We start from the raw sequence: 57,671 nt of genomic DNA, 5'->3' as shown, positions 1-57,671 counted from the left end.
CGCGAGGGCGGGGCAGGAGAGGTCGCTGGAGCCGCGGCCGACCTCAACCTCACGCAAGCCCGTGTTGCCGCGCAGGACCAGGATTCCTTTGTCAGGAAAGATCTCGACCCAGCCGCTGCCGTCGTTGTGGCCCCCCACAATATGGTCGTCGCGGACGACGTCGAGGCCGACGATCTCCGAGCGCCGCAGGCCGCCGGCGAGCACGCTGGCGATATGGCGGTCGGCGCGGTCGAGGACAAAACCGCGCTCGGTAACGTTCCAGGCCAGGCGGACAGACGGCGCTCGATCCTCGCGACCGAAAGGGCAGGGGCTTTGCGCTTCGCAGGCGATTGCCGCCGCGGACTCCCCATAATCCGGCGCTCCGCGCGTCCGGCGCCAATCATTGCGCCCGTCGAACGATGCGGATGATGCGTGACAGGTGGCGCTCCCCGTCGCCTTGCCACGCGACGGCTCTTCCAGGGCGGCAAAGGCGGGTCCTGCCGCATGCTTTCCGGTAGCGCCAGCCGCCCACTCCGAGCTGCTTGCGCCATCATAGACCTGCCAGCGCGTCACCCCGTATTTGCGCACCATCTCCGAAACGCGCACGCCCGCATAAGGCTCTCGGCCACGATCCGCGCCGTCTCTGCCTGCGGGCGCTGCCGCCGCCCTGTCCCGACCTTCAATCACTTCAAGGCGGCCGGCAAACCCACTGTTTGAGCCGTCCAAATGCCATGTGATCTCGCTCACCTTCGATGCGGCTTGCTCCAGCCGGTACTGCTTCGCCTTGCCTACTTGGACGGATGACAGGTCCATGCGCTTCCGACCAGCATATGGCGAACCCTTTCGACACGCGCACCGCTTCGACCATTTCCTGGAGTGCGATCTGACGCGCGGGATATCGAACGGCTGCTCCTGCAGCCAGCGCAGATAGCGCAGCGTCCAGGCCCTTCTTGCGCGGATAGATACGACAGTGGTTGAGCATGAAGGCGCTCACATGCTGCCGGTGAACGAGCAGCGTCTCGACTGCAGCTGCCGGGCGCGGACAAGATCCCGCATGGCCTCGTGACTTTCATCGGGAACCCACAGTTGGCCGGCGCGCAGCAGTCTGGCCAGGGAAAGAGCATCCCGGCGGTTCGTCTCACCCGGTCGCCGGGCTTCCTTGGGATCAGCGATGGGGCGACCACCATGCATTCATGGCCGAGCGATCGGATCAGCCGATAGAGACCATAGCCGGTCGGGCCGGCCTCGTAACAGAAATACACCCGATCAAACTTGGCGGCGATCCGCTGGACAACACGGCGCATACTCACGTCCGACGCATCAATCTGCCAGGGGGATCGGCTCGGCCCGCCCGAGATGAGGGATTCGGCTTGAGCCTGATTTTCGGGCGACAATGCATGGTGGACAGGTTGAAGGTGCTGCGCTTCGAGCTGATGGTTAAACGTGGCCTGCATGCCCGCAGCCACAAGCATCACAGGGAGAAGCGCAGCATGAAACATTATGCCGGATTGGACGTCGCGGTGAAAGAAACCGCGATTTGCATCGTCGACGAAACCGGCAAGATCTGCCGGGAGATGAAGGTGGAGAGCCATCCCGAGGATCTTGTGTGGGTGCTCTCGGATCCTGCCTGGACTTGAGCGGATCGGGCTTGAAGCCGGGCCATTGTCGCAATGGCTGTTCAGCGGCCTGGCCGAAGCCGGCCTGCCGGTGGTGTGCATCGAAACCCGCCACGCCAAGGCCTTCCTAGAGGCGCAGCCGAACTCCAGCTGCGCGAGCAAGCCCATAAGGCGTCTACCGTCGCTGCCGCGCCGGCTTTTCCATGCGGCGCACCCTCTCCAAACCGCTGATGATGTTTTCGAAACACGTCGGTGATGTCACGGTACCAGTCTATTACTCGGCCGGACGGGCCCGCTATGGTCTCCGCAATACAAACACTCCTCAGACAGGCTGGGTCAAGCGCAAGGGCATCCGGGCGGAGACGTTCTTGGGTTACTGACGGCTGGCCCAAAATACGCATTGAATCTAGGAGCTCTTGGGGCCTGCAACAGCCTCTCGGTGAGAAGCCATGCGGGACGCCTCCTGGAACAATATCTCGCGCATCCAGATGCTCGCCGAATCGCTATTATGAAGGGCAGGCCATTGTACGGCCTCGGTGAATACGGGAAGCGGCCGCGGAAGGTCGACGATCCGCAGGGGTATCGATTTTGCAAAATGCTTAACCAGCCGTAACGGTACCGTCGCTATACGGTCAGTGCCTGATAGCACGGGCGGGATCATGCTAAAATTCTGCACGACGACTTCGATACGTCTCTCGACACCGTGCTCGAGCAAAAACCATTCTTCGATGGAGGGTCGCAGCGCACCCCGGAAATGGGGCGCAACGTGCCCCATCGACATGTATTGCTCGAATGTAAGCTGGCGTGATAGCTGCTTGTTCGTGGGGCAGCCTACGCACACGAGTGTCTCGTCGAACAGTGCCGCTCTAGGATGCGCGCTCGAAATGAACACTTCCGGAAGGATTAGAAAATCGACCTCACCGCGCCGGAGAAGCTCATTGGGGTCGTCGGCGAGAGGCAGCAACTCGAAGCTGACGGCGGGAGCTTCCCGCGCAACACGCTCCACGACCTTTTGAAAAAATACGAGTGTCATGAAATCAGAAAGGCTGATCCTGAAGCGGCGCTCCGATTGAGCTGGGTCGAACATGTCCCAGGAAATGATGGAGAGCTGGACGTGCAGCAGCGCCTCGCGGACGGCGGGAGCAAGCCCCTCCGCACGGGGTGTTGGGACAAGTTCGCGGCCCCTCATCGTAAATAGCTCATCACGGAAAAAGTCGCGCAACCGGCCGACGGCCGCGCTCATGGCGGGCTGGCTCAGATTGATGCTGCGCGCGGCAGCGGTGAGGTTGCGCTCGTTCATGAGAGCGTCGAGCGCGACGAGGAGGTTTAGATCAAGGCCTTTGAAGCGCACGTGTCCATTTATCCATAGCGTGGATGGGATCCATCGAAACAATCAATTTTACGGCTTTTATGGAGTGCTGTATAGAAAAATGTCAGTTCAGAAAATAGCATTCAGACATGTAAGAACCTGTCTAGAAAAGTTTTGGCGGCCAGAGCATCTGGAGACCCCCTTGGTTTTTTGGACGGACGGTGGTTGCCGGTAGGTGTGATTCTGTCGCCGATCACCCGGTTATCTTCCCCTGATCATAATTATAGTTCAATAGGTTAGTGGATGCGTGGATCTACCTCCACACAAAGCCCCCCGTGCTCCAATAGTGATCTCGTCGAAGGGGTTGAGCAGCTGGCGCGGTCGTGATTCCAACGGGTTGTCGAAACCTGATTGGAGAGACCTGATGTGGACGCCAGCTACTCGCTGCAGCATAGCCGCCAAAGCCTGCGTTACCAAACCGGTGCACACCGGCTGAGACGGGCCGTGCGCAGCGACCAATGACACGCCGACATAGAGGAAGTTCCAACCCACTCCGAGAAGATGAGGGCCCTCGCGACTGAAGCCCGTTCCGGTCAGCGACGTGGTTACATTGCCGGCGAGGGGACCACGCCCGTCACCATGATGCAGAAGACTTCGAAGCGGGCAATCAGAGATCCGGCGAAAAGGATGGCAGGAACATGCTGAGAAAGTCGAGTTGTCGACGGATTGCGCTGCGTAGTCTTCGAGTTTGTCTTCTCCGCGGCACTCCGCAACAGCTCTGCTTTGATGACCAGCACCGGCACCACACCGGCGATGCCGGCCAGCGCCTCGCGCAGCTCTTCAAGGATCACCCGCTCGGCGGCGCGGTCGGCCTCGGTCACGGGAGAGGCGTCGGCTTTCGTCTCAAACGCCATTCCGGCATCGAACATCGCCATGATGGCGCGGCTGGCCGCAAGCGCCAGACCTTCGAAAAGGGCCAGAATTGCCGCCTTGTCAGATGGATCCACTTTCGTCGTCAACAGGTCGTTGGACGATATTGCGTTCATGGAGCGATCTTTCGAGCGCATCTACCATCTCTTCCGGCGTTTTGCCGGTCGTTTGTAGCCGTATTTCGGCGTTTTCCGGCTGTTCGTAAGGCGAATCCAGGCCGGTGAAGTTCTTTATCTCGCCGCCGAGCGCTTTCGCATAGAGCCCTTTCGGATCGCGTGCGGCGCATTCATCGAACGGCGTATCGACGAACACCTCGATGAACTCGCCCTCGCCCATCATTTCGCGCGCCATGCGGCGCTCGGCGAGAAACGGCGAGATGAAGGAGACGATCACCATCAGGCCGGCGTCGACCATCAGGCGCGCCACTTCGGCGACGCGGCGGATGTTTTCGACACGGTCCTCGTCGGTGAAGCCGAGATCGCGATTAAGGCCGTGGCGGACATTATCGCCGTCGAGAATGTAGGTGTGGCGACCGCTTGCATGCAGCTTCTTCTCGAGCAGATTGGCGATGGTCGACTTGCCCGAGCCAGAAAGCCCCGTGAGCCAGAGAACCGCCGGCTTCTGGTGCTTGGCCGCAGCGCGGGCGCTCTTCGTCACTTCCAGCGACTGCCAGTGGATGTTGTCGGCGCGGCGCAGCCGATGCAGGATCATGCCGGCCCCGACGGTCGCATTGGTGATGCGATCGATCAGGATGAACGCACCGGTGGTGCGGTTTTCGGCGAAGCTGTCGAAGGCGATAGGCGACTGCGCCGAGATGTTGACGACGCCGACCTCATTCATCGCCAGCGATTTCGCCGCTTCCTGCGCGAAGTCATTGACATTGACGCGGTATTTCAATTCCGAAATGGTCGCGCTCGCCTGGTCGGTTTCGGTGCGCAATATGTATGAGCGGCCGGGCAGAAGCGCCTGCTCGTCGAACCAGACGAGGTTGGCGGCGAACTGGTCGGCGACCTGCGGCCGTGCTTCGGGCGCAACCAGGAGATTGCCGCGCGAAACCTCGATCTCGTCTTCCAGGACTATGGTGACCGCCTGCCCTTCCACCGCCCATTCGAGATCGCCGGCTTGTGCGACGATGCGCTTGACCCGCGACTGCTTGCCGGATTTCGCGACAACGACTACGTCGCCCTCCGCAACCGAGCCCGACGCGACTGTTCCCGCGAAGCCGCGGAAATCGAGATTCGGCCGGTTTACATACTGCACGGGAAACCGGAACGGCTGTTCGCTCGCTTCGCCGATTGCCACCATTTCCAGGTGATCGATCAGGGTCGGGCCCGCATACCAGCCGGTCAGCGTGGAGCGCCGGGAGACGTTGTCGCCGAAGCGAGCTGATATCGGGATCGGCACGATCGACGAGAAGCCGAGATCCTTCGCGAATTCCGTGTAGTCGGCGACGATCTCAGCAAATACGTCGCGGTCGAAGCCAACCAGATCGATTTTGTTGACCGCGAGCACTACGTGGCGGATGCCGAGCAGCGAAGCGATGATCGAATGGCGGCGCGTCTGGCGCAGTACGCCCTGACGGGCATCGATCAGCACTATGGCGAGGTCGGCCGTCGAAGCGCCCGTCGCCATGTTGCGCGTATATTGTTCGTGGCCGGGCGTGTCGGCGACGATGAACTTGCGCTTCGGCGTGGCGAAGAAGCGATAGGCGACGTCGATAGTAATGCCCTGCTCGCGCTCGGCCTCGAGGCCGTCGACCAGCAGCGCGAAGTCGACGTCGTCGCCGGTGGTGCCGTGCTTGCGCGAATCGCGCTCGAGCGCAGCAAGCTGGTCCTCGAAAATCTGCTTGGTGTCGGAAAGCAGGCGCCCGATCAGCGTCGACTTGCCGTCGTCGACCGAACCGCAGGTCAGGAAGCGCAGCAGCGACTTCTCTGCCTGGTCGGCAATGAACTCGCGGGCGGTATCGGCCTCGACGAGATTTTCTGCCAGTAGGGGGCGCATTCTCAGAAATAGCCTTCGCGCTTCTTCTTTTCCATCGAGCCGGCCTCGTCCCGGTCGATCAGCCGGCCCTGGCGTTCCGAGGTTCGGGCAATCAGCATCTCATTGACGATGCTTTCGAGATCGTCGGCGTCGGAATCTATAGCCCCCGTCAGCGGATAGCAGCCGAGCGTCCTAAAGCGGACCAGGCGGTTCTCTATGACCTCGCCGGCCCGGAGCTTCATGCGGTCGTCGTCGCGCATGATCAGCATGCCGTCGCGCTCGACCACCGGCCGCTTCTCGGCGAAATACAGCGGCACGATCGGGATTTCCTCGCGCAAGATGTATTGCCAGATGTCGAGCTCGGTCCAGTTGGACAGCGGGAAGACGCGGATCGATTCACCGGGCGAGATCCGTGTGTTGTAGATCTTCCACATTTCCGGACGCTGGTTCTTGGGATCCCAGACGTGGTGCGCATTGCGGAACGAGAAGATGCGCTCCTTGGCGCGCGACTTCTCCTCGTCGCGGCGGGCGCCGCCAAAGGCCGCGTCGAAGCCGTATTTGTCGAGCGCCTGGCGCAGGCCCACCGTTTTCATGACATGGGTGTGGGTGTTCGAGCCGTGATCGAACGGGTTGATGCCGTCGCGCACGCCGTCTTGATTGACGTGCACAAGAAGGTCGAAGCCCAGTTTCTCGGCCATCGAGTCGCGAAACTCGATCATCTCGCCGAATTTCCAGGTCGTGTCGACGTGTAGGAATGGAAATGGCGGCTTAGCCGGATAGAAGGCTTTCATCGCCAAGTGCAGAAGCACCGACGAATCCTTACCCACCGAATAAAGCATCACCGGCTTGGCAAACGTCGCCGCGACCTCACGGAAAATATGGATGGCCTCGGCCTCGAGGCGTTGCAGATGCGTCAAAGGTACATTCATGGCGGCGGGCTACACGCAAAATCTCGCGATCGAGGGAACTGATTCCCCTCAAGTAACCTTATCGATGCAGTATTCCGCGAGATGGGTAAAATTGATTGTTTGGATGAAAGCCATCCAGGAAGCGAATAGTGGCAAACGTGTAGTGGCTCTCACCGAGAACAAAACAACCGCTGTTTGCGCTCGTGACAGTTTTGCGATGACCATTGGAAGATATGCGGCATCGCCAGCACAAGGTTTATTTGTCTTGCTTGTTTACCTTCAGGCTGACGGGCCTCGTCTGGCCGTTCGAGTGGCTGTAGTCCAGTTACACTCTTCGAAGGTGGGGGTTCGACGCGTTGTTATATACACCGGGCGGGCGGCCGATAAATTCGGCAAAGAACGTCGGTGCCATGCCTTGCGAGATCGCCTGTGGCGAGTTCAATCAGCTCGCCCCCCTTGGTCAGATCTGCGGTGGATTCGGCATAGCCCATGATCACATTCGGACCGCGATAGATCAGCTCACCCTCAATATCTGCTTCAGCAATCTCGCCCACCTGAGCCGTCGCGCAGCAGAAGCGTCCCCGTCGACGATGATGATGTTCTCCTTGGAGATCGACATCCTCTTGGCGCGGCCGAGCATGTTGATGCCGACATTCTCGAGCTTGTGCCGAGGTCTTCCTAGATGACCCGGCCAACGGTCGGGACGGCGATGTCTTCCAGCATGGCCTTGCGGCGATCACCGGAGCCGGGCGCTTTGACGGCGGCGATCTTCAGGCCGCCCGCAGCTTGTCGACGACCAACGTCGCCAGGGGCTCGCCTTCGACGTTTTCCGAGATGATGAGCAGCGGCTTCGGGGTCTGCACGACGGCCTCGAGGACCGGCAGCATGGCCTGCAGGTCTTCCAGATCGGTGACCATCGGAGGATATTTCAGATCGCAACGCGGCGGCCGTCACAGCCGACATGGAGTCACAACGTCGTCACGTTTCCGGCCTGATGATTATTCGACAGTGACCGATTTTGCCAGATTGCGCGGCTGGTCAACGTCCGTCCCCATGAAGACGGCCGTGTGATAGGCAAGGAGTTGAACCGGCAAGGAGAAGATCATCGGTGCAATGATCTCGTCGACGTTGGGAAGCATGATCGTGTGCATCGTGTCGAGTTTGGATGCGGCCGCACCTCTTTCATCCGTAATCAGGATGATGCGGCCGCCGCGTGCCGCCACTTCCTGCATGTTGGAGACGGTCTTTTCGAAGAAGCGATCGTGAGGCGCGATGACGATGACGCGCATGTTTTCGTCGATGAGCGCGATCGGGCCATGCTTCAGCTCGCCCGCGGCATAGCCCTCCGCGTGGATATAGGAAATCTCCTTGAGCTTCAGGGCGCCTTCCATAGCCAGCGGGAAGCTGGTGCCGCGGCCGAGATAGAGCACGTCGCGGCATTTCGACAGCTCCCGGGACAGGAGTTCGATCATCGGCTGGAGGCTGTTCAGCACCTGGCCCATAATGCGGGGCATCTCGGCCAAGCTCTTGACGAGCGCCTGCTCCTCATCGTCGCTGACGGTGCCTCGCGCCTTGCCGGCACTGATCGCAAGCGCGGCGAGAACGGCAAGCTGGCAGGTGAAAACCTTCGTGGAAGCGACACCGATCTCCGGGCCGGCCAGGATCGGATAGACTACGTCGGATTCCCGGGCAATCGTCGACTCGCGAGTATTGACCACGGCGCCGATCTTCAGGCCATGCTCCTTGCAATAGCGGAGCGATGCCAGCGTGTCGGCGGTCTCGCCCGATTGCGAGATGAAGAGTGCTGCCGACTGCGGCGACAGTGGGATCTCGCGGTAGCGGAACTCCGACGCGACGTCGATTTCTACCGGCAGGCGCGCATAGCGTTCGAACCAGTATTTGCCGATCAGGCCCGCCAGATAGGCCGTGCCGCAGGCGGAGATGGCAAGGCTCGGCACCTTGGCGAAATCGATCGCGCTGGAAACGGGCGCGACGCGGTTGTCGATGAGGTTGACGTAGTGGCCGAGAGCCTGGGCTACGACAGCCGGCTGCTCGTAGATCTCCTTCTCCATGAAATGGCGATGATTGCCCTTGTCGACCAGATAGGCCGTCGCCATCGAGACCTGGCGCGGGCGGGTGACGACGTTGCCATCCATGTCGAAGATATGGACGCCCGACTTGCCGATCACCGCCCAATCGCCGTCGATCAGATAGGTGATTTCATTGGTGAAAGGGGCCAGGGCGATGGCATCAGAGCCGAGGAACATTTCGCCATTGCCATGGCCGATCGCCAGAGGCGGACCGTTGCGGGCCGCCATGATAGTCGACGGATCATCTTCGAAGAGAATAGCGACAGCATAGGAACCCCTCAGCCGCTTCAGCATCGCGTACATCGCCTCGCGCGGTCCCATCCCATCCCGGCGAAGTATTGCCAGGAGATGCGCGACGACCTCGGTGTCGGTCTCGGTCTGGAACTCGACGCCGGCAGCGGCCAGTTCGTCCTTCAACTCAGCAAAATTTTCGATGATGCCATTGTGCACCACTGCGATGCCGTCGGTGAAATGCGGGTGGGCATTGCGTTCCGTTGGCGCGCCATGCGTCGCCCAGCGCGTATGGCCGATCCCGATAGTGCCGGTAAGAGGCTGTTCTTTCAGCCTTGCCTCGAGATTGACGAGCTTGCCCTTGGCGCGCCGCCGATGAAGCGCTCCACCGTCGATGGTCGCGACACCCGCCGAATCATAGCCCCGATATTCCAGACGTTTCAACGCATCGACCAGCCGTTCCGCGACCGGCTGCTGCCCGACGATGCCCACAATCCCGCACATACTCTCTTCGCGCTCCTTCCACGCCGATCGCGGCGTTCGCAAATTCCACACCTGAGCTCGCCACATCAGAAGCGCGCAGATCACATCAAACAGGCGATGATTTCTTCGGTGCGCATCAGCTGCTATCGTCGATCGACCGCGATACCCCTGATTTCATTAGATCAGCGACGTCTAATGCTACTCAACAGATTGGTGAAGTTGATTCTTTGGATCACACCCATTCGCGCCATGAATGCATGGACAACGCCGCTGGTATTGCAACGTTTGGCGATCTCCTGGCCAACGGCGATCTCGTCCGCTATGGCCGCCGCATACTCCGGGACTACAATATTCTGCATGCTAGATAACTTGCGCCGGCCCATTTGCGCCTCTAAGGTGTTCTGGGGTTTGAAAGCCGGGGGCGGGCATGGCGTTCGTCGTTTGTGCGTTATCGCTCTTGGCGCAACGTCACTTGGTTGGCTCATGCCCAGGGCGCCTGCGATCCAAACTACACAGGCAATTGCGTCCCCATAGCCAGTGATGTCGATTGCTCGTCCGGGACCGGCAATGGACCAGCGTATGTAAGCGGACCAGTCATTGTCGTAGGTTCAGATATCTATGATCTCGACCGCGATCACGACGGGATAGGCTGCGAAAACGGCTAGAGCCGCGCTATCCACCCGTAGGAATGACGCGAACTACCTCGCCAATCGCTTCGGCAGGTCTTTCCGATATTCCTGAGTTGCGCGCACACGGTTTGAACTACGGCGGGTCGCGTCCTCGCAGGCGCGATTTCCTAGCGGGTTTTCTTCTTCAATCCGCTGCCTCCAAAGTATCTCCGCAAACATGACTGAGACAAGTTCATCGGTGTCCATCGTGTCGCGGAGATTGGCACTTGCGGGCAGGCTGCGCCCGGCCGACGGGATAGGGGCGGCTGTCCAACAAGGATGCGGCCAATCGGGCTACGTCAGATTTTTCGAGGGATCGTACTTGCCTGTCCTGTTCCTCTCAACAAGTGAACAGAAACACTCCTTGGCATGCCGGCTGAAAGAGAGTCGCAGGTCAGTAGTGCTCAACTGCACTCGAGGCCCGACGCACATCAACCGAAGATGTCAATTTAGAGGGCCGGAACGGCACGCGGTGGCTCGGCGGCAATATGATTGTCAGGGGTAGCGACTGCTCCCGCAGTCAGCGGCTAGCGCCGACTTCAGATTTCTGGCTAAGGCGGACCGATTTGACATAGCGCAAAGACGCCATAGAGCGCAGCGGTCAGGATAATGCCGATCTGAGGAAGGAACAGGGACCATTGCAGAGCTCAATCCTGACAAAATATGGCAACGCTGGTCCGCCTTGGTATACCATCTATCCGGCTGCTCCGCAGTTCTCTGCAGCGGTCGGCGCCGAGGCTTGTGAGGAATGGCTAAGAGGCCTGCCGGCTGACGAGCCCGTGTCGCTCTATCTCCATATTCCGTTCTGCCGCTCAATGTGCTGGTATTGCGGATTCCCCACCACCGTCGCTTCCCGGGATTCACCGATCCTCGCCTATCTGGCGGTTCTGCGTGAGGAGCTCCGTTTGGTCGCGGAGCAAGCGCCACAGCAGCTGCCCGTGAGCGACGTGCACTTCGGCGGCGGAACGCCGACCCTCATCGGACCTGCGGAGTTCCTGACCCTAATGGAACTCTTGCGCCACCGTTTTGCGTTTAGGAAAACGGCTACGATCGCCGTCGAGATCGACCCGCGCACATTCACGGCCGAGATGGCCGAAGCCTTAGGGGCAGCCGGCGTGACCCGCGCGAGCCTCGGCGTGCAGAGCTTCGATCCCCTTGTTCAAAAAGCGATCAATCGGGTCCAGAGTGAAGCGCAGACGACAGCCGCTGTCGAAAACCTACGCCGGCACGGAGTGAACCGCATCAATTTCGACCTTCTCTACGGTCTTCCCAAGCAGACAGTGCAGTCCTGCGTCCAGACCGCGGCCGCGGCGGCCGCCATGCGCCCCGACCGACTTGCGGTGTTCGGCTACGCGCATGTTCCGTCTTTTAAGAAAAACCAGCGCCTGATCGAGGAGGCCGCGCTGCCGGACATCGCTGCCCGCGCCGAACAGGCCGCGGCCGTGGCAGAGACGTTGGTTGCAGCAGGCTACCGCCAGATCGGACTTGACCATTTCGCCTTGCCGGACGACCAACTCACGCTGGTGCAGCAAGCCGGTCGCTTGCGGCGTAACTCCCTGGGTTACTCGGCCGACACCCCCAAAACCGTGATCGGCTTCGGTGCGTCGGCCATTGGCCGTCTCGGAGATGGTTATGTCCAGAACGAAGTTGCAACCCGTACCTACAGCCGCCACATCAGAGCTGGCAGTCTGGCGACAGCAAAAGGCTGCCGACTCACCGACGAAGACCGCGTCCGAGCCGCAATCATCGAGCGGCTAATGTGCGATTTGGAGGCCGATGTGCCGGCAATCTGTGCGGCCCACGGGTTTGACCCGATCCCTCTTCTCAATTCAGCTGAACGCCTGGCCACGCTCGCCAAGGACGGGATAGTGGACATCGAAAAGGGGTGCATCCGCGTGAGGCAGGAGCACCGCTTTGTGACTCGGGCTGTTGCTGCTGCATTCGACGCTTATCTCGATCGCTCACTCTGTTAAGGGAGCGGATCCAAAAGCACATACTCGTCGCCGGCCGATGGAGAAATCGCTGTGAGGTCGCTGGGCTTGTGTGAGCCATCGAGCGGTTTCGGGCGAAAGAGATTGACGCCCTTATTTCTTATCGAAGAGTGCTACCAGATGCGTGGCGGGTGCCGCATAGCTCAACAGTCACAGATCCACCAGCACGCGGCCGAGCCGGATGGCAGTTCTGAGGTCTGGCAGGTGACCCAGCAGCGTAAACGTCGGCTTTGAGGACATCTCATTCCCGCCGTCGGGCGGTTGACCACAGGCGAGCCAGAGGGCCGGGTCAGTGCGGGTCCAGCCGATATCATCGGCTCCTTCATGGCCGTAGGCCGCTGCGCAGCCGAGTGGGCGTCCATTTCGGCCGCAAACAATTGCGCTGTCACAAACATGCCCAGCAAGCCAATCGTCTTCGTTGCTCAATTTGGGGTGGGCTAATTGTGTAATGCCGGAGCCCAGCCGGCTTGGACAGGATCAGGACTCCACGTTGAGCGCGGTGCGGCCGATTGCTTGCCGGAAAAGGTGAGCCGCAGTGTTCGGTCGTCAACGGCAACGGCGTCGACCAGATGGGTTAGCGACAGCGACAGTCGGGGTGGCCCTTGTCATTGCAGAGCTTGAAGGTGAATGCGGCGTTCAATTTCGACCGACTACCCGTCCGGCGGCTCCTCATTCACTTCAAGGACATAGCCGATACCCCGCGCCGTCTTGATTGTTAGCGTCGCTCCGGCTTGGCCCAAAAGCGCACGCAAGCGGGAGATTCCGACTTCAAGCGCATTGCTCGAGACTTCGTTGTCGAACGAATACAGGCTATCCACCAGAATGGTGCGCGGCAACATGCGGCCTGCGCGGTTGAGCAGATGCTCAAGGATGCACAGTTCGCGGCGCGGGATTTTTAGCGGCTGACCACCAACGGAAACCTGGCGGCCAATCGGATCGAATGTGAGATTGCCAAATGTAACGACGGGGTCGGTCACCTGCGTTGATCGCCGCAGAACGGCTCGTATTCGGGCAATGAGTTCATCAATCGAGACAGGCTTCGGCAAGAAATCGTCCGCACCGCCGTTGAAAATCGCGATTCGCGTATCGAGATCATCGAGGCTGCTCATCATGATAGCAGGGATCGAATGCCTGTCGCGCCTCAACTGCCTCAGCCAGTCTAACCCATCGCCGTCCGGCAGGGCTAACTCGAGCAGGAGAATGTCATAGCGCGCACAACCAAATGCAAGCGACGCCTCTTCGAGAGTAGGCATCACGTCAACGGCGAAACCGCAGTCCAAGAGCGCTCGTTGCATCACCCGGGTAAGCTTTGCATGGTGATCCACGAGTAGCGTTCGCATTTCGTGGCCGATCAAGAGGGCTTGGCAGGGGAGGCGTTTTTGAGCGCTGTTGATGTCTGGAGCACTTCTTGAACGGCAGATGCGTGCTGTCGGCGCACCCTTGGTGGGCATTGGCTGGCGTTGCGGGGCCTCAGGCCACCCGTTTGGTGGCTTTCGGGCATACGCCGCCTCATGCCGACTTCGCCTGCGCCTAGAGGATGGGGGTCACCCGCTGTGGATTGTAGCCGCAGGCCGCGAGCACGCACTTTGTTCCGGCGATGGCCAAGTTGACGAAGCGCAGGCGCGTGCGGGATCGTCCCTTGGACATGGCAAGGGGCCGCTCGATCGCCGATGGTGGTCGGGCTAAAGGTGAGCGGGTGGCGTTCGAAGTTTTCCAGCATGTTCTCTCCATCGGTGTGTGGTTGAGCTAAAACTGCTATGCACGAGTCCTTCCAAAGGTCGTGTTCCAAAGAGAACCCGTCATCGATTCAGCATCTGCTTCGCCGTCGAAACGACGCAACCCGCACGCCAATGCTGCGAAGTCCGAAGGTTCATTCCTCTTCCTCACAACAGGTTAGCGGTAGCCGCCGACCTTCCTAGCAGCCATCGAAATGCTTGGCCTTTGTGCAGCGCTCCCAGGACGGCCAGACCGCCAGATCAGAAAGAGCACGCCTGCGAAATAGCCTGCCTGGAGAAGCAGCCACAACTCAGCGTCTTGACGATTACCGCTCGTATGGAATGCGAGATGAGATAGGCGGCTAGAGCGTTGATGGACAGGACCAACACCATGACGTGGCAAAACATTCTGAGGGGCACCGACGTTCTCCTGTTTGTCCGTCAGATCATGCTGCGGTGTTGTCGGCCGCAACATGGGTCTGGCAGTTCTTCGGACAGACGCGGGCGCAGGCTCCGCAGCCGATGCAGCGGCCGGCATGGTCGACGACCATGATCATGCGATTGAGCTCGCCATCGAAGTCGTCCTCGTCATCGCACACGCCATCGATACTCAGATATACGGGCATCCATCTGGAGCCCTCGCGGCTAACGAACGGGTTGGTCATCGTCCAATTCTCCAACGCAGCGCAGCGCCCCGACGCGGCAAAAACGTCGAACGTTTTTCCGCGACGGGTCTTTATCCTGCGCCGGCAGACCGGGAGGTCCTCGGCAAGGCGGTGCAAGTCATCATCAAGGGACGCCGAAAACCCACCTCGTCTGCGATCTCTCTTCGCGTCGGCTCTCTACGTTCAGATCCATTGCATTCAATAGGCCAGGGCCCGTCTTAAGTCGTCATGCTCTAGGAGGACTAGCTTTCGAGAAGCTGGCGAATCTAAAAGGAATCGCGGGCAACGGGAGCGCTCGAGAAAGGAGCTGGGTGAATGGGATCAATCCATTTTGTGAAATGCTCTAACGAGCAGCGCTGTCGGAGACCGACCGTTCATCCGGCAAAACGATGACAGTGGACTATCATCGCGCGCGGCGGCTGGTTCAAACGCGCGTGTGCCAGAGTGAACCGCGTGATCGACTCTTCGTGGCATTGGGCTCCAAATATATGGTTCTCTAACCAACTCCCATGGCTCCTGCGCCGCTCGACTGGCTACAGTTTCGGTCAAGAGGCCCTTGTAGTGAAACGGCGGTCAATTCGTAAAATCAATTATTTCGATGAAAAGCATCCGTGACTTGGATAGTTTGGAAACATCTGGTTCTAAGCTGGCGCACGCGCGCCACGGCCCCTGAAACCCGGCATTCAGGCCATACACCACCCGGCCCTACGCCGGCGGAGACGATCATTCGGCGCTGTCGTGTCGAGTTTGGAAGATTCAGCACATAACGTCCTGATCAAACGCCCGCCACAGTCAGTGCTTCTGGCCGGCAATGGCGATCACGCCCTCGTCCAAATGCCAGATGTCTGTGCGTGACTCAGTAAGTCCCGAGCATCTTAAAGTGTCCGGGACTTACTGAATCACGCAAGCTGAACCTTTCGCGCTCGCCGCTCGGAGGGGAACACCGCAGCTCCGCGGGAGGGAAGGCACCACAACAACGTCGCGCTCAAGATCCGCACGCGTATGGAGGGCTGCTTCATGTGCCTAATAAGGCGACCGCTGCGCCCTTTTGGCGGTGAGCTGATCGCGCTGGAGCAACCACGAACAGTAGCCAGCTCACAGCACCGCGGGACGATCCTGAGGGCTATCCAGGTCGGAACGAGAACCGAGCAGGGCCTGACCTCCATCAGGAGCGTGGTCGCAATCGAATTGCCTGCCCTTCTACATCTTTGCTGCGCCTTTCACACTGACCGCCCTTGGAAAGGAAGAGTTGCGACGTCACAGCTTAGTCGCTAGCTGGCGAGTAGGTTTCGCGCTCATCGGCAGAGATTTCTCGGATCACGCGACAAGGGTTACCAGCTGCAAACACTCCAGCTGGAATGTCGCGTGTTACGATACTGCCTGCACCGATCACAGTGCCTGATCCGATGGTCACACCAGGCAGGATGATTGCCCCGGCCCCCACCCAAACGTCTGATCCAATCTCAACCGGCTTTCCGTACAGCTGCTTGCGGCGAAGGGCAGCATCAAGTGGATGCATCGGCGTCAGGATCTGGACGCCTGGACCAAAAAGCGCGTAGTCACCTATACGAACACGGCAAGCATCCAGAACTATGCAGTTAAAATTGAAAAATACGTGTGCACCCAACTCTATGTTGGAACCGTAGTCGCAGAAAAAGGGTGGCTGTATAGACACGGTGTCTCCGCCTTTCCCGAAAATCTGTTTGCAAAGGTTCCGTCGTAGATCTGCATCCGCATCGCTTGATGAGTTTATCTTCTGGCACAATTCTCTTATCCTGTATCTCTCTGCAACGAGATAAGGATCTAGAACATTGTAAGGCTCTCCGGCCAACATTTTCTCGGTTTCGGTGCGTAGGCCCATCTATAAAATCCCAACTTCTAAACAGTTTCGTCTATTTTGTTTCTGATTCAAGGTTCTGCCTACTGGTTGGATAAGGTAACTTGAAGCACGTTCTCTGTCACCAGGGATAGAAAAGGAATTTCCGACCTGCAAATTTCCATCGGGGGCGCAACTACGTATGTCAAACGCTGCAATCAAAACGCATCGTGCCCTTCACGACCGCCCGCGAGTTCAGGGCCGGCCTTCGCGAAGGCAGCTGTGCGTTGCCGCGAAGCTGTTTGCGGCCGTTGGATAAGCGGTTGCTGACCCTCATTCACCTGATGGACGGCGACAAAACGGTGACGGACCTGATCTCTCTGGTGGGTGGTACCCCGACTACCCTTTCATCTGAGCGATATGGCCGAACTCGGGATCGTCCAATGCCGCACTGAAGGCAGATATTCGTGTACGTCGGAAGACGCAGAAATGGTCCTTCGCGTCCTCCTGGATCGTCCGCGGTCATGTCGGCGAATTCGAGATGGTCGGCCAGCTACCCGTTCACTTCCCAGCCCAGCCTGTTTCAAGGGGCGACGGAACTCTACAAAATGTGATCGTCCAGTGCCATCAAAACACAGATCGGTCCGGGCTAAAAGCCAACCACCAATGCCCCACCGGCAAGGCCGGCACCGGCCGCCGCCAGCAGCAATTTCTTGCCCCGCTGAATCGGATTGGCGCTGTGCGCGATTGACAGCGACAGCGGAATGGTTGCGGCTGACGAGTTGCCATAATTGCTGATGGTTTTGACAATTCGGCAATCCTCAATGCCGAGCGACCTGCCGGCCGCTTCGAAGATGCGGGCGTTTGCCTGGTGGGGCACAAAGCGGTCGACATCTGACGCCGCGAGGCCGGCTCCCACCAGCGCCTGCCTGGAACAGCGGCTCATCATCTCGACGGCTTTGACGAAGATTTCGCGGCCGTTCGCGACGGTCATTCGCGTTTCTGCAACGTCGATCTCCTCAGAGAACGGACGGTTGCTGCCGCCCGCCGGAATCTGGATCAGGCCATAACCGGAGCCGTCCGAGGCGAGCGAGGAGCCGAGTATGCCATGGCCGGGATTCCCGGAAGGGGCGAGCACCACCGCACCTGCGGCATCGGCGAACAGCACCGCGCTTGCGCGCTCGCCCGGATTGATCCTACGGCTCAATATGTTGGCTGCGATGACGATGGCTGTCTTGTTGTGCAGGCGGACAAAGCCATCGGCAAAGGTCATGGCATAGATGAACCCCGCGCAGGCACCGGCAAGGTCAACCGCGCCGGCATTCTCGAGGCCGAGTCTGTGCGCGACCAGCGGCGCGCTGGGCGGCAGGAGGTGATCCGGCGTCGAAGTGGCGAGCAAAAGCAGACCGATGTCCTTGCGATCGATACCGGCCGCCTCCAGCGCCATGTCGCCGGCTTTTACCGCCAGACCGGAGAGGGTGTCCTCGGGTTCTGCCCAGAAGCGCGATCGGATGCCGGTGCGCACCTCGATCCAGCCGGTTTCCAGACCGAGGCTCGCCTCGATCTCGGCATTGCCTACCTTCCGCGCCGGCACATGATGGCCAAGCCCTATGATGCGCGCCGTGCGGTTCATATACTCTCGCTCGCAAGCTCGGCTGCCTCGTCTACTGCCACGTAGAGCTGGTCGAGTTCGCCCGATGTCACGCAATAAGGCGGCAGCACGTAGATGACGTTGCCGAGCGGCCTCACCAACAATCCGCGCTCGAAGAAGAAGGCGCGCAGCCTTGGGCCGACCTCGGCCAGATAGCCTGCAGTGCCGACGCTAAGATCGAGCGCGGCGATGGTGCCGGTCGTGCGCACATTCTCGAAACGCGGATCCCCGCTGAACCGCACGATCTTTTCCGCTTGCATCCGCGACAGCGCGGCCACCCGCTCCGCCACGGGCTCGTCGTTCCAGATACCGACATTCGCCAGTGCCGCCGCGCAGGCGATCGGGTTCGCTGTGTAAGAGCTTGAATGGAAGAAGGTCTTGGTCCGGTCGCTGGAAAAATGCGCACGGAAGATCGCATCAGTGGCAAGCGTCGCTGCAAGCGGCAATGAGCCGCCGGTCAGCCCCTTGGAAGTGCACAATATGTCGGGCGCGACCGCTGCCTGCTCGCAAGCAAAGATCGTGCCGGTGCGGCCCCAGCCGGTCATGACTTCGTCGGCGACAAAAAGCGTCCCGGAGCGCTCGGCAATGCGTTTGAGTTCAGCGATAACCCAGGCGGGGTACATGAGCATGCCGCCGGCGCCGAGCACCAGCGGCTCGACGATCAGCGCACCAGCGCGGCGGTCGCGGGTGACAGCCTCGAAACGATCGAGCGTCTCCTGTTCGCGGCCTGCGGCGGGGAAGGGGATGGTATCGACCTCGAACAGCAAGGGCTCATAGGCTGCATTGAAGACGCCACGCGCGCCGACGCTCATCGTGCCGATCGTGTCGCCATGATAGCTGTGCTCCATAACGACGATGCGCGAGCGCGGCGCGCCGTCGTTGCGGTGAAAGCCGAGCGCCATTTTCAGCGCCACCTCGACACTGGTCGAGCCGCTGTCGGAATAAAAGACCCAGTCGAGACCCGCCGGCGCCATGTCGACCAGCGCCGAGGCCAATTGCTCGGCCGGCTCATGGCTGAGGCCGGCGAAGATCACCTGGTCGAGTGTCTCGGTCGCGTGTCGGATCGCCGCCATGATCTTCGGGTGACGGTGGCCGTGGGTGATGACCCACCAGGAGGAGATCGCATCGAGTATGCGCTTGCCGTCCCGGGCCTCGACATAGGCGCCCCCGGTGCGCACGATCGCCGGCGGCACCGGCTCGGTGGCATGTTGGGTAAAGGGATGCCAGACAGCGGAGCTCATGGCCGGATCTTCTCGAAGTCGTCGGCATTGAATGAGGCGCGCATGGCCGCGGAGAGCGTACTGGGCGTCAGGGATTCCAGGAGCGGCAGACGCCCAAGCACGCGAACCTTGCCCATTTCGGCGATCGTTTTTTGCGTGTCGACCATCCTGTCGCCGACGAATGCGATGCCGAGCAGGGGTATCGAGCGGGAGCGAAGAGCCTCGACGGAAAGCAGCGTATGATTGATGGTGCCGATGGTGGTGCGGGCGCAGAGCACCACAGGCGCGTTCCATCGCGCGAAGACGTCGATGTAGAGCGCGCGCCTGTTGAGCGGCACCATCAGCCCGCCGGCGCCTTCCACAACCAGTGGTCTGTCCGTCGCGGGCAGTGACAGTGCCTGTGCATCGATTTCCACGCCGTCCAACTTGGCGGCAAGATGTGGCGATAGCGGCTGGCGGAGGCGCCAGGCTTCCGGCAGCACACGAGCTGCAGGCAGATCGGCGAGCAGGGAGACAACCTCGCTGTCGGTTTCTTCGCAGGTGCCCGATTGCACGGGCTTCCAGTAAATGCCGTCAAGCAGGCCGGTCAGCCCCGCCGCGAACACGGTCTTGCCGACGCCGGTGTCGGTGCCGGTGACAACGATCTGGACCGTCATGGCGTGCGCTCCCATTCCGCGGCAAGCGCATCGAACAGCGCCGAAACGTCGGCCTCGCCGACATTCAGCGTCAGCGAGATGCGGAGCCTCGCGGTGCCTTCTGGCACGGTTGGCGGACGGATGCCGCGCACGTCGAACCCGCGCGCCTGCAACGCCTCAGCCAGCGCCATGGCGCGGGCATTGTCGCCGACGATGACGGGCAGGATCTGCGAGCCGCTCGCAGGCAGGCCCAGCGCCTCGGCCCTCTTGCCTGCAAGCGCGACCAGGCTGGCCAGCCGCTCACGTCGGTCGGGCTCGTCCACGAGGATGTCGAGCGCCGTAGCAGCCGCTACCGCCATCAGTGGCGAGGGCGCGGTGGCATAGATGAAGGGACGGCAGCGGTTGACGAGATAATCGCAAAGCACAGCCGGCGCGGTGACCAGCGCCCCCGATCCCCCCAACGCCTTGCCGCAGGTGTGCAGAACCAGGACATTATCGCGGCCCTCGAGATGGTGGGCGAGACCGCGCCCGCCGGGACCATAGACGCCGGTGGCGTGCGCCTCATCGGCGAACAGGAATGCATCGTGACGGTCGGCGACCTCGATCAGTTCGCGCAGCGGAGCCCGGTCGCCATCCATGCTGTAGAGGCTCTCGACCACGATCCAGACACGGCCGTTGCCGCCCTTTGCACGCCAGGCACGGATTGCGTCGTTTACCGCATCGGCATCGTTGTGCGTGGATTCCATCACTTCGGCACGGCCCGCTTGTGCCCCCTCGTGCGCGCTGGCATGGTTGAGTTCGTCCAGCACGATCAGGTCGCCCTTCTGGGGCAAGGTCGTCAGCAGCGCGAAATTGGCGACATAGCCGCTGCCGAAAAACAAAGCGCGCTCGGCCCCGAAGAAGTCAGCTGCTTTGGCTTCGAGCGCCTCGTGCTCAGGCGTGTTGCCGCGCAACAGCCGCGAGCCGGTCGCACCGACAGGCGTGCCAGCGGCGAGCGCTGCCGCAAGCGCCTGCGCTATGCGTCCCGAGCGCGCCAGGCCGAGATAGTCGTTGGAGGCGAAGTCGAGCCCCGAGCGGGTGCTCAAGGTCCGCAATCGGTTCTTGCGGGCGAGCCCGCGCAGGCTGGCCTCGTAGCGGTCGAGCAACACCCGCCCGTTCACAGGGCTTCGCGCGCAATCGGCTTGATGCCGAGCCGGCGCAACAGGGCACTGTCCTTGCATTCTTCGGGATTTCCGGCGGTCAGCAAGGTGTCGCCGACGAAGATGGAGTTTGCCCCGGCAAAGAAGCACAGCGCCTGCATCTCATCGCTCATCGCCGTACGGCCGGCGGATAGGCGCACATCGGACTTCGGCATCAGGACGCGGGCGAGTGCGATGATGCGAACGAATTCGATCGGCTCGATCGGTGGCGCCTCGGCCAGCGGCGTGCCGGGCATAGGAATCAGCATGTTGATCGGCACGCTCTCGGGCGGCTCCGGCAGGTTGGCAAGCATCACCAGCATGTCGATACGGTCGGCCTTCTCCTCGCCCATGCCGACAATGCCGCCGCAGCAGACATTGATGCCGGCCTCGCGGACATTGGCGAGCGTTTCCAGCCGGTCGGCAAAGGTCCGGGTCGAGATGATCTCCTTATAATATCGCTCGGAGGTGTCGACGTTGTGGTTGTAATAGTCGAGGCCGGCCTCCTTGAGCCGGTGCGCTTGGTCGAGGTCGAGCATGCCCAGCGTCATGCATGTCTCCATGCCGAGAGCCTTCACACCCTCAACCATGGCGACGACGGCGTCCATGTCACGGGCCTTTGGGCTGCGCCAGGCGGCTCCCATGCAGTAGCGCGTGGCACCTGCGTTCCGCGCCTTTCTGGCCTCGGCGATGACGCGTTGAACATCCAGCAACTTGGAGGCCTCGAGGCCCGATTGATGCTGCGCGGATTGGCTGCAATAACCGCAATCTTCCGGGCAGCCGCCGGTCTTGATCGAGAGGAGGCGCGACAGCTGCACCTGGTTTCGGTCGAAATTCTGACGATGGATCGTCTGCGCCAGGAAGAGCAGGTCGTTGAAGGGCAAGTCGTGGATAGCCTCAGCCGCCTCGCGGGTCCATTGCTGGGACACTCCGTCGGATGAGCTTGCCGCAGCGTTCGGGTACAACTCGCTGTTCATTCCGCCTCCATTGTTAAAAGCGTTCGCTGTGGGTCCCGTTCAGCGGAGAAGTCCTGGGCCTCGGCCGGCCTGATCCGTCATGATCTGCCAACCAGCGCTGGTACGGGCAGGGCATTGCTGGCCTCGTCGAGGATGGAAAAGTTGTAGCCTCCGTCGCCGTTGCGTCTGACCGAATAGGTGAGTCGATCAACGATGCGATTGTCCTTGTCAAAGGTCAGCACGCGCGGGTTAAGCGCGGTCAACTCTGTCTCCTGGATATAAACTGAGTTGCAGATGATGACTTGATCGCCGGCCTGGCAGGTGCGCGCAGCAGCCCCGTTGAGGATGCAGCAACGCGATCCGCGCTCGCCGAGGATCACATAGGTCGAGATCCGTGCGCCCGAATTCTTGTTCCAGATCTCGACGAATTCCATCGGCAGGATGCCTGCTTCCTCGCAATGGTCAGGGTCGAGTGTGATTGAGCCATGGTAGTCGAGGTTGGCTTCGGAGACGTATATGCCGTGGAGCTTGCCGGCGATGATCTTACGCATTCCATTCCTCCAACACAAACTTGCCGTTGCGATACCTGCGGGCACACACGGCGCCTTCAATTCAGATGTCTGTTGCAATTGCCATCGATCGACGCATCAAGTCCGATGTCGAGAATCGGAGCGCTGTGTGTGAGCCAGCCGACCGATATGAGGTCGACGCCCGTCGCGGCAATCGCCGGAGCCGTTCTCGGCGTAACTCGACCGGAGGCCTCGGTGATGGCCCGGCCACCGACCATCGCCACCGCGTGGGCAAGATCTTCAAGCGACATATTGTCGAGTAGAACCGCGTCGATGCCCAGCGCGAGCGCGGTTTCGAGCTGTTCAAGCGTGTCGATCTCGACCTCGATCTTCACCATATGGCCTGCGGCAGCGCGCGCCCGCTCTATCGCCGTGCCAATGTCGCCGGCGATGGCGATATGGTTGTCCTTGATGAGCACGGCGTCGTCGAGCCCGAAGCGGTGATTGGCGCCGCCGCCGACGCGCACGGCGTATTTCTCCAGCGCGCGCAGCCCGGGCGTCGTTTTGCGCGTGCATGCGATCCTGGCCTTATGGCCGCGCACGGCCTCGACCATCGCCGCCGTGGCGGTCGCAATGCCGCTCAAGCGGCACAGGAAATTAAGCGCCGTGCGTTCGGCCGCGAGCAGACCGCGCGCCGGCCCGCACACCTGCGCGATAGTCTCGCCGGCCGCGACATCGCTGCCGTCAGGGCGCCAGATGTGCATATCGATCGACGGGTCGATGAGCATGAAGGCGAGCGCTGCCAGGTCGAGCCCGGCAACGACGCCGACCTGCCGCGCCTTGAGCGCAAGCGAGGCTTTGCAGTCAAAAGGGATCACTGCATCGCTCGTGATGTCGCCAGCTCTACCCAAATCCTCCAGGAGCGCGTTGCGCACGATTGGTTCAATGACGATTGAGGCAAGAGGCGAGAACGACACCATATCAAGAGCTCCGTTCCGAGGCCTGCCAGCTAACCGCGACCGCAGTCTCCATTGCCGTGCAGAGGGTCAGCCGCGAGGAGACGGCGGCTGCTTCCCGCCCGGTGAAATCGGACCGGTAGTGCGAACCGCGGCTTTCTTCACGGCCAAGCGCGGCGATGGCGATCAACATCGCAACCAATGCTGGATCGGCTGCGGCCTGGCCGCCAACCGCGATCGACAGCAATGTCGTGACGGTTTCGCGTAGCGCTTTGCCGTTGCGGACAATGCCGAGCGCATCGGAGGCTAACCGTCGAATGGGTGAAGGGTCAGGTCGCAGAGGCACGATGGTGGGAAGCCGCCGCCACTGCCAGCCCGCGCAAGTGCCTATGACGCTTTCAGCCACCCAGACCGCAGTTGCGATCGCTTCGGCCAGCGAGTTGCTGGCCAGCCGATTGGCGCCATGCAGCCCGGTACATGCGACTTCGCCGCAGGCCCACAACCCGGCAACGGAGCTGCGGCCTTCAGCATTCACGGCCACGCCTCCCATGTGGTAATGCGCCGCCGGGCGCACTGGGATCGGCTCGACCGCGGGATCGATGCCGGCCTGGCGGCAGGCCGCCTCGATTGCCGGGAAGCGTTTTGCGAATTTCGGCCCGAGGCATTGCCGAGCGTCGAGGAACACACGATTCCCGTCCGCGAGCTGGTCGCTCACCTCGCGCGCGACCACATCACGCGATGCAAGCTCGCCTCCAGGCACACCGGCGAGAATGCGCCGGCCGTGCTGGTCAACAAGCATTGCGCCTTCGCCGCGCACTGCTTCGCTCACCAGTGGCATTGGCCGGCGCTCAGTATCGAGCGCGGTCGGATGGAACTGCACGAACTCGAGATCGGCAAGCTCTGCTCCGGCACAGGCCGCGAGCGCCAGGCCGTGCCCGACCGAGGTGAGCGGGTTGGTTGTATGGCAAAACAGACCGCCGATACCGCCGGTCGCGAGCACGACGCGGCGAGTGGGCAACGCCACGACACCATTGTGTCCTACCGCTACCACGCCCACGATTCCACCGGCCACCACGATCAGGCGCAGTGCATCCATGCCTTCCAGGATGGTGATCGAACGTGTGCGCCGTGCTGCCGCGACCAGCACTCGGAGCAACTCGCGCCCGGTAGCGTCGCCAGCGGCGTGCACGATCCGGCGGCGCGAATGCGCCGCCTCAAGCCCGAGCTGCAAGGTTCCGTCCAATGTGCGGTCGAACGGAGCGCCTAGTCGGACGAGGCTGTCGATCGCGCGAGGTATGGCCTCGACAACCCGCCTGACCATCGCTTCATCACAAAGCCCATCGCCGGCGGCAAGCGTGTCGGCCAAATGCAACTCGGCGCTGTCGTCGGCGCCGAGGCTCGCCGCAACCCCGCCCTGGGCGAGTGCACTGGAGGCTTCGGTTCCGAGCGGCGTTCTGGACAGAAGCACGACCGGTTGCGGCGCCAGGTGAAGTGCGGTCATGAGGCCAGCAACGCCAGCGCCGATGATGATGGGCGCGCCGCCGATGTCGTGCACGTCGGCGGTCATATGGCGAGCATGCGCTCCACCGCCTGGCGAGCCCGGTCCGCGACCAGAGGGTCGATCGTGACGAGATGGCGCTTCTGCTCGATCGCGGTGCGGATGTTGGCCAGTGTGATGCGTTTCATGTGGGCGCAGAGGTTGCACGGCCGGATGAATTCGACCTCGGGATGCTCAACCGCAACATTGTCGCTCATCGAGCATTCGGTCATCAGCACAACCCGGGCGGGCTTGTTGTGCCCAACATAATCGGACATCGCCGCCGTCGAACCGGCGAAGTCCGCCTCGGCGACCACTTCCGGCGGGCATTCGGGATGGGCAAGCACGGTGAGGCCTGGATGGGCCTCGCGCAGATCGCGGATGTCGGCCGGGGTGAAGCGCTCATGCACCTCGCAATGGCCTTTCCAGGCGATGACTTCGATCTTCGTCTGAGCGGCGATGTTCTTCGCCAGATATTCGTCAGGCAGCATGATCACGCGCGGCGCGCCAAGCGACTGGACCACCGCAAGCGCATTGCCCGACGTGCAACAGATGTCGGACTCCGCCTTCACCGCAGCGGAGGTGTTAACATAGGTCACGACTGGAACGCCCGGGTAACGCTCCCGCAGCAGCCGCACATCTGCGGGCGTGATCGAATCGGCCAGCGAGCAGCCGGCGTCGAGGTCCGGGATGAGCACGGTCTTCTCCGGATTGAGAAGCTTCGCCGTCTCGGCCATGAAATGCACCCCGGCGAGCACGATGATATCGGCGTCGACCGTCATTGCCTTGCGGGCGAGCGCCAGGCTGTCGCCGACGATGTCGGCTACGCAGTGGAAGATCTCGGGCGTCTGATAGTTGTGGGCGAGGATGACAGCGTTGCGCTCCCGCTTCAACGCGAGAATGGCATCGATATCGCCGGAAAATGCCGACCACTCGATCAGCGGAATCACGCGCTGGACGCGGTCGTACAAGGATGCGCTCGATGGCAACGCGGTAGTCATCGACACCTCCGATTATACTCGACCTGAATATAAGAAGCATATTCTTGCGGTGAGTATAAGGGGATTGTCAAGCCCGCGTTAGCGGCAATTTTGTCCCGGCGACGGCCCTCTCGTCGACAACCGCATGGCGGAAGCGATAAAGCTTAGCCGGTCGACCGCCCGTATCGGCGGTGGTCTCGCCGGTTTGCTCGACCAACTCCTGCTGCTCGATCAGCCGACGGAAGTTCGGCTTGTGGAGGAGCCTGCCCGCCAGGGCTTCCACGGTTCGCTGCAACTGTAGAAGACTGAAGACCGGCGGCATCAGTTCGAAGACCACGGGCCGGTACTTGATTTTGGAGCGAAGCCGCGCAATTCCCGTAGCCAGGATCCGGCGATGATCGGCGATCATCGATTCACCTGCAACCGACGACAGAGCAGCTGAAGATTGCCCGCCGGTCGCCTCTCCCACCATGGCTGCTTCGTAGAGCAGCTCATAACGCTGGAGCGTCAGTTCCTCATTCCATGGCCGCTCGTCGAAGCCGAAGGCAACCGCCGCCCGCTGCCGGCGTTCTCGGCGCGTCCCATTGTCGCCTGCGCTCTCCGCCCACTTGAGCAGGCGCGGTCGCAAAACCTTCGCCAGCATCGATGGAGTTCCGGAGCGGTGGTCCTCCCAGGGGAAATAGTCGTACCATTTCTGCCAACGGCGCCTGGCCGACTGCGTTGTCTCTTCTACTTGAGTGAGCGCGAGATAGCTGATCGAGATCACACGCTGCCCGGTGCCGACCCGGTCGCGATCTGCGAAGGTGTAGAGCTGCTCGATATAGCCCAGGGGCTGCCCGGTCTGTTCTTCCACCCATGACCTGAGTCCCGACTGAAGGGAACGATGGCTGAGTTCGAACGGACCGGAGGGCAGCGCGTTCGCCCGGCCGATTGTGAGAACGCGAGGCTCATGGTCGTTCACAGCGACAACGACGGCGATCAGGTCCGCCTTGATGTCGTTGGCGTTGCCCACCGGTCTGCGTTTCCTGATTCCCTTTGCGTGGTCGTCCATGTTCCCAGTTTGTTAGGTATGGCTGCACTAAATGAAGCGGTCTATAATCGATTTAATAGAGCCTGTACCACGCAAGTCGGCGCGTCAACAGCGCAGCCATGCGCCACCACTGGATCTCCCAATCAGCTTGGCCTCCGGCAAACCGACATTACCGAGAGAACACGGACGGCCAGCGCTCTCGCGCCCGCTTGCTCCTGCGCTGCTGAGGCGTGCTCGCGAGCGGCTCGCTCAGCTGCCCAGAAGAAACGTGTCGGCGGCTTGCCTGCTGGCCATCCGAGATTTGCGAGGCCAATCGTCGTTCAGGTTGGTCGGCATGGCGCAGAGCGGATCGTCTTCGATGTTAATGACGTAGCCACAATCTTGCTGCGGGATTTCAGCCGCAAGACCGAGAAAGGAAAATAGCAATGGACGCCTGTCTGCAACTGTTGCGGGGTGGGGCTCATCCAGCTGTCGCTCGGCGTGCTTTTGTGGCCGCCGCGCTCGAAGCGCGCATCCTGCGTTGCGACTGGGGAATATCAGGGCTTGCTCACTCCGCTGCCTGCACTGCAAGTCGAATCTTTAAGCCGGGTTCAGCCAATGCCTGCGGCGCGACAACCAAGGCACCACAAGTTCCACGCAGCTGCCGATCACACCCCAAATGGAAGGGGAAGTTGGCCAAGCTGGGCTTAATTACCTCGTGAACCGTCATGTCCCGGACAGAATAGTCTGCCATGGTCCGCGGGCGTCGAGGCGGTGGCCTCTTCACAACAATCGTGCAGCAGGTTGAGAGAAAAGAATGAACGCTGAAGCATTCAGCACCTCCATCTTCGTGAAGCGTGCCACATACATCGTGCAAGAGATTGCCAGCCTTGCGGATGCAATCGAATTTCTTGACGAATGGCCGGAAGACCGCAGAGACCTGATTCACGAGACCGCCCTTCGGGTGTGCTATGATGCACACGATGGGCGCAAACCTGTAAGCGCTGCGCGCAATGCCTTCCTCGGCTTTTCGGAACGGGCAGGCATATTCGTAGACCCAACCTCCGCGATGAAGTGGATCGCTGCCTGCACATCGGGCGGCGGAAAGATCCAAGTCTAGGCTCCTTCGGCGGCGTTGGCGAGCGCCATACCAAGGTGCTCGCCAGCGATCGCGCCAGCCTGCTCAACATCCGGATGCTCTGCAAAGTGCTGTGCTGGAGCGCGGTGCATGGCTCGCGCCGCCGTACGAACTCTCGCCCGCAGCGCTGTGGCACCTACCCTGCATCCCAGTGCTTGACCTGGCCGTACAGGCGGCGCGGCGTCGATGCTTCGTTCTTGGCAATTATCGTGGTCGCGACGGGGAGATCATTCGCCTCACAACTGCTGCCGTCTCCGCTATGTGGTTGATACCAACGCGCCGCGCCCGCCGCTGGTTTGTCGCCAATTGCGCGTGACCTACGATCGCTTCTCTTCGCAGAACCCTTGTCGTCTCACGTATATGAAGCGCTCAAGGGCGGGAGAAAAAAGGCGTCGGTTGATGGCGTTTGCGAGCCGGGCCGGTCGGTCGTTCGATTGAAAGCTTCGTTTGAGGGGCAAACTCTGTGGCATTCAATTCGAGCAGCCGCCCGTCCACTTCCCTATCCGCGGCGGTAAGTCGATGATTCAGACGTAGGTAGTCCGTCCAGGTCGGTGTGCGAAAAGTCTCCGTCCAACGGCAAGGTTCTTGAAGGTCGCGCTGCAGGGTCCAATGCCGAGCACCGACGCGACTTTGCACCCGTCGCCGTTCACGCATCTGCTCAAGGAAAGCCTCGACATTTTTCTCCGGTATCACGTAGTCGATCTTAACGACGATTGGGCCGCTTCTTGGCTTCAAATCGAGGGCGACTTCCGGCGCATCGAATCCCCGGGGAGCTTGGTCTGATTCTTTCCATTCGCGGATGGGCAACAGGAACCCGGTTGCAGCGGCCAGCAACAGAGCTCCAGCGGAGACTTCAAGTGCCCAGCTGAGGGAATAATTCTGAGCAACCATGCCCCACAGCCAGCTGCCGGCTGCGATGCCGCCCGACGAAAAGGCATAATAGACCGACAAGGTGCGACCTACGACCCACCGCGGGCTCGCCAATTGCACGCTGACGTCAAGTCCAGTCCAAGTGACAACCCAACCCGCGCCGCCGAGCGCGAGTGCAATAGCTGCCACTGCAATGGAAGGGGTCAGGGCAAGAGAGAGCGAACACGCCGCGCAGGCGATGCAAGCGAGCGTGATCAGCCGCTCCTGAGACAGCGTTCGCCGCAGGACGTTGTTGGAGATACCAGCGGCGAAGGCGCCGGTGCCGAAGCCGGCCATCAGGATGCCATAGCCGACTGGCCCTGCGCTCAACTGATCGCGAGCAACCAGAGGGAGCAACGCCAGTATGGCGATGCTGGCCAGCCCAAAAAGGGATCCGCGTGCGATTGCTGCCTTGATCTCTGAAGACATCGCCGTAAAGCGCACCCCGTCATGGATGGCCGTGGACATTGACTCGCGCGGGAGAGGCGAGGAGGGGACCTTCCACTTGCACCGCTGTATGGTCCACAGCAGGCCCAGATAGCTCAGCGTTGCCAGGGCGAAGGCGGTCAGAGATCCAAAAGAGGCAACGACGAAGCCGCCAAGCGCCGGGCCGATACTGCGAACAGCGTTATATCCGACCGATATTAGCGTAACGGCAGCTGGAACATCGCTCTTGCGCAGAACATCGCCAACCGAGGCATGCCACGCTGGGTCGGTGAACGCCACGCCGCATCCCGCTAAAAAGCTTAATCCGAGGACAATCCAGGGGTCGACAAGTCCCAGCGCCACGAGGCAAGCCAGCATCGCTGATGCCAGCGCGATCACGCACCAGCCAGCGAACATGACTTTGCGGCGGCTGAAATTGTCGGCAATGGCGCCGGCAAAGACAGACAGGAAAAACGCGGGCAGCGTCGTTGACGCTTGCACCAGCGCCACGTTCAGATCGGACTTTGAGATCGTTGCCATCAGCCAACTGATCGCAACAGTCTGCATCAGCCAGCCGAGGCTGGAAACCTGCGTCGCCAGCCAAATCGATCTAAACGTCTGATTCTTGAGCGGCGCAAACGTTGTTGGCGCTACCACATCCGCATCTGCCCACGCCGGCTTGCTCATCTTCCTCGAACCTTGAACCGTTTGCTGGTCCTGTTGACTCGCGTTCCGGCACGCAATTGCCATCACCCAGGAGCCGGATGAGGTGCATTTCCTCCCACACGGCGCAAGATGTTTTCGCCCGAACCGCCCTCGTGGTCGAAACGAATGTTTCTTGTGGAGGAATGATCCGATCAAGATCTGCATAAGTCGGCGCCCATCTGCCGGCCTTGGAGCGCCCGGCGACGATGGTCTTGCTGAAGCCGATTTTGTCTGGCTGCGCGCGGTAATTCGGTCCTGTCCTGCAGGACATGGAGCGGAGCTTCGCTGGCCGCAACGCGCGCTGCGGTCGCGGCCAGCGAGAACGCTATGTTTGGTCACACGCGGCTGTCAAAGAAGCGGTAGGCCGCCTTGGCCGTGGCCCAGTCGCCGCAGACCGCCGGGATTGGCTGCCCGGCGCAGCTGACATCTGGTCCAGCAACCATCGCGGTCGACGGGCCAGACGCTTATCGGGCAGGGCTGTCGCGGCTGCTGACGGTCATGTCTCAACTCCGTGATTTGGTCACGGGATCACGGCAGATTCATACCACAGGCCGCCGACGATGTGGGTAGTCGGAAGCGTCACCCAGCGGGGTGAAAGGAGCCGCCTCGAAGGCATCGGGCTGGGCTCGGCTCCTGCCACAGAGATCGCGATATGCCAGATCCCAAGTCTGCGCCCCTTGCGACTGCTTGCCGCGCAACAAGGCTGTTCGATCTTTTGAACTATGCCTCGCCTTGCTGCCGGCGTCGGTGATCACATCACAGTTTTATTAAGAAATGTGTCACTTCAATTAATTTCATCCCACCATTGATCTAGATCAACCGAGCATCTTGTCACGGCTGACATTGCTGCCGCGCACCCGAATTTCGGATTTCAAGGAGAGCATGATGAGAGACTGGATAAGACCGGGACGCGGAATCACACTTGGCATTGCACTTGTGGTGACAGGACTGCAGCAGGCGGCGGCCGCGGATGTACAATTCGTGGGTGTGGCGCAGAACATGGTCCATGTGGTCGAACCTAGCCCTTGGCAAGTTCGCCTGCGTGGGCTGGGGGTGATCACGGACGATAAGGGTAACGTCAACGGAATTCCCGGCTCCGGCCTCTCTTATTCGGATACGGTGATTCCGGAATTTGACGTTACTTACTACTTCACCGACAATCTCGCCGCTGAACTCATCCTCGGCACTACCTACGCCAATATCTACGGCGAGGGAACGATCGGTGGGCTGGCCGAGATCGGCAAGACTTGGGTGCTGCCGCCGACCCTCACGCTGCAATACCACTTCACCAATTTCGGTGCTTTCAAGCCCTACGTCGGCGCAGGCGTAAACTACACGGTCTTTTATAACCAGGAGACTGGCAGCGCCGACGCTCTCGACGTCAAGAACACATTCGGCGGCGCTGTGCAGGTCGGATTCGACTACACCCTAGATCAGCATTGGGGCATCAATTTCGACGTCAAGAAGCTCTTTCTCGAGCCGAAATTTGACGCAGTGGTCGGCGGCATGAACGTCACGGGCAAAGCCAAGCTCAATCCTTGGCTGATCGGCGCAGGCGTCACCTACCGCTTCTGACAATTCAAATCCAAGGCGGCACCACGTCCAAATGGTGCCGCCAAGCTCGTGGTCGCCTGATGCGCACGGGTCGCTGCGCCGGCATTCGCGATGACCCCACGGCTCCGCCTCGTGCGCGACTACGCGCAGCGCATAGACGTCTCTCACTCACGATCCTCATCGCAATGCTCGCAAATTTCATCCGCAGAAACGCTCATCCTGAAATTTCAAAACGGGCTCTCGGCGCAGCCGCCCGATTGCGGAAGACGTAGGTTCCCGGACGGCGGCATCAATGTAAGCGCGAAAGGATTTTATTAACCTTCATCATCGACGTATTCTCCTGAGAATGTCTGCTGAATCGGATTGATGGCCAAGCGACCAACGATTGCCGATCTTGCCCGCGAAGCCAACGTCAGCGTGGCAACCGTTGACCGGGTTCTGAACGCCCGCCATCCAGTCCGCAAGCAGACTGCGCTGCGGGTCTACGAGGCGGCCAATGCTATTGGCTATCACGCGGCCGGCCTTGTCGAGCGGCGCGCGCAGCCGGATCCGCCGCGCTATCAGCTTGGCTTTATCCTCAGAAAACCGGCGCAGCATTTTTACCACGACTTCGCGCGCGAAATCGAAGCGGCAGTCAACGCGTCACAGGCGTTCCACGGCACTTCGCTTATCGAATTCGCGCCGTCGCATGTGCCGGGCGATCTGATCGCACTTCTCCAGGATCTCGGGAGCCACTGCCACGCGATCGCCATGGTGGCGCCGGACCATCCGACGGTCACGGCAGCCGTCGAAGAACTCAAGGCGAAAGGAATCCCAGTTTTTTCGCTGCTTTCCGATTTCGCCGCCGGCGTGCGCGAGGGCTATGTCGGCCTAAACAACCGCAAAGTCGGGCGCACAGCGGCCTGGATGTTCTCCAAAGCCGCAAAACGGCCGGGTAAGGTGGCGGTCTTTGCCGTCAGTGAGCGTTACCAGGCTCACGAGCTTCGCGAAATCGGCTTTCGCTCCTATTTTCGTGAGAGCGCGCCGACGTTCGAGGTGCTTGACATCCCCATCAACGTCGGGACGCGACGGATCACGTACGAGGCAACACTGGATCTGATTCACCGGGAACCCGAACTTGTCGGCTTTTACGTGGCCGGCGGCCGCATGGAGGGCGCAATCTCGGCGCTCAGGAAACAGGGCGAAGAGCGGGATATTGTCGCCATCGTCAACGAGATCACACCGGAGTCACGGGCCGCGCTCGCGGATGGCATCATCACGATGGCGGTCGCCACACCACTGCGCCGGCTTTGCCAGGAGCTGATGACGCTGATGGCCCGGGCCATCGAAACCGGCTGCGCGAAGACGCCGGGACAGACATTTCTGCCGTTCGACATCTATCTCCCCGAAAATATATGAAGATGAAAAAATTTAGCAGACGTAGCCAGGTCGTGTATCGAAACGGAGCCGTCACCAGCCACAAATCTTGAGGCCGAGTTCGGCGCACTGAGCCCAGCCGTGGTTCCTGAACCCACTTTGGACGCACGGCTCTGGTTCCCGCCGAAGTTGATTCTCAAGTCGATGTCCGCCGATCGTTGGCGGAATTGCCGAGCAGTCTAGCTTGCGCTTACCGGGGAACATCGATGACCACTGCTACGCCGCCTCGCTCGCTTCAGCGCTGTCGAGGGCGCGCTCGCGAGCGGCTTTGTCACGCCGAGCTACACCACTCAGCGGGGCACGGCCCCATCGCGCACACGCTCGGGGTGAGCAACGGCAATCACAGAAGTTTCTCAATTCGCCAAGCGTGCCTGCCCGAGAGCGGAGCTCGTATGGGCAGGACTCCGGGCACAGCATCAGCCCAAACTGTCGAGATGTCGCTCTGATCCCCAGATTCGTAGACTGCCGCAGCGAACCGCATCGGACGCGTTCGAGCCGCATCGCCCCGCAACATATCCGCGACAGTCTTGGCGCCACCCGCTCATATTCTGAGTGTTGCGAGCGCGGCCGCTAGGCGCTGCACACCGCGCTTGATCTCGCCGACCGACCCGCAAGCAGCGTTGTCCTGTTGTCTTTGGCCGGTTTAATTCTTTCGGCGGTGGTAACAGTGTGTTGACGTTCCTGAATTCTCTCCATTTTTCATCCCTCCCGTTCTGGCGAAGGATGGCGCCGGAGGCGGTATGCCTCCGGCGCGTCATGCGTCACGGTCTTTCACCTTAGCGCAGAGCGCCCGCAAGTCGCCAGGTGTGATCTCGGTCAGGAGCCTCTTCTGCATATCGGCAAAATGTCCCGATCGAAAATGGCCTTGCGCATCGAGCGTGTGCTGCCGCCATCCTCGCGTGCTTCAACCAGTGCTTGCCGGCATCGCCGAAGGTCACCGTGGCCGACAGGCGACGCTTCTCGCGCTGCTTTTCGTGCGCGCGGCGACTGTCCTCTGCCATCGCGCGACGGTAGAGGCCAATGAACCAGCAGCGGGAGCTCTTGCGCCTCAGGATGAGACAACCGCAGCCGACGGCGACAGCGTGGCCGAAGAGGACGAACCTTTCCACGTTGCAGCCGAGTGATCCGCAAAGTCCGGAGCCGCTTCGGTGGCTCCGGCCAGTCTCTTTGATAGGTACGAGAATTTTTCGGCCGCGCGGAAGCGCGGCCGGGGACCTCGACAGCACGACAACATCAGGCGTAGCAGACAAACCACGCCGAACAACGGGTAATGCGGTTCAATTTCGCAACGCAAACGGACGGCGGCGGACTCTCACGCCAAAGCGCCTGCGGGGCACGCAGGCTTCACGGTTGGCAATCACACGGCAAAGCGGCGGAAGATCAGGTGTAAATGGGTCGTCTACCTTCTGTGGTGTCGACCGGGCTGGCATAGACTAGGGCGGGGAGGGTCTGATCATCCGCTTGGCGGGCATTGGTCGCAGCCCCTGGCGCGGGTATCATTTTCCGTATCGCGTCGAATACAACGGATTGAGCGCAAAGAGCGGCGAAAACCTGGACTTCATTGTCACCATTAGATTCCGCGGAGAGGTGATCCCTGCCTTGCCGTGAATTGGCTCCGCACTGATCCAAGCCCCTTTTGCGGTGTGAATCGATCGTAGCCATTGCAGCGGTTCCTCTTCGTCTGCTGGCAAGCCGCGCTCGGCGTCCTCGAATGGATTGGGTCTGACCGAAGACCGGCTTCGCCTCGATCGTCTTCCCGCAACGTCCGACGCTGGTTTTTTTCCGCCGCCGGCCCAAGAGGCCGGCTTTGCATCGCGAGACAAAAAAGCCAGCGTCAGCCGTCCTCCACTTCGTTTCAGCCCTTCGGGGTGCGGATCGATCGTCCTCGGTCTCACGACCACCATCGAGGCCGCGATGGGCGCGGCCCGATCAACAGAAGGAACCACCGCAATGGCTACGATCGGCATCTTCACCAGCACCGGAAAGGGCTTCAAGGGCTCCGTCAAGACCCTCAACCTCAACGTCAAGACCGTGGATTTTGTCCCCGCCGAAGGGGACAACGAAAAAGGTCCGGACTATCGCATCTTCGCCGGCGCCACCGAATTCGGGGCGGCATGGAAGAAGACCTCGCGCGAAGGACGTGACTATCACTCGGTCAAACTCGACGATCCAAGTTTCCCCGCTCCGATCTATGCGAGCCTGGTCGAGACCGAAACCCAGGGCGAGTTCTCGCTCATCTGGTCCCGCCGCGCCGCCGGGTGAAAGCGGCCTAACAAAAAAGGCCCCGGCGCGCCGCGCCGGGGCTTCACCATGCTCAGTCCGCCACCGCTCGATTGTAACCAGTTCGATGAGGCAGGCTAGGCCTTGGCGGCAACTTTGCGCGTTTTCATGACCGGCGATTTTGCAGGTGCTGCTGTCACAGTCGCTGCAGCGACGCGAGGCATCCGTTTCGGGTTCTCCTCCTTGGCTGCTTCTGGTGCCGCCAGCTTGCGGCCGAGCCCGGCTGCCTTCGCCAGCGCCGAGCGGGCGGCGGCGTAGTTCGGCGCCACCATTGGATAGTCGGCAGGCAGGCTCCACTTTTGCCGGTATTCCTCAGGGCTCAGTTGGTAGTGCGTGCTGAGATGCCGTTTCAGCGATTTGAAATTCTTTCCGTCTTCCAGGCAGATGATGTAGTCGGGCGTCACCGACTTCCTGATCGAAACGGCCGGTTCCAGTTTCACCACAGGTTCGGCCACGGGTGTGCCGACGTTCTGCAGAGCGACATGGATATCGCCGATCAGTTTCGGCAGCTCCGCCACCGGCAATGGATTATTCGACACATAGGCGGAGACAATATCGGCAGCAATCGACACGAGATCGGTTTTGCCCTGTTGCTCATCGGATGCGATCATGCAGTTTCCTTCTTCGGGGTTCAATTACGTCAGCATGTTATTTGTGCGGTTTGTACAATAGATCAAGCGAATAATGATTGTTCGCTCCACAAATCCCTAAGCAGGCGACACTTCCAGGCAGAACCCCGTTCCGATTTATTTTGGTCGCCGCGGAACAATCTGCCAACTGCCTTAAGGGAAGCGAGGAGACTTTCCCCTCGCTTCCCCGCCATTGCCGGCTGTGCAGAGCAGGGCCGCCGGCTCGCAAAGCGGCCGACCAGTCGGCAACCACCGCGATCAATTCCATCCGCTCCGCTCCACCGTGCAGCCCGGCTCCGCGCGCCGGCAATGGCCCCCATCACTCCCGCGCGCTCACGCGCCCCCGGAAGGCATGCCGCAGGACATGCCTTCGGCATCGACTGAAAAAGGAGTGACCAATGAACATGATCACGAACACCAACAGTACAAGCAACAACCAGCAGCCCCCCGTTCCCGGCAGCTTTCGCGTCGACATTTCGCGCGGCGAGCGCATTGGGCGCGTTTCCTCGGAATGGTTCTCGCGTCCCGATGATGAGCGCTATCTTTCGCTGACCGAGCTCTATGATGCTGTGCGCACGCGTGCGGATCGTGCCACCGCGCGCACCGTCGAGAGCCGCGCCGTTCGCGTCGAGGCAAGCCGCGAGAATGCCGAACGGCTTTCGCTGATCGTTCCTGGACAGGAGCAGATGATCGCGCCCACACATTGGAGCTTCGGCCAACTGTGCAGCCTTGTCGGTGCACCCGCAACCTACATGCGTCAGCTTCCCGCACCGCTGGCAGGCATCAATCTCCAGCACGGCTTGCTCAGTCATCGCGCCGAGCTTGTGAAAACCCTTGAGGCGGAGGACGGACGCATCGAGCTTCGCGCTGTCACCGGGCCAGACTATGGCCGTATCTGGGATCATGAGCTTGTCGCAGCCGTCATGAAGATCGCGGGCAATGGCACCGGCGACACCATGTGGAAGGTGCCGGGGATGCTTGATTGGGCGACCATGACGCATAATCCCTTCGTGGACATCACGAAGGACACCACCACGCTTTACGCCAGTGACCGCGACGTGTTCCTGTTTCTGGTCGACGACACCCACCCCATCGAGGCAGGGCGCCTGCCGAACGGAGAGCCGGATTTGTATTTCCGGGGATTTTATTGCTGGAACAGCGAAGTCGGCAGCAAGACGCTTGGCATCGCCTCGTTCTACCTTCGCGCGGTTTGCATGAACCGCAACCTTTGGGGCGTCGAAGGCTTTGAGGAAATCAGCATCCGGCATTCGAAATTCGCCGCGCAGCGTTTTGCCCACGAGGCAGCACCGGCCTTGACCAGTTTCGCCAACTCCTCGCCGGCGCCGTTTATCGCTGGCATCAAGGCCGCGCGTGAGAAGATCGTCGCCCGCAGCGATGACGACCGCGAAACCTTCCTGCGCAAGCGAGGCTTCTCCAAGGCCGAAACCGGCAAGATCATCGCGGCCGTCTTGCAGGACGAAGGCCGGCCACCCGAAAGCATCTTCGATTTTGTACAGGGCATGACTGCGCATGCGCGTACCAAATCCCATCAGGACAGCCGGCTTGAGCTTGAAGGCAAGGCGAAGGTGTTGCTCGAAAAGGCAGTCTGACCGCGCGATGCTGCGCGGTCGAAATCCGGCCGCGCAGCCAATCACCAATTGCCGCGGATCTGGGAGGGCGATGGGCTGTCGCGGTTGCGCCTGGCAGGCGGCGCCGCTCGCCGGGCTCTGCCCGGCTCGCGATGCGACTGCAGTCTGATTGCGATGCGTGGCTGGTCATAAACACGACAAATCGGACTTTAGCGATCCTTTGACTTGCCGCTTTGAACTGCCACGACCTCGCTCAATATCTCGTGCGGATCGAAGCCTATCGTTTCAGCCAGATCGAGAAATTCGACAACGTCGATTCGCCGGCCACCGGACTCGATGGCCGCGACCACCGATTGATATCTATCCAGCGCTTTCGCCAAATCAGCCTGGCTCAGGCCGGCTTTCCTACGCTTTTCAACGATCAGTTGGACCAGACGCACATGTCTTGGCGATCGAAGCGTCTTTTGCATTTTGCCGGTCCTTGACGAAGCCGGCAGATCAATTAAATGGAAAATCCGATAACCAGAAAATCAGATAATCTGATCGCGTTCAGTCATAACGCATCGAGGTGATGGCCATGTCACATCCAGGCGCCCAAATCAGGATTTGGCAGCACATCGAGGAGTGTGTCGGCGTACGAGGTTGCCATGCTTAAAGCTCTTCTCGATCCTGATGTCGCCGACGTCGCGCCAGACGCCTCAATCCTGACCGGCTACGACGAGGAGCATCTCCTCACCTACATTCGCCTGCTGGATGCAGCAGCCGAAAACGCCGACTGGCGCGAAGTGGCCAGGATCGTTCTGCATATCGATCCCGCGAAAGAGCCGGAACGGGCATTTCGAGCATGGGAAACACATCTCGCTCGCGCCCGGTGGATGACCACCAATGGCTATCGCTACCTCCTGGCCGGCGGTGCACCACACTAGGCACTTGAACCGGCGCTGTGCTCATTCAGCAAGGCGGTTTGCCGACTCTCTGACTACCTAAACCAACTGTTGCCTCGGAAGCTGATGGCGAAGCTCGCGGCAGACCGCGGGCCGGATGAGGACCGTTGCCATGTCGCGAAGCGATTGGACCGATCCGGCGGCATACGAGCACATGCGCGGCTACGAAGCCGATCAGTTTGCCGCCGAGTATCTGATCCGGAACGCTGATTTTGCCGCCGAATGTCAGCGGCTGGCATCAAGTCCACTGAGGACAGGAGAACTCGCCGGCTCGCCGGAATTCGCCGCACGTTGGGGTGCGCGATTTCAAAATCTCTGCTGACGAGCGTCTCTCACCCGAACACATCGTCTGGACGGAACAGGCCTCGCCTCGGGTTCTTCAAGCGACGAAGTTGGCAGCTTTCGCGGGTGCTTCGCAGCCTGTTCTTCGACAACTCAGCACAGCTCAAAGCTGGACCGAAGCCGAGCGGGTTCATGTTCTCTGGCCGCCGGCTCCGGAGACACATCACATCATCTCCAATGAACCAGGAGACCTGCTCGACATCAACGCTGTTGTCCTGCCGCTGGACGAGAATTTCGAAACCAGGCTGGACGCCGCGCGCCGGCTCTGGCGGGCGCTGAATGGCCGTCGGCTCGGCACCCGGTATGGCTCACTGCCTCAACAGACCAGGCTGAGACACATTCTCAATCTCCGCACCTTCGATGGAAGGCACCAGCGGGCTCCTTACCGCCGGCTCGCCGAGGAACTGCTGTCCTGCGAGCCCATCGCTGCGCGCGATTGGCGCGATCATCACCTGCGCCACAAGGTGCGGGCGATCCTGCGACGGGCCGACCGCCTGGTGGCCGGCGGGTATCGGGACCTTCTCCTCTATCCGCAAAGCCGCCACCGCAGTTCGAAGTCATGAGGTCAGGCGCAGGATGAGTATAGCCTTCGCCAAGAACGCGACGAAGCAATCGATCGCTTTTCGATTAAGAGGATTGCGTGCTGCCCAAGCCAGAAAATCCTCAACCGACATCCATTCCCCGGGCTTTGAAGAAGAGTCACAGTGGATGAACTCAATACATGCTTGTAGCTCTTCAGGATCAAAAGCCAATTGCCACCTTCCGTCATCATCTTCGGCGAGACGGTAGCTGACAACGTGGCATGGACTCCTCTTTTGTGAGCAACAGTCCAAAGCACGGAGCTGAGGTCGGTCATCAGATCTTGGTATTGACCACGGGTAACCCATAGCCCCATTACATCGCCAGCTCGCTCTCCTAAGACGTATGCCGCGCCGTGGGACCATTGTCGGCGCAGATCGAGGCGCCTGGGGTAGCAAAAACACGCCCGCCGATCTTTGCCCTCCCTCCCTTTTTCTCAATTCGGCCATCGTCCGTTTCGCGCGTCCCGGCAGGCCAGGACGACAGCAGAACCGAATGGAGATCGAGCGATGTCGAAGGGTCCCGCGGACGCGCCCCACAAATATCTTCGGACCAAGGAGGCCGCGCCTATCGTTGGCCTCTGCGCCCGGACACTGGAAAAACACCGGACCTACGGCACCGGTCCCAAATACTGCAAGGTTGGCGGCCGCGTGCTCTACGACATCGATGACCTGCATGCCTGGATCGAGCTCGGCGCCCGCACCTCCACCAGCGACACAAACGCCACCCACGTCCCGCCGGCCAAACCCCATGCGGCCCGCGCGCCGGCCTATGCCGGCAAGTCGCGCTGAGCCTTGCAGCTGCGGGATCTGGATATGCGACCACCCCCGACAGATATGGAGCCGATTGCGCTGTTTCATGCGCGCCCCGGCAAGATGGCCTTGCGCGACGCACAGGACCTGATGGCCTGGCCATTCTTTTCGCTCGCCAAATCGCGGCGCGTCACCCCGATCGACTTTCGCATGGGCGAGATCGCCATCCGTGTGGAGGCGACCGCCGAGCACGGAATGGCGACCATCTGGGATGCCGATATCCTGATCTGGGCCGCCTCTCAGATCGTCGATGCCCGAGACAATGGGCTGCGAACCTCGCGCATGATGGCGGCGACGCCGCACGAAATCCTGACCTTCATCGGTCGCGGCACGTCAGCCCGTGAGTACCTGCTGCTCAAGGCAGCGCTCGACCGCCTCCAGTCGACCACCGTCGCCACCACGATCCGCCAACCTACCGAGCGGCGCATGCACCGCTTCTCCTGGATCAACGAATGGAAGGAGCGGGCCGACCATCGCGCTCGACCGCTTGGTATCGAGCTTGTCCTGCCCGACTGGTTCTATTCCGGCATCATGGGCGACGCCTTCGTGCTCACCATCGACCGTGCCTATTTCGACCTGACAGGCGGCATCGAGCGCTGGCTCTATCGTCTCGTGCGAAAACATGGCGGCCGGCAGGCGCATGGTTGGTCATTCGACCTGCACCATCTCCACGCAAAATCCGGCAGCCTGTCTGCCTACAAGCGCTTTGCCTTCGAGGTTCGTGGCATCGTTCGCCGGCAATCCTTGCCGGGGTATCGCCTGACGCTGGGCATGACGAAGGCCGGCGAACCTCTTCTCACTTTCAAGGCCTGCCATCCCGACCTTTTCAACCGCTTCGGCAAGGCCAGGGCCGCGGAGGACAAGCTGTGAATCAACTCGTCACTTCAGGAACCCGAAGACACGGGATTTCGGGAACCCGATCCCCGTCATTTCAGGAACCTAGATCGCAATCAACCCATGGAAGCGAAAGCCGAATTCGCGCCTCTAACTTATCTAACCCGGAATCCTTCGGATTCGTTCTAACGGAACGCTCGGTTCCGGAAGACTGTGGACGACGTTGGCGATGCGCTCTCCGGATCGTCTGCAGAGATATCAACCCCGAGCCAGCCGCTCCTTCAACGGGGTGGCAGGCCGTTGCGGCTGCCCACCTCCTGCAGGGGAGGACGGCATGAGCGAACTAACCTATGTCGAGCTGCTCTGGCTGAAGAAGCGGATCGAGAACTACATCCGCTTCGGCAAAGCCGTCGAGAACAGGATCGTCGACAGGACCCGCCGCGTCGTCGCGTTCGCGCCCGGTAGCATCTTCGCCTTCGTCCGCTGGGCGGCGAATGACTTTGGCACCGTCGCCTCGCGCATCGACATTCTGCGCGCCGTCGGCACAGGCAAGCGCTGCTCGACCGTCGCCCATGTGCGGCCGGGCGCCGATATCCTGCTCACCGCCATCGGATGGCCGAAGGTTGAGAGGGTGCTGGAGATCATCGATGCCGTCGAGGCACTCGGCATCGACGCGATAGACGTCTCGCCGGAGTATTGGCGTCACGTCCACAGTCGCCTTGTCGCACGCGAAAGCCCCAGGCCTTACACACGGCAGCGGCATGAAGCGTGGCTGCTGCGCCGGCGGATTGAGCCATGAGCGCCCGCGGCAAAATCATCGGGGGAATGCTCGGCGGTGCGGCATTGATCGTCGCGCCGGCGTTAAGCGGACCTACTCCGTGGCTGATCTGGAACGCGTCGGCAAGCGTTCCGATCGGACTATATCGCATCAAGCAAGGTGGCACGCCTAAGGTCGGCGACCTCGCAGTCGTTATGCCATCCGAAGCGCTGGCCGGCTTGCTGGCCGAGCGGCGACATCTGCCGCGCGGCGTACCGCTGTTGAAGCACATCCTGGCGCGCGGCGGACAAATGGTTTGCCGCCGTGGGGCGGCCATCATCGCGCACGGCAAGATCTACGGCAGCGCGCTCGAGCGCGACAGTCGCGGCCGGCCGCTGCCTGCTTGGCGCGGCTGCCATGTGCTTGCCGAAGGCGAAGTGTTCCTCATGAACTGGGATGCGGCCGACAGTTTTGACAGCCGCTATTTCGGCCCACTCCCAATCACCAGCATCGTCGGCCGCGCGGTCCCCATCTGGATCATCGACCGCACATCTCCGGCGCCGGATGCATCCGGCGAACCGGCTCCCGGCGAGCCGTGACGGCTCGTTTCTATCACCACGAAAGGACAATCCGCATGAGTCAGATCGGCACCTTCACTCGGAACAATGACGGCTTCTTCGGCAACATCTGCACGCTGACGATTGACGCCAAGCTCGCCATCTTGCCTGTCGAGAAGTCGGACGCGGAAAATGCCCCCGAACACCGCATCTATTGCGACGGCGTCGAGATCGGCGCGGCGTGGGACCGCACCGGCGAGAAGGCAGGCGCCTATCTCTCGGTGCTCATCGACGATCCGTCGTTCACGCAGCCGATCCGCGCCAACCTCTTCCAGGTCGCCACCGAAAAGGACGTCTGGAATCTGCACTGGAGCCGGCCGTCGAAGCGCGAAGAGCGAGCCTGACTTCGATGTTTCGATCGCGAATTATCGATCTTGCCCAGGCAAACCCTTTGATCGGTCGAATGCCGGTCAAACCCTTCGACCCGACCGCCTGTCAGGCGGCCGTCGCGCGCAGCGAAGGTCAAGGGCGGCCGAACGCTTCTCCATCGACTGAAGTGCTATTTGCGCTGTCATGCATGAGAAGCATGATCGGCCGGCGAAGCCTTGCCCTTGCCCCAAGCGAGCACGATGGCAGGCTTTTGGCACGTCGGGATGGTGGTGCGCGCGTCACCACTCGCCAATGCGTGGCGATGTTCTCAGCATGCGCGTTGCTCATGCTTGGTTCTGCGGCCGGCGCAGCGGAAGCGCCGTCGCAACCGGTGCCAAAATCGTGCGCCGGGACAACAATCGCAAAGAATGAAAACTGGTCCACCTACGTCTGTGAGGCCGCCAAACGCTTTGACCTTCCCGAGCACCTGATACGGGCGGTCATGCATGTCGAGAGCGGCGGGGATGTCCGGGCCATCTCACCCAAATCTGCGGTTGGCCTGATGCAGATCATGCCCGCCACGTGGGCCGAACTGCGCATCAAACATGGTCTCGGAACCGATCCGTTCAATCCGCGAGAGAACATCCTGGCTGGTGCGGCGTATCTCCGCGAGATGTTCGATCGCTTCGGTCCGAAGGGATTTCTTGCCGCCTACAACGCCGGACCACAACGCTATCAGGAGCATCTTTCCAAGGGTCGCCCTCTGCCTCGTGAGACGATCGACTACGTCGCGAAACTTAGGCCGCTGATCAAGGGAGTTGTTGAGATCCCGCCCCGCTCGAAACGATTGGGAAATCGGTCGAGCGCAGATGGTTCGCAGCTTTTTGATCGCGACTTTGCTCGGATAAATGACGTCGGATGGCGCAGTAGGAGAGGTTTCGATTCCGTCGACCGAACGGTCTTCACGGAGATCCGTTCCGCCAACATGCCGCCGCGGATCGACACAGCGGTGGACGATCTCACGGCGCTTGAGCCGACGCCGAATTTTGCTTCTGAAGTTGCTCGTCCTGCACCGAACTTAGCCGGGAACAGCCTCTTCATCCCACGATCGCGCGGTGCATCGCAATGAGCGCTGGACCTCGCGTAAATTGCACTCTGACCTGCTCTGTCGCACGATTGACGGCGAAAGTGCTGGCACTCACGGAAGTCGGGGAGGGATTGCCGCCCGTAATCGGGGCGGGTGCCTGGTTGGGCGGCAAAACTGTGTGCCGACCGCGGCGCGGCTGGCGACGGGCGGCGACTCGGCGGCTAGATCTGCGTCGGTGAAACGACGCAGGAGGCGCACCATGGAATTCTTTGCAGGACTGGATGTGGCGATGGAGGAGACGGCGATCTGCGTGGTCGACGACCATGGCGAAGTGCATCTCGAGACCAAGGTGGTGACCGATCCGCAGGCGATCTGGAAGGCGCTGAAACCGTTCGCGGCGCGGCTGCGACGCGCTGGTCACGAGGCGGGATCGCTGTCCCCGTGGTTGCATCCGGAACTGCTCAAACTTGGCCTGCCGGCGGTGTGCCTGGAGACAAGGCATGTGCGCGCAGCGATGTCGGCGCAGCGCAACAAGACCGACGCCGCCGACGCGCTCGGCATTGCGCATCTGATGCGCACCGGCTGGTTCCGCAGTGCTCATGTCAAGAGCGAGGACTGCTACCGGCTGCGCCTGCTTCTGACGCAGCGGCGCACGCTGAAGCGCAAGTTCCTCGACATCGAAAACACCATCCGCCACTCGCTGAAGGCGTTCGGCGTGCGGCTGAAGGGCAGCGGCCGCGGCGGCTTCGACAAGGCCGTGCGGGAGGCGGTCGCCGGCGACACGCTGACCGAGGAACTGATGGCAGCCATGCTGTCGGCCCGCGCAGCGTTGTGGCAGCAGTACAAGAAACTGCACGAGCTGGTGGTCAAGGTCGTCGCCGGCAGCGAGCTGTGCCGCCGCTTCATGGCCATCCCCGGCGTCGGCCCGGTGGCGGCGCTCTCCTTCATGACGGCGGTCGACGATCCGTCGCGCTTCCGCCGCTCGCGCGACGTCGCGGCGTACTTCGGGCTGACGTCGCGGCGCTGGCAGTCGGGCACCTCGATCGACGTCCAGGGCCGCATCTCGAAGGCCGGCGATGGCGATGTTCGGCGTGCCCTCTACGAGGCGGCATCGGCATTGCTGACGCGGTTCAAGGGCAAGGACAAGGTGAAAAGCTGGGGCCTGGCGCTGGCCAAACGCGGTTGCCAGCGCAAGGCGACGGTCGCGGTGGCGCGCAAGCTGGCGGTGATCATGCACGCCATATGGACGGACGGAACGTTTTATGCCGGCGATCCGGCGGCCAGCGCGGCCGATGTCGCGGCGCGGGCGCATCTGAAGGCGCGCAAGCTTCTGGGGGCGCATCGATGAACGCGTTCTCTGCGGAACGAATGCTGCGTCTCGTCATGACGACGGACGTCGACTGAACACAAGGAGCTCCGCTGCGGCGGATGAGGACTGGTGCAGACCAGAAACGACGGGAAGCACGTTATCTTGCCTGCGGCCGGCCACGAAAGTGGCGCCACGGACCGCGCCGGATTGCCTGTGACGATGCCCCGTGGGTTCGATGGAAATGTGCGCCGCGACGGTTCGAGCGCTGCTTTGATGCAGCCGAGACACCCCGTCGACGAGCGCGGAGGATTGCACGGCGCACCGGAACTCTCAGCCTTCGCACAAAGGCCTGTTGCGGAAAGCTCCGAAGTGTTCTGGACTACAAAAAAGGAGAAACGACGATGCACGAAAGTTTATCCCAAGAACTGCCGATTAGGATGGCAAGATAAAAGGCCGCGATGTGCGGCTCGGTCGGTCGGTTGTTTTGGTTGCCTTTTCTCGACCTTCCCGCACATCGCCAGAAGTTCCCGCACATCGCCTGACCCGATTTTTAACAGGGGTTTCAACGTGATTGACACATCGCGGGTGAAACCTCGTGAGAGGTGATGACGATTTCCGCGTCCGGCCAGGCCGCATCCGCTCACGCCAGAGCCAACGGGCACGGCCCTTCATCGCTCAGGCGCTCGCCGCCGCGCAAAAAGCTGGCGGGAGGATCTCTCGCGACGGCAGTATCACTGCCGGGCGCGGCTCATATTTCGGACGAGGCCGGGTGGCGAGCCTTCGTGCCAATCGCTTCATCACCAGCCGCTCTCGATCCTGCACAGTCAAGGCGCTCGTGGTCCGTCACAAGAGACAGAATGGCCCGCTTGCGCGACACCTCAATTATCTGCGTCGCGAAGGGGTCACCCGCGATGGTGAGAAGGCGCGCATGTTTGGTCTGGAAACCGACGATGCCGACGTCAAGGATTTCGCCGAGCGCTGCGCGAATGACCGACATCATTTTCGCTTCATCGTCTCGCCCGAGGACGCGGTGGAGATGGCCGATCTCAAGATCTTCGCCCGCGACCTCATGGGGCAGATGGAAAAGGACTTGGGCACCAACCTAGATTGGCTGGCCGTCGACCATTGGAACACCGACAATCCCCACGTTCACATTATCCTGCGCGGCAAAGCTGGGGACGGTCAGGATCTCGTCATCTCTCGCGACTACATAAAAAATGGGATTCGCAGTCGTGCGCAGGATCTGATCACTCAGGAGCTTGGCCCAAGGACCGATCGTGAAATTCGTCGTGCATTCCATCAACAAATTGAGGCCGAACGCTGGACACATCTCGACCGCCAGCTTGTTCGTGAAATCGACAGGCATGGCATTATCGACGTCGCGCCCGTCGCGGACCGAAAGCCTGATGAGTATCTCGCGGTGAAGGTCGGCCGATTGCGTAAATTGGAAAGCCTCGCGCACCCGATCGGTGCAGGCCAATGGACAATGGTAGCCGAGGCCGAAGCTACCCTGCGAGCGCTTGGCGAGCGAGGCGACATCATCAAGCGCATGCATCGCAGCCTTACCGAGCATGGGCTCGACAGAGGCGCTGCCGACCAAGTTTTCGCGGGCGAGGCGAGCGAGGTCCCGATCATCGGCAGGCTCTTGGAACGAGGCCTCGATGACGAGTTGCGCGCTTCTGCTTACGCAATTGTCAACGGCATCGATGGACGAACTCATTACATCCGCTTTCAAGATCTCGATGCCACCGGAGACTCTGCACCAGGTTCCATCGTCGAGCTTCGGCGTTACGAAGATGGAAAAGGCCGCAGCCGCGTCGCCCTAGCTGTCCGTTCTGATCTCTCGATCGAAGAACAGGTCCGTGCTGACGGCGCGACTTGGCTCGACCGGCAACTGGTCGCGCATGGACCAACCAACTTAGGCGAGGGCGGATTTGCTAAGCAGGTCAAACAGGCGCTGGAGAACCGCACCCAGCACCTTGTCGAGCAAGGCTTAGCGCGGCGTGAGGCTGACCGTGTCGTACTTGCGCGCAACCTGATTGCAGCGCTTCGCGCTCGCGAGGTTGATGCACTCGGTGAGCAACTGGCCCCCGGGACAGGTCTGTCCTTCACGAAGGCTGCTGAGGGCGAGCAAATTGCTGGTACCTACCGGCGGCGCTTCTCTCTTGCCTCAGGCCGCTTCGCGATGATCGATGACGGGCTCGGCTTCAAGCTCGTGCCCTGGTCACCTGCACTCGACAAACACCTCGGCAGTCACCTCAATGGCGTCATGCGGGCCGGGGGTGGTGTGGATTGGGCTCTCGGCAGGAAACGAGGGCTAGGGCTGTGAGGAGGGCAGCTAAGCCGCTCGCGAACGCGCCCTGCTGGACGAGCGGTATAGCGGCAGCCATCGACGCGTTCTCCGAAGGAGCGATCGCCGCTCTGTCACAGGGAACCGAACACCGATGATTTGATGAACCGGCGTGCGCTCGTTGAGAAAAGCGCGCGCGCAGGAACATCGAGCCAAGTTGCCGCACACTCTCGCATCATGGCATCGTCAGCCCGCACATCCCGGACAGCAAGGCTATCACGACGACAGCTTCACCAGACGAGGGGAACGAACTCAGGCTGTCCTTGGCTCTTCAACGATGCGTGCGTTCGAGCTTGCTCGGAGAAGAGTTCTGTCCATCCATTCGTGAAGAAGGTCTCGCAATCGACACTTAATGTCGGGTTGGTCGCGTTCGCAACACGGTGGTGTTCGGTCGAGCGCTTTTCATTTCGAAAAAACGGTTCCTGTGCAGTTGGCATCACGATTGCATCTAACGCCTCGCAACACACGCGCGGCCGTCTCCGTTTTGTTTGTTCCATCGCGATCATGTGAAGAAGGAAAGAAATCAACAAATGCCAAAACATGCATTAGAGAGGTCATGCGCACGCAAACGCGGCGTTGGCTTAGTTCCCAATAGTCTGCGAGTCGAGCAGCTCACAAAGCCAGCCTCGAAAACCGCAGTCGACACTCTCCGCGCCTTGCTCTTGACAGCCGCCCTGATGCTCGTCGACCCCGCGCTTGCCGCCGACGGCGGCAAGGTGACGGATTTCTTGCTCGATAATGGCATGGAAGTGATCGTCATTCCCGACCATCGCGTGCCGATCGTCACCCAAATGGTCTGGTACAAGAACGGCAGCGCCGACGAGCCGTCAGGCAAATCCGGCATCGCCCATTTCTTCGAGCATCTGATGTTCAAGGCCACGACCAATCACGCGACCGGCGAGTTAGCCAGCGCCGTCTCTGACATAGGCGGCTCCAACAACGCCTTCACCTCCTCCGATTACACCGCCTACTTCGAGATGACGGCGCCGTCTGCGCTAGAGCTGATGATGAGCTTCGAGGCCGACCGCATGCGCAACCTCATCCTCACCGACGACGTCATCGAGACCGAGCGCGATGTGATCCTCGAGGAGCGCCGCTCGCGCATCGACAACAACCCGCAGGCCGTGCTCGACGAAGAGGTCGAGGCCACGCTGTGGCAGAACCAGCCCTATCGCATTCCGGTCGTCGGCTGGATGCAGGAGATGGAGCAGCTCAACCGCACCGACGCCGTCGCCTTCTACAACAAGTACTACCGGCCCAACAACGCGGTGCTGATCGTGGCCGGCGATGTCGAACCGGAAACGGTGAAGGCGCTGGCCGAGAAGACCTATGGCAAGGTGGCCCGCGGGCCGGACCTGCCACCACGCGTCCGCCCGGTCGAGCCGGAGCAAAACACCAAGCGCACCGTGACGCTCTCCGACGCCCGCGTCAGCGTGCCGAGTTTCTCGACCCAATGGGTCGTGCCCTCCTACCGGACGGCCAAGCCGGGCGAGGCTGAAGCGCTCGACCTGCTGGCCGAAGTTCTCGGCGGCGGCAACCGCAGCCGGCTTTACCAGGCGCTTGTCGTCAAGCAGGGCATCGCTTCCAGCGCCGGCGCGGACTTCGAGGGCACTATGCTCGACGATACCAATTTCACCGTCTACGGCGCGCCGCGCGGCGACGCCACGCTCGCCGACGTCGAATCCGCGATCGATGCGGAGGTGGCGCGCATCGCCAGCGACGGCGTCACCCCGGATGAACTCGAAAGAGCCAAGGACCGCCATGTCAGGTCGATGATCCTTGCCCGCGACAACCAGGGCTCCATGGCCAGCATCTATGGTTCGACGCTCGCCACGGGCGGCAATGTCCAGGACGTGCAGGAATGGCCGGATCGCATCCGCAAGGTCACCACCGACGAGGTCAAGGCCGTTGCCGCGCGCTACCTGGTATTGGCCCACTCGACCACCGGCTATCTCTTGCCGCAACCAAAGACGGAGAATTGATGTGTTGACCAGTGAGCATTTCCGAGTTTTCTCTTCTCGCGCAAAGGCAGAGGGGAACGGCTGGCACGCTTTCGCCACACTCTTCCTCTCTATCGTCTTCCTGGTCCTGCCGGCGCTTGCCGCCCGCGCCACGGAAATCCAGTCCGTCACCTCATCCAAGGGTATCACCGCCTGGCTGGTGGAGGACTATTCCGTGCCGGTCGTCGCCGTCCGCTTCAACTTCGGCGGCGGCTCGACGCAAGATCCGCCGGGCAAGGAAGGCCTGGCCAATCTGATGACCAGCCTGTTCGATGAGGGCGCCGGCCCTCTCGATTCGGAAGCCTTCCAGATCAAGCTCGACGATGCCGGCGCCGAGATGAGCTTCGACGCGACCCGCGATGGCATCTACGGCTCCATGCGCATGCTGGCCGAACAGCGCGACGAAGCTTTCGACCTGTTGCGGCTGGCGGTCAACGAGCCGCGCTTCGACCAGCCGCCGATCGACCGCATCCGCTCGCAGATCCTGTCCGGCATTTTCGCCAACGAAAATGACCCCGACACGATGGCGGAGAACCAATGGGCCCGCGCTGTCTATGGCGATCACCCCTATTCGCGCTCCGACCAGGGTACGAGGCAGAGCATCGACGCCATCACGCGGGCCGACCTACAGGCTATGCACAAGGCGGTGTTCGCGCGCGGCGGCCTGCATGTCGCCGTGGTCGGGGCCATCGACGCCGAGACGCTGAAGAAGAAGCTGGACATGGTGTTCGGCGATCTGCCGCAGAACCAGGCGCTCGCTCCGGTCGCCGACGTCACGCCTGCTCTGGCGCAGCAAATCGAGGTCAACTACGACCTGCCGCAGACCTCGCTGCAACTCGCCTGGCCCGGCGTGAAGCGCAACGCGGCGGATTTCTTCCCCGCCGTTTTGATGAACCAGATCCTCGGCGGCCCCTCCACCTCCCGCTTGTTCCAGGAGGTGCGCGAAAAGCGCGGACTGGCCTACAGCGTCAATTCCTCGCTGGTCAATCAGGACCACGCCGACGCGCTGATCGTCACCACCGGAACGCGTTCCGACCGCGCCGCCGAGACGCTCGGCATCGTGCGCGACGTCGTCAAGCGGCTGGCGCAGGATGGGCCGACCGAGGCCGAACTGGCGGCGACCAAGAAATATCTGATCGGCGCCTATGCGATCAACAATCTGAATTCGTCGAGTTCCATCGCCGCGACGCTGGTCGAACTGCAGCTCGACGATCTCGGCATCGACCACATGCAGCGCCGCACCGGTTACATCAACGCGGTGACGCTCGATCAGGTCAAGGCGGTGGCAAAGAAGCTCCTGAGCGCCGAGCCGACCATCATGGTGGTCGGACCTCCGCTGGCCGCTGCCGGAAAGGGATGAGCCCGACTTTTGGGATCGCGTCGGCGGCTGTGGCGCGGGGCTTGGTGCAAATCCCCGAGGCCGGGAGGAACTTGGCACCCGGCCGGTGGCGATCGCCGGCTCGTCCATCGGCGCCATCATGGGGCGTCGGCATGGCCTCCGCGTTGGCGGGCCAACATCCGCGCCTGTGCCTGCTCGATCCTTCAGGCCGCCGCGGAAGCTGTCGGTCACCTTCCGCCCTTCCATCGCTTAGAGAGTGAAGTGCCACCATGTCTGAACAACCCTTGGCGACGCTGCCGATGTGGCGCGTCGATCACATCGAGCCCTCGCCCGAGATGTTGGCGCTACGCGCCAACGGTCCGATCCACCGCGTGCGCTTCCCGTCCGGGCACGAGGGCTGGTGGGTGACAGGCTACGACGAGCCAAGGCGGTGCTGTCCGACGCGGCGTTCCGGCCGGCGGGAATGCCGCCGGCGGCATTCACCCCGGATTCGGTGATTCTCGGTTCGCCGGGGTGGCTGGTCTCGCACGAGGGGGGCGAGCATGCCCGGTTACGCACGATCGTGGCGCCGGCCTTCAGCAACCGCAGGGTGAAGCTGCTCGCGCAGCAGGTCGAGGCGATCGCCGCGCAGTTGTTCGAGACGCTGGCGGCCCAGCCCCAGCCCGCCGACCTGCGGCGCCACCTCTCCTTCCGCTTCCGGCCATGGGGCAGTTGCCGGGATATTTCGCAACGCTTTCCTGGATCATCTGCTCCTTGAGCGTCGGAACGGGATTTGGCAGTTGAAAGTTTGAGATGACGCCGGACCGATCAGGGCAGCGAGGACGGCGAGCGCCAGCCATGGCTGATTACTTGGCAGCAGACCTTGCGGACATAGGTGTTTCCGTAGGTCACGAACGCATCGTCCGGGATCGCTCCACTCTTCTTCAGCAGCGCGACCGGGTTCCTGGCCATCTGCTCGTCATAGGTCTTTTCCAGCGTGATCGCGAACCAGCCATTGGTGACCAGGTATGCCGAGACAGCAATGCTGGCCGATCGGGCATAGGCGTTCGCTTCGGCAAGATTGTCGAAACTCTTGATCTGGATGTGACGCTGACGAGAGGGTCCGCTGTCATACTGGTCGACGAAAACCCAGGTGTGGTGCATGTAGCCAGTCTGGCTACCCGACTGGACCCGGTACCAGCGGTCGGCGTCATCGAGGATCGCGACGGGGCTCCCGTTAGCCAAGTTGACGAGGTTGATCGAATTCCCATTGGGGGAGCGCCTTTATGGGGGCAGCGCCCTAGGAGTGCCTGACGCGGCCGGAGCGAGCCTCGGGGATTGAAACTGGCCAATCATTCTGAATCGAAGGCGCAGGCGCTGCGGCGACACTGGATTGCGGTGCAGGGGGCGGGGCTGTTGGTAGGGAGATCTGCGGCTGGCCGGTATCCATGTGGTGTGTCGTAACCCGGTACTTGTCCATCTCGCTCCTTGAGAGGTGCCGTACGTCATTGCTTTCGTACTCCAGGGAAAGCTGGAGCAATGACGGGTCGACGCCCATTTCCAACATGTACGATATCACGTCCGCAGTGATCTGCTGCACCGCCGAAACAGTTTCTTGCGCGCTGAGGGAAACCTGGCCGCTGAAGGAGGACTTATGCACCCCGATCGCGCCGGGCTCCGCGAAGCGCATGACGCCGCCCAAGAATGCAAGAGCGCAGGCCGAGGATCATTCCGGGCCCCTGGGCTGGAAAGTGCTTAGCCTGTAGGAGCGGATAAGGCGGCCGAGCTCCATCGCCTTGACGATATTGCCGCCATTCGAATCGAAGCCGATCACAGTCGGATATGCGACCGCACGACCGATGCAAATTCATCAAGATTGTCTTCGAAGGAAAACTCGCCGATTACCCTCACGTAGCGGAGGCCGTCGGGTGTCTGATCGGCTTGATACCTCAATCCGGCATGGGCCGCCGCCATGGCGGCAAGCCACGCGGCCAACGCAACCCCAAGCACCTTAGACAGACGCAGCATCGCCCTCTCACCCCTGGCGAAGGTTTCCTCTATCGGCGCTGTCGGATCCTGACACGAAATACCGTGAGGAGAGCCTTAACGCCCTGCCCTTGACGACCACGGCTCCTGACGCAGGGTTACGCTGCCTCATGCTCCAGCATCCATGCACGACGCCGCGATCATCCCTCTACATCCGGCCAGCCCGTATGGCGTCCAGGCCGCCCTATTGAAGTTTGGCGGGCGCCCGCGCGCCTGATAGCGCGCGCCGGGCTCTCGTGGAACCGAGCCCGCCTTCTTCGCCTTGCTCAGGGCGGTCTCGGCCCTTCGGGCTTTGATCCCTGGCGATAACAAGCCTCCGGCTCGTTCAGCGGACGCCGCTCTTGCGAGCGGCGACATTGTTCAACTGGCCTCTCCCGGCGGCGCGGTGTGGGCGGCGCTCCCTTCTAGGCCCGCCGCGCCAGGCCGCAACCCTTCGCTTCGCTTCGGGTCCTCCACATTCGTTCCGGCCCGCAACCACCCTTTCGCACAGATACGACAAGGCCCCCGCGGGTGCGGTCTGCCTTCCGGCGGGCCTGTCCGGTCGCAAGTCGCCGTCCACCCGCTTCCCGGGGAGGCGCGGCTTTGGATCGGAGAGGATGAAAAGCCTGCGCCAGACCGCCAGACGTCCCGCCAGCGGAAAACACGGGAGCCGGAACAAGGACGACAACCGGCCGAGCCTTTACCACGAAGTGACCAGCCGCACCATTGCCGAGTTGGAGCAGGGCCGCTTCCCATGGGTGCAGCCACGGGGCCTCGTCGCGGAAGCGCTCCTGGCGATCGATCAGCAGACGCACCACCTCCCGCTTGGAGACCGCGATGCCGATCGCAGCCAACAGCGCCACCAGCCGCGGCATGGTGACCTGGCCCTGATGGTACTGCGCCAGCACGAAGCGGCGCAGGTCCGGCCCGAAGGGCGACCCCCATAGCGGAATGCAATATTCCGTGCATTTGAAACGCCAGAGACACCGCGTTTCTTTTTTCCTTCCGCGCTCATCTTTGTTTTTACTTTCTATTTCTTCTGTCGTCAAAATTGTGCAATAAATTACTATGCCACCGTAACCGATGGCGTATGCTTCCGGGCTCATTCTCTTCCTGCTTTCTGGCAGACAGAGCGCTATTCTGCTTTGATTTCCTTCCGGCCCAAACCTTCGGAGCTTTGGCTTCGTTGTCCGGCAACAAGGCGACGGCCCTCTTCGATTTCCGAGAGCGCCGTCTTCCAATCCTCTGTCTTTACGGCCGTCCGATATCTATCATTTATCACCTTCTTCAACGCTTTGTTCGCGCGTTAGGGGTTCGTTTCTGGCGATCCGCTCCGTGTTGGCGGCTTTCGCTGAATCGTTGGTGCGCCAGTTGCCGTTAAGCACTTTCGGCAAGACGTCATGATCGCACAGCTCGGCACCCGTTCAGCGGCGTTGGTGTTCCCATCCTTCCGCCGGCGTTTTTTCACCTCGCCAAAGGGAAAGGCATGAAGCGCACCGGACGCGTGCTTCAGATCGCGGCCGGCGTGACGATGATCGTCATGGGTTTTCGGCGTGAGGGTTCAAAGGAGGCAAACCCGTAGCTCAGCTCATAGCCTAGCCAAAGACCCGCGCCGTGCGGGTCGTAGGCGGCCGCCGTCCCTTCGGATATGGCCCAGAAGATCGGGGCCAGGCGATTTGGCAAGCCGGGCGGGGTTTTGCGCCGTTCACATCAAAACTTGTCCGCCCGGCACATCAAACCTGACGGTCAGCCGCAAACGGTATACCACCTGTCGAATCGGCCATCGTTTGGAGCCACACAGAGACCGCCGTAACAAACCTTCTCACCCTTGAAGTTGGCCAGGAACTGCAGCAAATGCAATATTTCGTCCTGTTCATCTTCGTCCCGGATAAGCTCCGGACCGCCCTGCGATTTCAGTGCCAGCTCGATCAGCTCGATCGCCCGATCTTTGTTACCGCTCTCGTTATAATACAGCGCTGCCACCGGATAAGACAGGAGCTTACGTTGGTCGCTTTCCGGGGGATTCAGTGCCAGGATGTGTTCAGACAGCTCTTTGCCCATAGCCAGGCGCTCAGCAGACGGAAAGTGCGAATGGTCAAAGTTCGGAAAGAAGAGTTCGTCTAGCGCCGCAATCATCCAATCCTCGGAGTTTCTGTTGATCGCGTCGCGAACGAATTGGCGCATGACGGGCAAGCCGGCCTGCATGTCGCGCATTTTGTGAAGCAACAGACCCACATGAGACCGGCGAAAACCGAGCTTGTCGGGCAACAAGGCGATGCCTTCTTCGATCGCCGAGAGCGCCGCCTTCCAATCCTTTTTCTCCATCGCCGCCCAATATCTATCATTGATCGGCTTCTTCAGCGCTTGTTCGCGCGCTATGGGTTCGTTTTCGGCAATCCGCTTCGCATCACCGGCTTTCGCTTGCTTGCTGGTGCGCCAGCTGCCGTTGAGCACTTTCGGCAAGACCTCATCGAGTTGCTTCGGATGACCGATAAAGGCGATGTGACCGTCACGGTCGACCACGAACGAGGTCGGAATCCCGACAGAAAAGCTGGGCTCCATCCAAAGCTTGTCCATTTCGCCTGTGGAGTCGAACGCGATCCGATAATTCAGATTCGAGAACTTTTCGGTCAACCACGCGTCCAACTGGCTTCGGGCCTCATCGGCCGTTGGAGCGTCTTCAGAAGCCGCGACTCCGACGATCTCGACTCCGCTGTCCCTGTATTTCTCCTGCAACTGCATCAGATGCGGCATCCCGTCCACACATGGTCCGCACCACGTTGCCCAAAATTCGACGATATACACTTTGCCGGGCTTGAAGCTCGTGAGCGGCTCGCCACGCAGCCAGTTCTCGACCTTAATCGAAGGAGCCGGGGACTCGATCTGTAATTCCACCAATGTTGCTCTCCAAAGCTTGCTTTTTGCGCGAGGTTGTTCCCGCTCAGAGACAGCACACGGGTTCAGGGGGGAGAGAGCGTTGCTCGTCTTGCCCCCCAATTGCATGCAGTCAGCATCAGGGGTGCAACAGCCGTGCCAGCGCGCTCAGCGTCAGTAAGCCCCTGATTGCTTGGAAAACCTCCGCAGTGCCCAGATGGCCGGTCGTAATGAACCTGACACTTTTGCCAATGTCTGTTCCGAACCTGACATTTGTCTGCCTCTGTCAGCTTTGTTTGGGCCTCAACGGCCGTTGAGCGGTTTCTTCATCAACGGCGACTCCGACGATCTCGAGTCCGCTGTCCTTGTATTTTTCTGCAGCTTCATCAGATGGGGCATTGCGTCCACACAATGTGTGCACCACGTTGCCCACGATTCGGCGATGTGCACTTTGCCCGGCTGGAAGTTCGTGAGGAGCTCGGCGCGCAGCCAGTTGTCGACTGAACGAAGGAGCAGTGAAGTCCATCTGCATTTTCATGTTGCGACCCAACGCTGTTGCCAACGGTTGCGCGACTTTTGTGGTCTTGTTTCCCTCTAGAGGGGGTACACGGGTCCAAGGGAGGAGCGCATCGCTTCTCTTGCGCATTTGGGGGCAGTCACCCTCGTTCCGTGTTGCCACCTCTCAACTTACAAAGACCGTGCCAGCACCTCAGCGCCGAGCAAGCGCGATTTGCCGTGAAAACCTCCACAGTGCCCAGATGTCAGTTGTAGTGAACCTGACATTTTGTCTGCCGCTGTCAGCTTTTGGACACGGGATCACGCGCTTCGCGCCGCCAGAAAAGGCGTGGCCAGCGCCCAACGTCGTCTGAAGCATCGACGCCAGGCGCCGCGGTGTCGCCGCACGCCAGATCGTCGTGAACGAGACGTTCAAGCTTGAACCGGGAACTCGAGCCGAAAAGGCCCGAGGTTTGGCCTTGTTTGGGGCGCCGGATGGGGACGGCGCGAAGCCGGCGGGCGCCAATCTTCGCCCGCATTTGGAGGCTCTCCGACGACGATGTGGTGCGCTCTCACCATCGTCATGGCGAGTGGCTGGAGGGCCGGATACGCCGTGATCCAACGGGGCGGTAATGTTGGCATGAGCGCATTGTGGCAGCCAGACGAGACCTTCTTCGATCTGCATACGCGACAAGGAAGGAGCCAACGCGATGCTGGCGCACATCGCTGAAACGCAGGTCGCCGACGCCATGTCTCGGAGAAGGTGAAGACGCAAAAGCAGATCGTGCGCGTCTTGTCCGAATGCACAACGGGGCGCTGGAAGCTAGCCGCCTGGATGGCGGTTTCGGTCCGCGCCCATGCCGATCGTGGCGGCTTTCCGGACCGCGGACCAGTGGGCCGAGGCCGTGCCGCCGCCGCCAACGGCTGAATGAGCGGACAGGGCAGGGTGGCAGGATTCCGCCGCCGGTCCCGCCGCCCGTCGCCGAGTTGAATGGGCGGGTATTCGCCAGCAGCGAGTGCTGGAATCCGCAAAAGCGCGGCGCGAGAGGCCACCCGGAAACCTGCGCGTTTGTCGGCGCTGTTGCAATTGGCACGGAACTTGCTACGACATTGGGCGCAACGTTCGACCGGAGCGCAGCGACGGGAGATGCCCGGGCGTGAGGAGCCCACCTCGATTCAGGAGACAGTATGTTGATTCTTATGACCTGCAAACGGAAGCGCGAGTCCCGCGGCCCGCACCCCTCTTTGCTGCCCTGCCGTTCACTGTTGATTGGAGCCTGACCCATGCCTGAACCAAGAGCCGGCCATATCGCTCTTTTAATCCTGGCCCTGCTTCTTGCCGGGCTTGCAGCGCCTGTTAT

49 protein-coding genes and 5 pseudogenes (1 of these 54 running past the window's edge) are annotated in these 57,671 nt (G+C 61.2%); 23 read left to right on the top strand and 31 right to left on the bottom strand.

The genetic code is table 11. The annotated features are described in order from the left end of the window. Positions 1 to 299, bottom strand: a pseudogene (locus ACWTU8_RS28815) (integrase) (its annotated part extends 272 nt beyond the left edge of the window); the annotation flags it as partial. Between the two features lie 476 nt (positions 300 to 775). Then, positions 776 to 1,331, bottom strand: a pseudogene (locus ACWTU8_RS28810) (IS110 family transposase); the annotation flags it as partial. A gap of 138 nt (positions 1,332 to 1,469) precedes the next feature. Here ACWTU8_RS28810 and ACWTU8_RS28805 point away from each other — a divergent pair. Further along, a pseudogene (locus ACWTU8_RS28805) lies at positions 1,470 to 1,746 on the top strand (IS110 family transposase); the annotation flags it as partial. Between the two features lie 255 nt (positions 1,747 to 2,001). Here ACWTU8_RS28805 and ACWTU8_RS28800 read toward each other — a convergent pair. The 7 genes and pseudogenes from ACWTU8_RS28800 to glmS form a co-directional block, all read right to left on the bottom strand. Further along, complete coding sequence (locus tag ACWTU8_RS28800) at positions 2,002 to 2,946, bottom strand: LysR family transcriptional regulator (protein WP_455850803.1); 945 nt, start codon at positions 2,944 to 2,946, stop codon at positions 2,002 to 2,004. Positions 2,947 to 3,509: 563 nt separating this feature from the next. Then, positions 3,510 to 3,839: a hypothetical protein gene (locus tag ACWTU8_RS28795; RefSeq protein WP_455850802.1), complete on the bottom strand. Its 330-nt coding sequence runs from the start codon at positions 3,837 to 3,839 to the stop codon at positions 3,510 to 3,512. A 58-nt stretch (positions 3,840 to 3,897) separates the two neighbouring features. Further along, entirely contained in the window at positions 3,898 to 5,835 is a 1,938-nt protein-coding gene (gene cysN / locus ACWTU8_RS28790) for a sulfate adenylyltransferase subunit CysN (RefSeq protein ID WP_455850801.1), read from the bottom strand. 2 nt (positions 5,836 to 5,837) lie between these two features. Next, on the bottom strand, positions 5,838 to 6,743 hold the full coding sequence (gene cysD, locus ACWTU8_RS28785; protein WP_455850800.1) for a sulfate adenylyltransferase subunit CysD: 906 nt from the start codon (positions 6,741 to 6,743) through the stop codon (positions 5,838 to 5,840). 338 nt (positions 6,744 to 7,081) lie between these two features. Further along, the gene (locus ACWTU8_RS28780) at positions 7,082 to 7,276 is read right to left on the bottom strand and encodes a hypothetical protein (protein WP_455850840.1); all 195 of its coding nucleotides are present in this window, start codon (positions 7,274 to 7,276) and stop codon (positions 7,082 to 7,084) included. Positions 7,277 to 7,287: 11 nt separating this feature from the next. Then, positions 7,288 to 7,639, bottom strand: a pseudogene (gene groEL / locus ACWTU8_RS28775) (chaperonin GroEL); the annotation flags it as partial. A gap of 81 nt (positions 7,640 to 7,720) precedes the next feature. Further along, positions 7,721 to 9,547: a glutamine--fructose-6-phosphate transaminase (isomerizing) gene (gene glmS, locus ACWTU8_RS28770; protein WP_455850799.1), complete on the bottom strand. Its 1,827-nt coding sequence runs from the start codon at positions 9,545 to 9,547 to the stop codon at positions 7,721 to 7,723. A gap of 1,285 nt (positions 9,548 to 10,832) precedes the next feature. On the opposite strand from glmS, the gene hemN reads away from it, so the two are divergent. Further along, positions 10,833 to 12,167: an oxygen-independent coproporphyrinogen III oxidase gene (hemN, locus tag ACWTU8_RS28765; protein ID WP_455850798.1), complete on the top strand. Its 1,335-nt coding sequence runs from the start codon at positions 10,833 to 10,835 to the stop codon at positions 12,165 to 12,167. A 668-nt stretch (positions 12,168 to 12,835) separates the two neighbouring features. Here hemN and ACWTU8_RS28760 read toward each other — a convergent pair. The 13 genes from ACWTU8_RS28760 to ACWTU8_RS28700 form a co-directional block, all read right to left on the bottom strand. Further along, entirely contained in the window at positions 12,836 to 13,525 is a 690-nt protein-coding gene (locus tag ACWTU8_RS28760; protein WP_455850838.1) for a response regulator, read from the bottom strand. Between the two features lie 821 nt (positions 13,526 to 14,346). Further along, on the bottom strand, positions 14,347 to 14,565 hold the full coding sequence (locus ACWTU8_RS28755) for a 4Fe-4S binding protein (RefSeq protein WP_455850797.1): 219 nt from the start codon (positions 14,563 to 14,565) through the stop codon (positions 14,347 to 14,349). A 1,264-nt stretch (positions 14,566 to 15,829) separates the two neighbouring features. Further along, positions 15,830 to 16,426 carry a sugar O-acetyltransferase gene (locus tag ACWTU8_RS28750; RefSeq protein ID WP_455850796.1) on the bottom strand — a complete coding sequence of 199 codons (597 nt, stop codon included), beginning with the start codon at positions 16,424 to 16,426 and terminating at the stop codon, positions 15,830 to 15,832. Positions 16,427 to 17,030: 604 nt separating this feature from the next. After that, on the bottom strand, positions 17,031 to 18,014 hold the full coding sequence (locus ACWTU8_RS28745; RefSeq protein ID WP_455850795.1) for a beta-ketoacyl-ACP synthase III: 984 nt from the start codon (positions 18,012 to 18,014) through the stop codon (positions 17,031 to 17,033). Continuing rightward, positions 18,011 to 19,273 carry an adenosylmethionine--8-amino-7-oxononanoate transaminase gene (locus tag ACWTU8_RS28740; protein WP_455850794.1) on the bottom strand — a complete coding sequence of 421 codons (1,263 nt, stop codon included), beginning with the start codon at positions 19,271 to 19,273 and terminating at the stop codon, positions 18,011 to 18,013. Before ACWTU8_RS28740 ends, ACWTU8_RS28745 begins: the two co-directional genes overlap by 4 nt. Continuing rightward, on the bottom strand, positions 19,270 to 19,908 hold the full coding sequence (gene bioD / locus ACWTU8_RS28735; RefSeq protein ID WP_455850793.1) for a dethiobiotin synthase: 639 nt from the start codon (positions 19,906 to 19,908) through the stop codon (positions 19,270 to 19,272). The genes ACWTU8_RS28740 and bioD overlap by 4 nt, the downstream gene beginning before the upstream one ends. After that, complete coding sequence (locus tag ACWTU8_RS28730) at positions 19,905 to 21,047, bottom strand: 8-amino-7-oxononanoate synthase (RefSeq protein ID WP_455850792.1); 1,143 nt, start codon at positions 21,045 to 21,047, stop codon at positions 19,905 to 19,907. The genes bioD and ACWTU8_RS28730 overlap by 4 nt, the downstream gene beginning before the upstream one ends. After that, on the bottom strand, positions 21,044 to 22,042 hold the full coding sequence (bioB, locus tag ACWTU8_RS28725; protein WP_455841178.1) for a biotin synthase BioB: 999 nt from the start codon (positions 22,040 to 22,042) through the stop codon (positions 21,044 to 21,046). The genes ACWTU8_RS28730 and bioB overlap by 4 nt, the downstream gene beginning before the upstream one ends. 77 nt (positions 22,043 to 22,119) lie before the next feature. Beyond that, the gene (gene panD / locus ACWTU8_RS28720; RefSeq protein ID WP_455850791.1) at positions 22,120 to 22,572 is read right to left on the bottom strand and encodes an aspartate 1-decarboxylase; all 453 of its coding nucleotides are present in this window, start codon (positions 22,570 to 22,572) and stop codon (positions 22,120 to 22,122) included. Between the two features lie 56 nt (positions 22,573 to 22,628). After that, complete coding sequence (gene nadC, locus ACWTU8_RS28715; RefSeq protein ID WP_455850790.1) at positions 22,629 to 23,510, bottom strand: carboxylating nicotinate-nucleotide diphosphorylase; 882 nt, start codon at positions 23,508 to 23,510, stop codon at positions 22,629 to 22,631. A gap of 1 nt (position 23,511) precedes the next feature. After that, positions 23,512 to 25,053, bottom strand: a complete 1,542-nt coding sequence (locus ACWTU8_RS28710; protein WP_455850789.1) for an L-aspartate oxidase — start codon at positions 25,051 to 25,053, stop codon at positions 23,512 to 23,514. Next, positions 25,050 to 26,024, bottom strand: a complete 975-nt coding sequence (gene nadA / locus ACWTU8_RS28705) for a quinolinate synthase NadA (protein ID WP_455850788.1) — start codon at positions 26,022 to 26,024, stop codon at positions 25,050 to 25,052. The genes ACWTU8_RS28710 and nadA overlap by 4 nt, the downstream gene beginning before the upstream one ends. A 67-nt stretch (positions 26,025 to 26,091) precedes the next feature. Continuing rightward, entirely contained in the window at positions 26,092 to 27,054 is a 963-nt protein-coding gene (locus ACWTU8_RS28700; RefSeq protein ID WP_455850787.1) for an NUDIX hydrolase, read from the bottom strand. A gap of 404 nt (positions 27,055 to 27,458) precedes the next feature. Here ACWTU8_RS28700 and ACWTU8_RS28695 point away from each other — a divergent pair, with 404 nt between their 5' ends. Continuing rightward, entirely contained in the window at positions 27,459 to 27,734 is a 276-nt protein-coding gene (locus ACWTU8_RS28695) for a hypothetical protein (RefSeq protein WP_455850786.1), read from the top strand. Positions 27,735 to 27,829: 95 nt separating this feature from the next. Beyond that, the gene (locus ACWTU8_RS28690) at positions 27,830 to 28,132 is read left to right on the top strand and encodes a DUF982 domain-containing protein (RefSeq protein WP_455850785.1); all 303 of its coding nucleotides are present in this window, start codon (positions 27,830 to 27,832) and stop codon (positions 28,130 to 28,132) included. Between the two features lie 387 nt (positions 28,133 to 28,519). Here ACWTU8_RS28690 and ACWTU8_RS28685 read toward each other — a convergent pair whose 3' ends face one another. Both ACWTU8_RS28685 and ACWTU8_RS28680 read right to left on the bottom strand, forming a co-directional pair. Beyond that, complete coding sequence (locus ACWTU8_RS28685; RefSeq protein WP_455850784.1) at positions 28,520 to 30,172, bottom strand: MFS transporter; 1,653 nt, start codon at positions 30,170 to 30,172, stop codon at positions 28,520 to 28,522. Positions 30,173 to 30,525: 353 nt separating this feature from the next. Beyond that, a complete protein-coding gene (locus ACWTU8_RS28680) occupies positions 30,526 to 30,633 on the bottom strand; it encodes a transposase DNA-binding-containing protein (RefSeq protein WP_455850783.1) in 108 nt (35 codons plus the stop codon). 442 nt (positions 30,634 to 31,075) lie between these two features. Between ACWTU8_RS28680 and ACWTU8_RS28675 the strand changes: the two genes are divergently transcribed. From ACWTU8_RS28675 to ACWTU8_RS28665, 3 genes are all read left to right on the top strand, one after another. After that, entirely contained in the window at positions 31,076 to 31,765 is a 690-nt protein-coding gene (locus tag ACWTU8_RS28675) for an OmpW/AlkL family protein (protein ID WP_455850837.1), read from the top strand. Between the two features lie 345 nt (positions 31,766 to 32,110). After that, positions 32,111 to 33,142, top strand: coding sequence for a LacI family DNA-binding transcriptional regulator (locus ACWTU8_RS28670; RefSeq protein WP_455850782.1), 1,032 nt, complete (start codon positions 32,111 to 32,113; stop codon positions 33,140 to 33,142). Between the two features lie 1,968 nt (positions 33,143 to 35,110). Beyond that, positions 35,111 to 35,422, top strand: a complete 312-nt coding sequence (locus ACWTU8_RS28665; protein ID WP_455850836.1) for a DUF736 domain-containing protein — start codon at positions 35,111 to 35,113, stop codon at positions 35,420 to 35,422. Between the two features lie 95 nt (positions 35,423 to 35,517). Here the strand turns inward: ACWTU8_RS28665 and ACWTU8_RS28660 are convergent, their stop codons facing one another. Further along, entirely contained in the window at positions 35,518 to 36,051 is a 534-nt protein-coding gene (locus ACWTU8_RS28660) for a MucR family transcriptional regulator (RefSeq protein ID WP_455850781.1), read from the bottom strand. A gap of 422 nt (positions 36,052 to 36,473) precedes the next feature. On the opposite strand from ACWTU8_RS28660, the gene ACWTU8_RS28655 reads away from it, so the two are divergent. Then, complete coding sequence (locus ACWTU8_RS28655) at positions 36,474 to 37,679, top strand: DUF932 domain-containing protein (RefSeq protein WP_455850835.1); 1,206 nt, start codon at positions 36,474 to 36,476, stop codon at positions 37,677 to 37,679. A 188-nt stretch (positions 37,680 to 37,867) separates the two neighbouring features. Here the strand turns inward: ACWTU8_RS28655 and ACWTU8_RS28650 are convergent, their stop codons facing one another. After that, positions 37,868 to 38,128, bottom strand: coding sequence for a helix-turn-helix domain-containing protein (locus ACWTU8_RS28650; RefSeq protein WP_084646980.1), 261 nt, complete (start codon positions 38,126 to 38,128; stop codon positions 37,868 to 37,870). Between the two features lie 177 nt (positions 38,129 to 38,305). Here ACWTU8_RS28650 and ACWTU8_RS28645 point away from each other — a divergent pair, with 177 nt between their 5' ends. The 14 genes and pseudogenes from ACWTU8_RS28645 to ACWTU8_RS28580 form a co-directional block, all read left to right on the top strand. Further along, complete coding sequence (locus ACWTU8_RS28645) at positions 38,306 to 38,584, top strand: DNA -binding domain-containing protein (RefSeq protein WP_027155810.1); 279 nt, start codon at positions 38,306 to 38,308, stop codon at positions 38,582 to 38,584. A gap of 115 nt (positions 38,585 to 38,699) precedes the next feature. Then, positions 38,700 to 38,924 carry a transcriptional regulator domain-containing protein gene (locus ACWTU8_RS28640; RefSeq protein WP_455850780.1) on the top strand — a complete coding sequence of 75 codons (225 nt, stop codon included), beginning with the start codon at positions 38,700 to 38,702 and terminating at the stop codon, positions 38,922 to 38,924. 70 nt (positions 38,925 to 38,994) lie between these two features. Further along, positions 38,995 to 39,507: a DUF2285 domain-containing protein gene (locus tag ACWTU8_RS28635; protein WP_455850779.1), complete on the top strand. Its 513-nt coding sequence runs from the start codon at positions 38,995 to 38,997 to the stop codon at positions 39,505 to 39,507. A gap of 525 nt (positions 39,508 to 40,032) precedes the next feature. Further along, positions 40,033 to 40,314 carry a helix-turn-helix transcriptional regulator gene (locus ACWTU8_RS28630; RefSeq protein WP_455850778.1) on the top strand — a complete coding sequence of 94 codons (282 nt, stop codon included), beginning with the start codon at positions 40,033 to 40,035 and terminating at the stop codon, positions 40,312 to 40,314. Positions 40,315 to 40,338: 24 nt separating this feature from the next. After that, a complete protein-coding gene (locus ACWTU8_RS28625) occupies positions 40,339 to 41,205 on the top strand; it encodes a replication initiator protein A (RefSeq protein ID WP_455850777.1) in 867 nt (288 codons plus the stop codon). Positions 41,206 to 41,503: 298 nt separating this feature from the next. Continuing rightward, complete coding sequence (locus ACWTU8_RS28620) at positions 41,504 to 41,968, top strand: DUF2840 domain-containing protein (protein ID WP_027155814.1); 465 nt, start codon at positions 41,504 to 41,506, stop codon at positions 41,966 to 41,968. Then, entirely contained in the window at positions 41,965 to 42,525 is a 561-nt protein-coding gene (locus ACWTU8_RS28615) for a S26 family signal peptidase (protein ID WP_455850776.1), read from the top strand. The genes ACWTU8_RS28620 and ACWTU8_RS28615 overlap by 4 nt, the downstream gene beginning before the upstream one ends. A 35-nt stretch (positions 42,526 to 42,560) precedes the next feature. Next, positions 42,561 to 42,887, top strand: a complete 327-nt coding sequence (locus tag ACWTU8_RS28610) for a DUF736 domain-containing protein (RefSeq protein ID WP_027155816.1) — start codon at positions 42,561 to 42,563, stop codon at positions 42,885 to 42,887. A gap of 59 nt (positions 42,888 to 42,946) precedes the next feature. Then, the gene (locus ACWTU8_RS28605; RefSeq protein ID WP_455850775.1) at positions 42,947 to 43,981 is read left to right on the top strand and encodes a lytic transglycosylase domain-containing protein; all 1,035 of its coding nucleotides are present in this window, start codon (positions 42,947 to 42,949) and stop codon (positions 43,979 to 43,981) included. 217 nt (positions 43,982 to 44,198) lie between these two features. Next, entirely contained in the window at positions 44,199 to 45,287 is a 1,089-nt protein-coding gene (locus ACWTU8_RS28600; protein ID WP_455850774.1) for an IS110 family RNA-guided transposase, read from the top strand. A gap of 556 nt (positions 45,288 to 45,843) precedes the next feature. Beyond that, a complete protein-coding gene (locus ACWTU8_RS28595) occupies positions 45,844 to 47,577 on the top strand; it encodes a relaxase/mobilization nuclease domain-containing protein (protein WP_455850773.1) in 1,734 nt (577 codons plus the stop codon). 698 nt (positions 47,578 to 48,275) lie between these two features. Then, positions 48,276 to 49,580 (top strand): M16 family metallopeptidase, encoded by a 1,305-nt coding sequence (locus ACWTU8_RS28590; protein ID WP_455850772.1) that lies wholly within the window; start codon positions 48,276 to 48,278, stop codon positions 49,578 to 49,580. Between the two features lie 91 nt (positions 49,581 to 49,671). After that, positions 49,672 to 50,958 (top strand): M16 family metallopeptidase, encoded by a 1,287-nt coding sequence (locus ACWTU8_RS28585; protein WP_455850834.1) that lies wholly within the window; start codon positions 49,672 to 49,674, stop codon positions 50,956 to 50,958. 248 nt (positions 50,959 to 51,206) lie between these two features. Beyond that, a pseudogene (locus ACWTU8_RS28580) lies at positions 51,207 to 51,628 on the top strand (cytochrome P450); the annotation flags it as partial. 116 nt (positions 51,629 to 51,744) lie between these two features. Here ACWTU8_RS28580 and ACWTU8_RS28575 read toward each other — a convergent pair. From ACWTU8_RS28575 to ACWTU8_RS28555, 5 genes are all read right to left on the bottom strand, one after another. After that, complete coding sequence (locus tag ACWTU8_RS28575) at positions 51,745 to 52,161, bottom strand: hypothetical protein (RefSeq protein ID WP_455850771.1); 417 nt, start codon at positions 52,159 to 52,161, stop codon at positions 51,745 to 51,747. A gap of 585 nt (positions 52,162 to 52,746) precedes the next feature. Next, positions 52,747 to 52,944: a hypothetical protein gene (locus ACWTU8_RS28570; protein WP_455850770.1), complete on the bottom strand. Its 198-nt coding sequence runs from the start codon at positions 52,942 to 52,944 to the stop codon at positions 52,747 to 52,749. A gap of 422 nt (positions 52,945 to 53,366) precedes the next feature. After that, the gene (locus ACWTU8_RS28565) at positions 53,367 to 54,047 is read right to left on the bottom strand and encodes a hypothetical protein (protein WP_455850769.1); all 681 of its coding nucleotides are present in this window, start codon (positions 54,045 to 54,047) and stop codon (positions 53,367 to 53,369) included. A gap of 640 nt (positions 54,048 to 54,687) precedes the next feature. Continuing rightward, on the bottom strand, positions 54,688 to 55,836 hold the full coding sequence (locus ACWTU8_RS28560; RefSeq protein WP_455850768.1) for a TlpA disulfide reductase family protein: 1,149 nt from the start codon (positions 55,834 to 55,836) through the stop codon (positions 54,688 to 54,690). 265 nt (positions 55,837 to 56,101) lie between these two features. Further along, positions 56,102 to 56,353 (bottom strand): hypothetical protein, encoded by a 252-nt coding sequence (locus ACWTU8_RS28555; protein ID WP_455850767.1) that lies wholly within the window; start codon positions 56,351 to 56,353, stop codon positions 56,102 to 56,104. A gap of 720 nt (positions 56,354 to 57,073) precedes the next feature. Between ACWTU8_RS28555 and ACWTU8_RS28550 the strand changes: the two genes are divergently transcribed. Continuing rightward, the gene (locus ACWTU8_RS28550; protein ID WP_455850766.1) at positions 57,074 to 57,238 is read left to right on the top strand and encodes a hypothetical protein; all 165 of its coding nucleotides are present in this window, start codon (positions 57,074 to 57,076) and stop codon (positions 57,236 to 57,238) included. The last annotated feature ends 433 nt before the right edge of the window (positions 57,239 to 57,671 follow it).

Source organism: Mesorhizobium sp. BHbdii (genome assembly GCF_053848045.1).
The sequence above is the reverse complement of the archived record's forward strand: the minus strand, read 5'-3'. Positions and strand labels throughout refer to the sequence as shown.

What these genes read in the sequence shown, in the direction of transcription:
- ACWTU8_RS28625 (WP_455850777.1), top strand. Translation starts at nt 40,339, where the DNA reads ATGCGACCACCCCCGACAGATATGGAGCCGATTGCGCTGTTTCATGCG.
- ACWTU8_RS28755 (WP_455850797.1), bottom strand. Translation starts at nt 14,565, where the DNA reads ATGACCAACCCGTTCGTTAGCCGCGAGGGCTCCAGATGGATGCCCGTA.
- ACWTU8_RS28690 (WP_455850785.1), top strand. Translation starts at nt 27,830, where the DNA reads ATGAACGCTGAAGCATTCAGCACCTCCATCTTCGTGAAGCGTGCCACA.
- nadC (WP_455850790.1), bottom strand. Translation starts at nt 23,510, where the DNA reads ATGGTGTCGTTCTCGCCTCTTGCCTCAATCGTCATTGAACCAATCGTG.
- ACWTU8_RS28605 (WP_455850775.1), top strand. Translation starts at nt 42,947, where the DNA reads ATGCCGGTCAAACCCTTCGACCCGACCGCCTGTCAGGCGGCCGTCGCG.
- cysN (WP_455850801.1), bottom strand. Translation starts at nt 5,835, where the DNA reads ATGCGCCCCCTACTGGCAGAAAATCTCGTCGAGGCCGATACCGCCCGC.
- ACWTU8_RS28555 (WP_455850767.1), bottom strand. Translation starts at nt 56,353, where the DNA reads ATGAAAATGCAGATGGACTTCACTGCTCCTTCGTTCAGTCGACAACTG.
- ACWTU8_RS28600 (WP_455850774.1), top strand. Translation starts at nt 44,199, where the DNA reads ATGGAATTCTTTGCAGGACTGGATGTGGCGATGGAGGAGACGGCGATC.
- ACWTU8_RS28640 (WP_455850780.1), top strand. Translation starts at nt 38,700, where the DNA reads ATGAGGACCGTTGCCATGTCGCGAAGCGATTGGACCGATCCGGCGGCA.
- ACWTU8_RS28700 (WP_455850787.1), bottom strand. Translation starts at nt 27,054, where the DNA reads ATGGACGACCACGCAAAGGGAATCAGGAAACGCAGACCGGTGGGCAAC.
- cysD (WP_455850800.1), bottom strand. Translation starts at nt 6,743, where the DNA reads ATGAATGTACCTTTGACGCATCTGCAACGCCTCGAGGCCGAGGCCATC.
- ACWTU8_RS28685 (WP_455850784.1), bottom strand. Translation starts at nt 30,172, where the DNA reads ATGAGCAAGCCGGCGTGGGCAGATGCGGATGTGGTAGCGCCAACAACG.
- ACWTU8_RS28710 (WP_455850789.1), bottom strand. Translation starts at nt 25,053, where the DNA reads ATGACCGCCGACGTGCACGACATCGGCGGCGCGCCCATCATCATCGGC.
- ACWTU8_RS28645 (WP_027155810.1), top strand. Translation starts at nt 38,306, where the DNA reads ATGCTTAAAGCTCTTCTCGATCCTGATGTCGCCGACGTCGCGCCAGAC.
- ACWTU8_RS28760 (WP_455850838.1), bottom strand. Translation starts at nt 13,525, where the DNA reads ATGCGAACGCTACTCGTGGATCACCATGCAAAGCTTACCCGGGTGATG.
- bioB (WP_455841178.1), bottom strand. Translation starts at nt 22,042, where the DNA reads ATGAACAGCGAGTTGTACCCGAACGCTGCGGCAAGCTCATCCGACGGA.
- ACWTU8_RS28565 (WP_455850769.1), bottom strand. Translation starts at nt 54,047, where the DNA reads ATGAGCCCGGAAGCATACGCCATCGGTTACGGTGGCATAGTAATTTAT.
- panD (WP_455850791.1), bottom strand. Translation starts at nt 22,572, where the DNA reads ATGCGTAAGATCATCGCCGGCAAGCTCCACGGCATATACGTCTCCGAA.
- ACWTU8_RS28665 (WP_455850836.1), top strand. Translation starts at nt 35,111, where the DNA reads ATGGCTACGATCGGCATCTTCACCAGCACCGGAAAGGGCTTCAAGGGC.
- ACWTU8_RS28695 (WP_455850786.1), top strand. Translation starts at nt 27,459, where the DNA reads ATGGACGCCTGTCTGCAACTGTTGCGGGGTGGGGCTCATCCAGCTGTC.
- ACWTU8_RS28590 (WP_455850772.1), top strand. Translation starts at nt 48,276, where the DNA reads ATGCTCGTCGACCCCGCGCTTGCCGCCGACGGCGGCAAGGTGACGGAT.
- ACWTU8_RS28660 (WP_455850781.1), bottom strand. Translation starts at nt 36,051, where the DNA reads ATGATCGCATCCGATGAGCAACAGGGCAAAACCGATCTCGTGTCGATT.
- ACWTU8_RS28655 (WP_455850835.1), top strand. Translation starts at nt 36,474, where the DNA reads ATGATCACGAACACCAACAGTACAAGCAACAACCAGCAGCCCCCCGTT.
- ACWTU8_RS28675 (WP_455850837.1), top strand. Translation starts at nt 31,076, where the DNA reads ATGAGAGACTGGATAAGACCGGGACGCGGAATCACACTTGGCATTGCA.
- ACWTU8_RS28740 (WP_455850794.1), bottom strand. Translation starts at nt 19,273, where the DNA reads ATGAGCTCCGCTGTCTGGCATCCCTTTACCCAACATGCCACCGAGCCG.
- ACWTU8_RS28745 (WP_455850795.1), bottom strand. Translation starts at nt 18,014, where the DNA reads ATGAACCGCACGGCGCGCATCATAGGGCTTGGCCATCATGTGCCGGCG.
- bioD (WP_455850793.1), bottom strand. Translation starts at nt 19,908, where the DNA reads ATGACGGTCCAGATCGTTGTCACCGGCACCGACACCGGCGTCGGCAAG.
- ACWTU8_RS28615 (WP_455850776.1), top strand. Translation starts at nt 41,965, where the DNA reads ATGAGCGCCCGCGGCAAAATCATCGGGGGAATGCTCGGCGGTGCGGCA.
- ACWTU8_RS28630 (WP_455850778.1), top strand. Translation starts at nt 40,033, where the DNA reads ATGTCGAAGGGTCCCGCGGACGCGCCCCACAAATATCTTCGGACCAAG.
- nadA (WP_455850788.1), bottom strand. Translation starts at nt 26,024, where the DNA reads ATGACTACCGCGTTGCCATCGAGCGCATCCTTGTACGACCGCGTCCAG.
- ACWTU8_RS28750 (WP_455850796.1), bottom strand. Translation starts at nt 16,426, where the DNA reads ATGGGCCTACGCACCGAAACCGAGAAAATGTTGGCCGGAGAGCCTTAC.
- ACWTU8_RS28795 (WP_455850802.1), bottom strand. Translation starts at nt 3,839, where the DNA reads ATGGCGATGTTCGATGCCGGAATGGCGTTTGAGACGAAAGCCGACGCC.
- ACWTU8_RS28650 (WP_084646980.1), bottom strand. Translation starts at nt 38,128, where the DNA reads ATGCAAAAGACGCTTCGATCGCCAAGACATGTGCGTCTGGTCCAACTG.
- ACWTU8_RS28670 (WP_455850782.1), top strand. Translation starts at nt 32,111, where the DNA reads ATGGCCAAGCGACCAACGATTGCCGATCTTGCCCGCGAAGCCAACGTC.
- ACWTU8_RS28570 (WP_455850770.1), bottom strand. Translation starts at nt 52,944, where the DNA reads ATGCTGCGTCTGTCTAAGGTGCTTGGGGTTGCGTTGGCCGCGTGGCTT.
- ACWTU8_RS28610 (WP_027155816.1), top strand. Translation starts at nt 42,561, where the DNA reads ATGAGTCAGATCGGCACCTTCACTCGGAACAATGACGGCTTCTTCGGC.
- ACWTU8_RS28620 (WP_027155814.1), top strand. Translation starts at nt 41,504, where the DNA reads ATGAGCGAACTAACCTATGTCGAGCTGCTCTGGCTGAAGAAGCGGATC.
- glmS (WP_455850799.1), bottom strand. Translation starts at nt 9,547, where the DNA reads ATGTGCGGGATTGTGGGCATCGTCGGGCAGCAGCCGGTCGCGGAACGG.
- ACWTU8_RS28680 (WP_455850783.1), bottom strand. Translation starts at nt 30,633, where the DNA reads ATGGTTGCTGGACCAGATGTCAGCTGCGCCGGGCAGCCAATCCCGGCG.